49 protein-coding genes and 3 pseudogenes (1 of these 52 running past the window's edge) are annotated in these 57,671 nt (G+C 69.7%); 16 read left to right on the top strand and 36 right to left on the bottom strand.

Going from position 1 to position 57,671, the window contains the following annotated elements; translation table 11 throughout:
• The 10 genes from GRX01_RS03205 to GRX01_RS03160 form a co-directional block, all read right to left on the bottom strand.
• Positions 1-198 carry the beginning of a glycosyltransferase gene (locus GRX01_RS03205; protein ID WP_159663413.1) on the bottom strand. Its footprint begins 735 nt before the window's first position, so the window shows 198 of its 933 coding nt (coding positions 1-198); its start codon is at positions 196-198; its stop codon lies beyond the left edge, outside the window.
• A 3-nt stretch (positions 199-201) separates the two neighbouring features.
• Positions 202-1,209, bottom strand: coding sequence for a GNAT family N-acetyltransferase (locus GRX01_RS03200; RefSeq protein WP_159663411.1), 1,008 nt, complete (start codon positions 1,207-1,209; stop codon positions 202-204).
• Positions 1,210-1,280: 71 nt separating this feature from the next.
• A complete protein-coding gene (locus GRX01_RS03195) occupies positions 1,281-2,360 on the bottom strand; it encodes a polysaccharide deacetylase family protein (RefSeq protein WP_321167893.1) in 1,080 nt (359 codons plus the stop codon).
• Entirely contained in the window at positions 2,357-3,391 is a 1,035-nt protein-coding gene (locus GRX01_RS03190; protein ID WP_159663409.1) for a DUF354 domain-containing protein, read from the bottom strand. Before GRX01_RS03190 ends, GRX01_RS03195 begins: the two co-directional genes overlap by 4 nt.
• A gap of 5 nt (positions 3,392-3,396) precedes the next feature.
• Positions 3,397-4,965, bottom strand: coding sequence for an alkaline phosphatase family protein (locus GRX01_RS03185; RefSeq protein ID WP_159663407.1), 1,569 nt, complete (start codon positions 4,963-4,965; stop codon positions 3,397-3,399).
• Positions 4,962-5,771: a hypothetical protein gene (locus GRX01_RS03180; protein ID WP_201289493.1), complete on the bottom strand. Its 810-nt coding sequence runs from the start codon at positions 5,769-5,771 to the stop codon at positions 4,962-4,964. The genes GRX01_RS03185 and GRX01_RS03180 overlap by 4 nt, the downstream gene beginning before the upstream one ends.
• Positions 5,768-7,132 (bottom strand): nucleotide sugar dehydrogenase, encoded by a 1,365-nt coding sequence (locus tag GRX01_RS03175; RefSeq protein WP_159663405.1) that lies wholly within the window; start codon positions 7,130-7,132, stop codon positions 5,768-5,770. Before GRX01_RS03175 ends, GRX01_RS03180 begins: the two co-directional genes overlap by 4 nt.
• Complete coding sequence (locus GRX01_RS03170) at positions 7,129-8,148, bottom strand: Gfo/Idh/MocA family oxidoreductase (RefSeq protein ID WP_321167892.1); 1,020 nt, start codon at positions 8,146-8,148, stop codon at positions 7,129-7,131. Before GRX01_RS03170 ends, GRX01_RS03175 begins: the two co-directional genes overlap by 4 nt.
• The gene (locus tag GRX01_RS03165; protein WP_321167891.1) at positions 8,145-9,269 is read right to left on the bottom strand and encodes a DegT/DnrJ/EryC1/StrS family aminotransferase; all 1,125 of its coding nucleotides are present in this window, start codon (positions 9,267-9,269) and stop codon (positions 8,145-8,147) included. Before GRX01_RS03165 ends, GRX01_RS03170 begins: the two co-directional genes overlap by 4 nt.
• Positions 9,266-9,877, bottom strand: a complete 612-nt coding sequence (locus GRX01_RS03160; RefSeq protein WP_159663394.1) for an acyltransferase — start codon at positions 9,875-9,877, stop codon at positions 9,266-9,268. The genes GRX01_RS03165 and GRX01_RS03160 overlap by 4 nt, the downstream gene beginning before the upstream one ends.
• 443 nt (positions 9,878-10,320) lie before the next feature.
• On the opposite strand from GRX01_RS03160, the gene GRX01_RS03155 reads away from it, so the two are divergent.
• Positions 10,321-10,500, top strand: coding sequence for a DUF7563 family protein (locus GRX01_RS03155; protein ID WP_159663392.1), 180 nt, complete (start codon positions 10,321-10,323; stop codon positions 10,498-10,500).
• A gap of 422 nt (positions 10,501-10,922) precedes the next feature.
• Positions 10,923-11,180 (top strand): HalOD1 output domain-containing protein, encoded by a 258-nt coding sequence (locus GRX01_RS03150; protein ID WP_159663390.1) that lies wholly within the window; start codon positions 10,923-10,925, stop codon positions 11,178-11,180.
• A gap of 42 nt (positions 11,181-11,222) precedes the next feature.
• Here the strand turns inward: GRX01_RS03150 and GRX01_RS03145 are convergent, their stop codons facing one another.
• A complete protein-coding gene (locus GRX01_RS03145; protein ID WP_159663388.1) occupies positions 11,223-12,224 on the bottom strand; it encodes a GNAT family N-acetyltransferase in 1,002 nt (333 codons plus the stop codon).
• A complete protein-coding gene (locus GRX01_RS03140) occupies positions 12,221-13,831 on the bottom strand; it encodes an alkaline phosphatase family protein (RefSeq protein ID WP_321167890.1) in 1,611 nt (536 codons plus the stop codon). Before GRX01_RS03140 ends, GRX01_RS03145 begins: the two co-directional genes overlap by 4 nt.
• 404 nt (positions 13,832-14,235) lie before the next feature.
• Here GRX01_RS03140 and GRX01_RS03135 point away from each other — a divergent pair, with 404 nt between their 5' ends.
• Both GRX01_RS03135 and GRX01_RS03130 read left to right on the top strand, forming a co-directional pair.
• Positions 14,236-16,122, top strand: coding sequence for a hypothetical protein (locus tag GRX01_RS03135; protein WP_159663386.1), 1,887 nt, complete (start codon positions 14,236-14,238; stop codon positions 16,120-16,122).
• An 11-nt stretch (positions 16,123-16,133) separates the two neighbouring features.
• Entirely contained in the window at positions 16,134-16,340 is a 207-nt protein-coding gene (locus GRX01_RS03130; protein ID WP_201289492.1) for a hypothetical protein, read from the top strand.
• Positions 16,341-16,540: 200 nt separating this feature from the next.
• Here the strand turns inward: GRX01_RS03130 and GRX01_RS03125 are convergent, their stop codons facing one another.
• From GRX01_RS03125 to GRX01_RS03115, 3 genes are all read right to left on the bottom strand, one after another.
• Complete coding sequence (locus tag GRX01_RS03125; RefSeq protein ID WP_159663382.1) at positions 16,541-16,846, bottom strand: HalOD1 output domain-containing protein; 306 nt, start codon at positions 16,844-16,846, stop codon at positions 16,541-16,543.
• A gap of 36 nt (positions 16,847-16,882) precedes the next feature.
• Positions 16,883-17,089 carry a hypothetical protein gene (locus GRX01_RS03120; protein WP_159663380.1) on the bottom strand — a complete coding sequence of 69 codons (207 nt, stop codon included), beginning with the start codon at positions 17,087-17,089 and terminating at the stop codon, positions 16,883-16,885.
• 99 nt (positions 17,090-17,188) lie between these two features.
• The gene (locus GRX01_RS03115) at positions 17,189-18,103 is read right to left on the bottom strand and encodes a DMT family transporter (protein WP_321167889.1); all 915 of its coding nucleotides are present in this window, start codon (positions 18,101-18,103) and stop codon (positions 17,189-17,191) included.
• 194 nt (positions 18,104-18,297) lie between these two features.
• On the opposite strand from GRX01_RS03115, the gene GRX01_RS03110 reads away from it, so the two are divergent.
• Entirely contained in the window at positions 18,298-18,783 is a 486-nt protein-coding gene (locus tag GRX01_RS03110; RefSeq protein WP_159663376.1) for an Lrp/AsnC family transcriptional regulator, read from the top strand.
• Positions 18,784-18,874: 91 nt separating this feature from the next.
• Here GRX01_RS03110 and GRX01_RS03105 read toward each other — a convergent pair whose 3' ends face one another.
• Positions 18,875-19,978, bottom strand: a complete 1,104-nt coding sequence (locus tag GRX01_RS03105; RefSeq protein ID WP_159663374.1) for a GNAT family N-acetyltransferase — start codon at positions 19,976-19,978, stop codon at positions 18,875-18,877.
• A 300-nt stretch (positions 19,979-20,278) separates the two neighbouring features.
• Here GRX01_RS03105 and GRX01_RS03100 point away from each other — a divergent pair, with 300 nt between their 5' ends.
• From GRX01_RS03100 to GRX01_RS03065, 8 genes are all read left to right on the top strand, one after another.
• Positions 20,279-20,860: a gluconate 2-dehydrogenase subunit 3 family protein gene (locus GRX01_RS03100; protein WP_159663372.1), complete on the top strand. Its 582-nt coding sequence runs from the start codon at positions 20,279-20,281 to the stop codon at positions 20,858-20,860.
• Complete coding sequence (locus GRX01_RS03095) at positions 20,857-22,479, top strand: GMC family oxidoreductase (RefSeq protein WP_159663370.1); 1,623 nt, start codon at positions 20,857-20,859, stop codon at positions 22,477-22,479. The genes GRX01_RS03100 and GRX01_RS03095 overlap by 4 nt, the downstream gene beginning before the upstream one ends.
• Positions 22,480-22,630: 151 nt before the next feature.
• Entirely contained in the window at positions 22,631-25,048 is a 2,418-nt protein-coding gene (locus GRX01_RS03090) for a hypothetical protein (RefSeq protein ID WP_159663368.1), read from the top strand.
• A gap of 118 nt (positions 25,049-25,166) precedes the next feature.
• Positions 25,167-26,348: an alpha-1 4-glucan-protein synthase gene (locus GRX01_RS03085; RefSeq protein WP_159663366.1), complete on the top strand. Its 1,182-nt coding sequence runs from the start codon at positions 25,167-25,169 to the stop codon at positions 26,346-26,348.
• The gene (locus GRX01_RS03080; RefSeq protein WP_233740838.1) at positions 26,341-27,585 is read left to right on the top strand and encodes an extracellular solute-binding protein; all 1,245 of its coding nucleotides are present in this window, start codon (positions 26,341-26,343) and stop codon (positions 27,583-27,585) included. The genes GRX01_RS03085 and GRX01_RS03080 overlap by 8 nt, the downstream gene beginning before the upstream one ends.
• A gap of 18 nt (positions 27,586-27,603) precedes the next feature.
• Positions 27,604-29,262 (top strand): ABC transporter permease, encoded by a 1,659-nt coding sequence (locus GRX01_RS03075; protein ID WP_159663364.1) that lies wholly within the window; start codon positions 27,604-27,606, stop codon positions 29,260-29,262.
• Positions 29,255-30,535, top strand: coding sequence for an ABC transporter ATP-binding protein (locus GRX01_RS03070; RefSeq protein WP_201289491.1), 1,281 nt, complete (start codon positions 29,255-29,257; stop codon positions 30,533-30,535). The genes GRX01_RS03075 and GRX01_RS03070 overlap by 8 nt, the downstream gene beginning before the upstream one ends.
• Entirely contained in the window at positions 30,536-32,785 is a 2,250-nt protein-coding gene (locus GRX01_RS03065; RefSeq protein ID WP_159663362.1) for an ArnT family glycosyltransferase, read from the top strand.
• Positions 32,786-32,956: 171 nt separating this feature from the next.
• Here the strand turns inward: GRX01_RS03065 and GRX01_RS03060 are convergent, their stop codons facing one another.
• Genes GRX01_RS03060 through GRX01_RS03050 form a run of 3 tightly spaced genes read right to left on the bottom strand, consistent with a single transcriptional unit; the run spans position 32,957 to position 35,732 of the window.
• Positions 32,957-33,658, bottom strand: a complete 702-nt coding sequence (locus GRX01_RS03060) for a dolichyl-phosphate hexose transferase (RefSeq protein ID WP_159663360.1) — start codon at positions 33,656-33,658, stop codon at positions 32,957-32,959.
• Between the two features lie 53 nt (positions 33,659-33,711).
• A complete protein-coding gene (locus tag GRX01_RS03055; RefSeq protein ID WP_159663358.1) occupies positions 33,712-34,842 on the bottom strand; it encodes an inorganic phosphate transporter in 1,131 nt (376 codons plus the stop codon).
• Positions 34,843-34,901: 59 nt separating this feature from the next.
• Entirely contained in the window at positions 34,902-35,732 is an 831-nt protein-coding gene (locus GRX01_RS03050) for a hypothetical protein (RefSeq protein WP_321167888.1), read from the bottom strand.
• Positions 35,733-36,012: 280 nt separating this feature from the next.
• On the opposite strand from GRX01_RS03050, the pseudogene GRX01_RS19555 reads away from it, so the two are divergent.
• The 3 genes and pseudogenes from GRX01_RS19555 to GRX01_RS03035 form a co-directional block, all read left to right on the top strand.
• Positions 36,013-36,558: pseudogene (locus GRX01_RS19555) on the top strand (halocyanin domain-containing protein); the annotation flags it as partial.
• Positions 36,559-36,795: 237 nt separating this feature from the next.
• Complete coding sequence (locus tag GRX01_RS19430) at positions 36,796-37,473, top strand: helix-turn-helix domain-containing protein (protein ID WP_159663354.1); 678 nt, start codon at positions 36,796-36,798, stop codon at positions 37,471-37,473.
• Positions 37,474-37,693: 220 nt separating this feature from the next.
• A complete protein-coding gene (locus GRX01_RS03035) occupies positions 37,694-38,821 on the top strand; it encodes a sensor histidine kinase (protein ID WP_159663352.1) in 1,128 nt (375 codons plus the stop codon).
• 18 nt (positions 38,822-38,839) lie between these two features.
• Here the strand turns inward: GRX01_RS03035 and nirK are convergent, their stop codons facing one another.
• The 17 genes and pseudogenes from nirK to GRX01_RS02950 all read right to left on the bottom strand — a co-directional run bounded on the left by nirK (position 38,840) and on the right by GRX01_RS02950 (position 57,538).
• Positions 38,840-39,910: a copper-containing nitrite reductase gene (gene nirK / locus GRX01_RS03030; protein WP_159664001.1), complete on the bottom strand. Its 1,071-nt coding sequence runs from the start codon at positions 39,908-39,910 to the stop codon at positions 38,840-38,842.
• A 261-nt stretch (positions 39,911-40,171) separates the two neighbouring features.
• Positions 40,172-42,466, bottom strand: coding sequence for a nitric-oxide reductase large subunit (locus GRX01_RS03025; RefSeq protein WP_159663350.1), 2,295 nt, complete (start codon positions 42,464-42,466; stop codon positions 40,172-40,174).
• Positions 42,467-42,598: 132 nt separating this feature from the next.
• Positions 42,599-44,014 (bottom strand): P-loop NTPase, encoded by a 1,416-nt coding sequence (locus GRX01_RS03020; protein WP_159663348.1) that lies wholly within the window; start codon positions 44,012-44,014, stop codon positions 42,599-42,601.
• Positions 44,015-44,035: 21 nt separating this feature from the next.
• A complete protein-coding gene (locus GRX01_RS03015; protein ID WP_159663346.1) occupies positions 44,036-44,872 on the bottom strand; it encodes a HEAT repeat domain-containing protein in 837 nt (278 codons plus the stop codon).
• Positions 44,869-45,819, bottom strand: a complete 951-nt coding sequence (locus tag GRX01_RS03010) for a phosphate ABC transporter permease (RefSeq protein ID WP_201289490.1) — start codon at positions 45,817-45,819, stop codon at positions 44,869-44,871. Before GRX01_RS03010 ends, GRX01_RS03015 begins: the two co-directional genes overlap by 4 nt.
• Entirely contained in the window at positions 45,816-46,622 is an 807-nt protein-coding gene (locus GRX01_RS03005) for a molecular chaperone TorD family protein (RefSeq protein WP_321167887.1), read from the bottom strand. Before GRX01_RS03005 ends, GRX01_RS03010 begins: the two co-directional genes overlap by 4 nt.
• A 2-nt stretch (positions 46,623-46,624) precedes the next feature.
• On the bottom strand, positions 46,625-47,500 hold the full coding sequence (locus GRX01_RS03000) for an ethylbenzene dehydrogenase-related protein (protein ID WP_159663344.1): 876 nt from the start codon (positions 47,498-47,500) through the stop codon (positions 46,625-46,627).
• Positions 47,493-48,545 carry a nitrate reductase subunit beta gene (narH, locus tag GRX01_RS02995; RefSeq protein WP_159663342.1) on the bottom strand — a complete coding sequence of 351 codons (1,053 nt, stop codon included), beginning with the start codon at positions 48,543-48,545 and terminating at the stop codon, positions 47,493-47,495. Before narH ends, GRX01_RS03000 begins: the two co-directional genes overlap by 8 nt.
• A pseudogene (locus GRX01_RS02990) lies at positions 48,545-49,868 on the bottom strand (molybdopterin dinucleotide binding domain-containing protein); the annotation flags it as partial. The gene narH and the pseudogene GRX01_RS02990, both read right to left, overlap by 1 nt.
• A gap of 206 nt (positions 49,869-50,074) precedes the next feature.
• Positions 50,075-51,514, bottom strand: a pseudogene (locus GRX01_RS02985) (molybdopterin-dependent oxidoreductase); the annotation flags it as partial.
• Positions 51,511-51,717 carry a hypothetical protein gene (locus GRX01_RS02980; protein WP_159663338.1) on the bottom strand — a complete coding sequence of 69 codons (207 nt, stop codon included), beginning with the start codon at positions 51,715-51,717 and terminating at the stop codon, positions 51,511-51,513. The gene GRX01_RS02980 and the pseudogene GRX01_RS02985, both read right to left, overlap by 4 nt.
• Positions 51,710-53,152: a cytochrome b gene (locus GRX01_RS02975; RefSeq protein ID WP_159663336.1), complete on the bottom strand. Its 1,443-nt coding sequence runs from the start codon at positions 53,150-53,152 to the stop codon at positions 51,710-51,712. The genes GRX01_RS02980 and GRX01_RS02975 overlap by 8 nt, the downstream gene beginning before the upstream one ends.
• Positions 53,153-53,154: 2 nt before the next feature.
• Complete coding sequence (locus GRX01_RS02970) at positions 53,155-53,874, bottom strand: QcrA and Rieske domain-containing protein (protein ID WP_159663334.1); 720 nt, start codon at positions 53,872-53,874, stop codon at positions 53,155-53,157.
• Positions 53,874-54,512 (bottom strand): hypothetical protein, encoded by a 639-nt coding sequence (locus GRX01_RS02965; protein ID WP_159663332.1) that lies wholly within the window; start codon positions 54,510-54,512, stop codon positions 53,874-53,876. The genes GRX01_RS02970 and GRX01_RS02965 overlap by 1 nt, the downstream gene beginning before the upstream one ends.
• Positions 54,513-54,747: 235 nt before the next feature.
• Positions 54,748-55,257 (bottom strand): molybdopterin-dependent oxidoreductase, encoded by a 510-nt coding sequence (locus tag GRX01_RS02960; RefSeq protein ID WP_321167886.1) that lies wholly within the window; start codon positions 55,255-55,257, stop codon positions 54,748-54,750.
• Positions 55,254-56,855, bottom strand: coding sequence for a P-loop NTPase (locus GRX01_RS02955; RefSeq protein WP_159663330.1), 1,602 nt, complete (start codon positions 56,853-56,855; stop codon positions 55,254-55,256). Before GRX01_RS02955 ends, GRX01_RS02960 begins: the two co-directional genes overlap by 4 nt.
• Entirely contained in the window at positions 56,855-57,538 is a 684-nt protein-coding gene (locus GRX01_RS02950) for a hypothetical protein (protein WP_159663328.1), read from the bottom strand. Before GRX01_RS02950 ends, GRX01_RS02955 begins: the two co-directional genes overlap by 1 nt.
• Between the last annotated feature and the right edge of the window lie 133 nt (positions 57,539-57,671).

Here is a 57,671-nt window from a genome sequence, read left to right as displayed (position 1 = left end):
ACCGAACGAGCGCCGAACGACTCGCGGGAGGAACTCGAGGTAGTCGATCACTGACCGCTCGTTCGTGGATCCGTTGTCGTAGGTGTGATCGCCGGGGACGGTCAGGGTGGTCTCGTCGACGCCCAGCGCGCGGAGTGTGGCCCGCTGTTGGCCGAAGAAGCGTGCCCGTTCGTTCGTGACGAGGTTGAGCACCCGCATCGATCACCTGCCCATCAGCCGGTAGGCGGTCTTCGCCGCGCGCATCCCCGCGCCCGCGGACTCGACGGTGTAGTACGGCACGAGGTCGGCGCCGAACTTACTCTTGTACTGACATATCCGCTCGGTGTTGGCGCCCATCAGGTCGTAGGTGTCGACCGACGCCCGTGGCTCGTCCGCGGCGATGTCGCGGACGATCCGCCAGTGGAGGGCGCTGTTGACCGTCGTGCCGTCGAGCGTCGCGATCGCGCCGCCGAGCCAGAAGTACGCGGCGTCGTCGGAGTACAACACGACGATCCCGCTGACGAAGTCGCCGTCGCCGTCGCGGACGACGTAGGGGCGACACCGGTCGACCGCCGAGAGCGCGTCCGTGAGGTCGCGCACGTACGGCCACGTCAGCGAGAAGTCTCGGTCCTGTTCGGCGTAGCGGTCGCGCGCCTGCTCGAAGATCCGGCGGACATCGGCGCGGTCCCCGACCTCGAACGAGCAGTCCGCGTCGTCGGCGTCCCGGATCTCGCGTCGGAGGCTCTTCGAGAACGAGCGCAACAGCGCGTCGGTGTCCTCGTCGATCTGGAGGTGGTAGGTGAACGTCGGCTCGACCGACAGCGACGACCAACGGAAGGGGCGTGGGTCCGCGTAGCTGGTCGGACACACCATCCGGAACACCGTCGTCGAGGCGTCGACGTCGATCTCCTCCAGCAGCCCCTCGGTGAATCGGCCGTTCACCCGCTCGCGCTTGCGCTGCTTCGGGCTGGTCGGCATGACGAGCGGCCCCAGTCGGGGGATCCCGAACCCCGGCGGCGGCGACAGCGCCGCCGTGCCGAACGCCTGCTCGCGAACGAACACCGGCGCGAGGCCGATCGGCTGCTCGCCCTTGTATCCGCCGTACAGTCGCATCTCTCCCCTGGCGTGAGCCTCGAGCGCCTCGAGCGCCTCGGGCGTGTGGAACACCTCGAACCCGTCGTTCGGGAGTGCCTCCTTCCACTCCTCGAGTGAAATCCGTCGGATCTCCATGTATGGGGACGGGGGGTCGAACGGGGGATTGTTATACGGAGGATACCCACGGAGACGACGGCGATCGGTGGCTACCGATCCTCCGACGGGTCGGGGGCCGTCCGGTGCGTCGTCCTCCCTCTCGTCGCGTCGGATCTCTCCGCGGCGGACCCGTCCGTGGCCGATCTGTCCGTGGACGCCCCGGCGGAGTTGCCGGTGTCCCCGAGATCCATCTCCTCGTAGAACGCGCCGGGCGAGCCGACCCACGCGCCCAGTTCCTGTGCCCGACGGATCAGCTTCCGGTAGATCCGTCGATGCCCGGGGAACTCCGCGGGCGCCAGGTGGCGCAGGTGCCACAGCACGCTCATCACGGCGCCCTCCTCGCGCGCCTCGCGCAGGAGGTCCTCGCAGGTCGCCCACGCGGCGTCGAACTCCGCACCAGGGTCCGGGATCGACTGCTCCATGATCGTCAGCGGGAACACGACGAACCCGTCGTCGGCGCCGAAGGGGCGCCTGATCCCGTGACCGTGGTGGAAGCCCGGCTCGGCGCTCGTTCCGAGGCTGCAGTCGTAGCGCAGGCCGAGCGCGCGCTGGTGTTCCCAGGTGTCGGGCGTCACGAGGTTGAGGTAGTGCTGACGACCGCCGGTGACGGGGTGGCCGACGATCGACTCGACCGTCTCCTTCTCGCTCGCGAGTCGTTCGGGGTCGTCGAACGACTCGTATGAGCCGTGCAGGCCGATCTCCCAGCCGCCGTCGTCGAGCGCGCGAAGCGCGTCGCGGACCTCGGGGTCCGTCGGGTCGTACCTGCCGGCGAACAGCTGCCAACCCTCCATCGTCAGCCACTCCGTGACGGGGCGGTCGCGGAACAGCCGCTGTTCGTCGAGCACGTAGCACGCCGAACGAACACCGAGGTCGTCCTCGAGGGCCATGAGGTCCTCGAAGCGCCAGTAGGGGTTCACCCCGGGGCGCAGCGTCGAGAGGTGGTACGCCCGGCGATCCGGCTGCGTCAGCGCGTAGTAGATCGACTGGTACGTCTTGTACGGCCGATCGATGTCGTGGGTGAGCAGGAGGGTGAACTCGTGACCGTCGGGGACGGGACGCTCCTCCGGGGGCTCGCGGCCGTCGGGCCACGTGAGGTCGTCGTTGCCGGGGAGGAAGTCGGGGCGGCTCACGGCGCGCCCACCTCCTCGACGAGTTCGACCATGAACGCCGTCACGTCCACCTTCTCGCCGAGCAGGCGGCGACGGCGACGACGCCAGCGGTCCCCAGCCTCCGGGTCGGCCGCGAGCGAGACCGCCCGCTCGACGGCCGCACGCTCGTCGGCGCGAGAGTCGACGAGCCCCCGATCCGCGAGCGTCTCGAAGTTCCCCATGTCGTCGTCGTAGGGGTCGTACCGGACCGACGGGGTCGCAAGCAGCGCCGCCTCCGTCGCCATCGTCCCCGAGTCCCCGACGTAGCAGTCGGCGTACGCGAGCAGGTCGAGCACGGCGTCGTAGGCGACGGGCGCCTCGTGCTCCGCCAAGTCGGGCGGGAGGTCGCCCTCGCTGGAGAGGTACACCGCTCCCGACTCCCCGAGCCTGTCGATCAACTCGCGGACGGTGTCCGGCCCGAACCCGGCGGCGCCGGCGTCGTGGTGCGCGGTCCACTCCACGAGTCTGACGACCGAGAACGGCTCGTCGGGGTCGACGCCCGCGTCAGTGAGCCGTCTCGGATCCGGGTCGAACCGGGCGGGATGGAGGTACGCGAGCTCGTGGTACCCCTCGTATCGGACCTGGTGGTCGCCCACGTCGCGGTCGAACTCGGCGGGCGTACACACGACCGACGCGAACGGCGTCGTCGCGCGGTCGAGCAGCCCGGCCTGCTCGGTGTCGTGGAAGACGACGTTCGGCGCACCGACCAGCCGCGAGGCGTACGCTGCGGTCGGGTTGAGCCTGCTGAGCACGACGTGCGGGCGGAAGCCGGCAGCGACGCGAAGGAGTCGGGCGCCCCGAGCGGTCCACTCGCGGGCGGTCTCGACGGCGCCGCCGGCGCCCTTCGTCGACAGCGGGACGTGGTCGATCCCGTAGGCGTCGAGTAGGTCGGTCGTCACGTCCTTCTCGCGGCTGACGACGCGGACCTCGTGGCCCCGGTCGTCGAGCGCCGCGATCGCGTTCCGGAAGAGGTGGACGTGCGCCGGGTGACTCACGTCGACGAGGACGCGCATCGCGGTCACTCCAGATAGCCCAGGTCGGCGAGTCGGGACTCCACCTCGGCGTCGTCCGTCTCCTCCCCGATTCGGTCCCCCGAGAGCGGCTCGCGCGTTCGTACCGGGCGCTCCGCCGGGTCGCTTCCGGGCGCGAACACGTCCAGCACCTCGCCGTCGAGGTCGTCGGGGACGGCCGCGCCCATCGCGTGCAGCAGCGTGGGCGCGAGGTCGACGATCCGCGCGTGCTCGGTGAGCCCATCCGACCGGAAGCTGGGCCCGGAGAACAGGAATACCCCGTCTGGCATGTTGCCGCCGCGCCAGACGCCGGAGTCGGCGATCGCCTCGTCGGGACCGATCGCGTCGCTCGTGTGGACGCCGTCGCCCTGATCGAGGATCAGGTCCGGCGCGTCGTCGGCGTAGGGGCCCTCGTAGTGCTCCTCGCCGCGGTGGACGGCCCGGACCAGCGGCGTCCCCGTCTCTGGATGGCGCAGCGATTCCAAGCCCTCTATCAGTTCCGTCCGCAACTCCTCGTAGCCGGGGTCGTCGGGCGACCGCGTCAGGTAGATCGGTCCCTGGTTGCTGGCGACGGCCTCCGTCTCGTCCCAGTCGAGGATCGACAGCACGCGCTCGCGTTTGACCCCCTCGTCCCACGGGACCACCTTCTGGATCCCCTCGGGAACGATCCTGCTGAGGGTCTCGACCATTCCGAACCGCTTGGCGACCGACAGCGCGCGCTCGCGAGTGATCCCCGCCTTCCGGAGCACGCCGTCGATGTTGTTCTCGACCGAGAGGTATCCCTGCTGCTGGAGCCAGACGTTCACGTAGAACACGGCATCCACGTCGCAGGTGCCGTGGTCCGACATCACGAGCACGTCGTGGCCCTCGTCGAGGAAGTCGCCGAGGTGCGCGTCGATGCGCTGCCACGCGCGCTTGACCGGCTCGCCGTCGTAGAAGTAGTGCTGGAGCGCCATGCTGTAGAACACCGTCAGGTGGAGGAAGTCGGGGTCCTCGCGCTCCATGAGCGCCTTCGCGGCCTCGAACCGGAGGTCCACCAGATCGAGGACGGCCTCGACCTCCTCCTCGCCCTTCTCCGTGGGGGAGATCATCGGTTTGGGGTGGACTCGATAGTCGAGTTCGTCCCTGAGGAACGTCTCGACGTCGTCGGGCGTCGCGAAGCCGCGCTCCAGCGAGCGGTACTCCGTCTCGGAGGCGTCGGGACCGCCGGCGACGACGAAGCCGTCGAGGTCCTTCGGCGGATACGTCGACGGCTTGTTGATGACGCCGGCGGTGTGGCCCTCGTCGTTGAGGTAGTCCCACAGCTCCGCGCTCTTGAAGTCCGTCGCGTCGTGGAAGACGTGCGTTCGGTTCTCGGTGTCGATCCGGTCGAACCGGAACACGCCGAGCTTACCGGGGTTCTTCCCCGTCGAGTAACACTTCCAGTTCGGAACGGTGATGGGTGGCAGGCAACTCTCGGAGACGCCGCCAACGCCGTCGTCGATGAGACGTTGGAGGTTCGGCAGGTCGCCGTCGTCGAGCCAGTCGCCGATCAGGTCCCAGTTCGCGCCGTCGAGGCCGATCGTGATCGTCGTCATGATGTGGATGAGGGGGGTGATGGGGTGCGGACGAGCCGCAGTCCGCGTTTCACGGCGTTGATGGCGCCGTCCTTCGAGCGTTCGACGAGCAGTTCCGGTACCGAGTCGGCCCAGCGTTCGGGGTGAACGAGCAGGCAGCCGCGCTCCACGGCGCCCGCGCGGAGGAGCGCCGCGAGTTCGGCCGTCTCGCCCGCCGAGACCGCCTTTGCGCTGTCGCCGACGGTGTGGTCCTTGATCTTCAGCGCGCCGTCGCGCCAGGTGCGGCCGGTGTCGGAGAAGTACGTCACGTCGACGAAGTCCATCGAGAGGTACGCCTCCCCGAGGAGGCCGTACCCGGCGAACTCGGGCGCCCCCGGCACGGTCCACATGTCGCGGTTGTCGTGGGGCGACAGCGGATTGCCGTGCATGCAGACGGTCTCCACGTCGCAGTGGCGCCGGAACAGCCGGAGATGTCGTGCGAATCGGTCGTGAGCGTCGTCGAGGTCGCCGTCGGCGCGGACGTAGTCCTCGTAGTGGTAGCCGACCTCGTGGCCGAGCGCCTCGAGCGTGTGGACGAACTCCGGATCGAACGTTCCGGTGCGGACGTAGTAGGTCGCCTCGACGCCCCGGTCAGCCTCGAGACGGGCCATCCGCGCGGCGTTACCGACCTTCCGGTCGACGTCATGTCGGAGGACGAGGAACCGCTCTGGACGGTCCTCGGGCGCCGTCGCGAGGTAGTCGGCGACCGTGAGGAAGTCGTAGCCGCCCTCGTCGGCCGCGTCGAGGAGGTCGAGGTACGCCTCCGTAGTGAACCCGTCCGCGATCACGCTCCCCTCCCGACGACGTACACGTCGCGGCCGAGTCGGTCGGAGTCGAGCACGTCCCGCGTGTCGATCAGCACCGTCGACGAGGGGAACGAGCGCCAGTCGATGGCGTCGAACTCGTCGTGATCGGTCGCGAGCACGACCGCGTCGGCATCGATGGCGCCCACCTCCTCCGGGTGGACCCACGTCGCTGGGACGCCCTCGGCGTCGACGAGCGGATCGCTCGCGTACACCGTCGCGCCGCGGTCGTCGAGCGTGCGGCAGATGTCGATCGCCGGGCTCGCGCGGGTCTCGGCGACGCCGGCGCGGTACGTGAGTCCGAGGACGACGACGGTCGACCCCCCGAGAGTCCCGTCCCGCTCCTCCAGTCTGGCCTCGAGGAGGTCGACCACGTGAACGGGCGTGGCGTCGTTCACGCTCCGGGCGCTCGCCAGCAGCGGCGCCGGCGTCTCCAGCCAGTTGAGCATGAAGTACGGGTAATACGGGATACAATGGCCGCCCACGCCCGGGCCGGGGTCGTGGATGTCGCAGTACGGCTGCGTGTTCGCCACGTCGATCGCCTCGCGCACGTCGATCCCGAGCTCGTCGGTGAACCGCGCCAGCTCGTTCGCCAGCGCGATGTTCACGTCGCGGTACAGCCCCTCGAACACCTTCACCGCCTCCGCCGTCGTCGTGTCGGAGACGGGGATCACCTCGTTCGTGGTGAGCTCGTCGTACACCAGCGCCGCCGCGCGGGTGCTCTCCGCGTCGTCGCCGCCGACGACCTTCGGGTGGGCCCCGCGGACGTCCGCGAGCGCGCGGCCGCTGGAGGTGCGCTCGGGACAGAAGGCGAGCCCGAACTCGTCGGCCTCAAGGCCGCTCTCGTACCGCAACAGCGGCGCGAGCACGTCGCGGCAGGTCCCCGGCGGCAGCGTCGACTCGACGCAGACCAGATCGCCCGGGGCCAAGCCCTCCGCGATGTCGCGGGCGACGCTCGTGACGACGGAGGTGTCGGGCTGGTGGTCCTCGGTGATCAGCGTCGGGACGATGACGACGTGGATCCGGGCGTCCTCGGCGGCCCCGACGGCGTCAGTCGTCGCCCGCAGCGACCCGTCATCGACCAGGTCGGCGACGAGGTCGTCGAGACCTGGCTCGTTACGGACGTGGCACTCACCGTCGTTGATCCCCTCGACGACCGACTCGTCGATGTCGACGCCGGTGACCGCGCCGGTCGTCTCACCGAAGACGCCCGCGATGGGGAGCCCCATCTTGCCGAGGCCGTAGACGGCGACGGGAAACGCCCCGTCGCGGAACGACGATCGCTGCGCCTCTTCGGGGCGGTCGCTGCCGTATAGCGGCGCGAAGCGTTCGGCGTGCTCGCTCATCGCGTCACCTCCTGGCGCGCAGAGATCTCCTCCTCCATCCCGATCAGGCCCTCGATCTGTCGAACGAACTCGACCGCGGCGAGGCCGTCCTCCATCGTGACCTCCGGCTCGGTGCCCTCGCGTATCGCCTCGATGAACGCCCCGAGCTCGGCCTTCAGCGGCTCGCCCGTCTCGACGAACGGCCGCTCGACGACGCTCTCGGTGCGGTGCCGAACGGTGCCGCCGGACTCGATGTACTCGGGCACCTCGCTCCGGTGGATCTCGACCGTCTGCGCGATGTAGTCGACGACGACCAAGCACTCGCGGGCGGTGATCTCCAGCCGCCTGACCTTCCGCCTGGTGACCCGGCTGGCCGTGAACGTCGCGACCGTGCCGTCCTCGAAGACGCACTGCGCCGTGGCGTAGTCGCCGTCGACCGCGCCCGTGGCGCCGAGCGTGCCGGGACGGGCGTCGGTTATCGCGCTGATCACGTCGATGTCGTGGATCATCAGGTCCGAGACGACGGTGCCGTCGAGGTCCCGATCGGTGGGCGGACCCAGCCGGCGTGCGTCCACCGCGAGCACGTCGAGGTTCGGGAGGATACGCAACAGCGTGCGCACCGCCGGGTTGAAGCGCTCGATGTGACCCACCTGAACGGTAACGTCGGCCTCCTCGGCCCGGGCGGCCAGCTCGCGTCCGACGGCGAGGTCGTCGACGAACGGTTTCTCGACGAGCGCGTGCACGCCGGCGTCGATGCACTGTTCGAGTACCGGCGCGTGCGCGCCCGTCGGGACCGCGACGCTCACCGCGTCGGCGACCCCGAGGAGGTCGCCGGTATCGTACGCGACCGTGCCGTACTCGCGGGCGACGCGCTCGGCCGCCTCCGTGTCCATGTCGGCGACGCCGACGAGTTCGACGTCGGCGAGCTCGCGGTAGACGCGCGCGTGGTTGCGCCCCATGCTCCCGACGCCGATGACGCCGACGGCGGTGGGACCGTCCGTGGCCGCCTCCTCGGCGGCATCGTCGGCGACGCTCACGAGTCCACCCGCTCCTCGGTCGCGGGCGCATCGGGCACCCGCTCGCTGTGCTCGAACCGTGCGACGGCGTCGGTTATCGTCCGCAGGTCGGACACCGAGAGGTCGGGGTGAACCGGCAGCGAGAGGACTCGCTCTGCGGCGCGCTCGGCGACCGGAAGCGACGCCTCCACGTCCGGATACGCCGGCTGCTCGTGGATCGGGACCGGGTAGTACACCGCCGAGGAGACGCCGTGGTCCGCGAGGTGTGATTCCAGCAGGTCGCGGTGGTCCGAGCGGACCGTGTACTGGTGGTACACCGGCGTTCGTCCGTCCGGCTCCACGGGCGTCTCGACCGGCGTGTCGGCGAGGTTCTCGGTGAGGTAGGCGGCGTTGCCGCGGCGGGCGAGGTTGTACTCGGGGAGCTTCTCCAACTGCGCGCGGCCGATAGCCGCACACAGGCTCGTCATCCGGAAGTTGTGTCCCACCTCGCCGTGCCGGTAGTCGACCGTGCGACCGTGGTCACAGAAACGGGCGGCACGCTCTGCGAGCGCCTCGTCGTCGGTCGTGATCATCCCGCCCTCGCCGCTGGTCATGTTCTTCGTCGGGTAGAACGAGAAGCAGGCCGCGTCGGCGAGGCTCCCGACGGGTTCGCCCTCGTAGGTCGCGCCGTGCGCCTGCGCGGCGTCCTCGACGAGCGCCACGTCGTGCTCGTCGGCGAGCGCGCGCAGTCGGTCCATGTCGGCGGGCATGCCGTAGATGTGCACCGCGAGGATCGCCGCCACGTCGTCCCGCTCGGCGAGCACGTCCGCGACGCGGTCCGGGTCGAGCGTGAGCGTCGTCGGCTCGACGTCGGCGAACACCGGCTCGGCGCCGGCGTGGACGACCGCGTTCGCGCTCGCGATGAACGAGAACGGCGTCGTGACGACCGCGTCGCCCTCGCCGACGCCGAGCGCCTCGAAGGCGGCGTGGAGGGCGGTCGTCCCGTTCGTCGTCGCCACCGCGTGGTCCGTGCCACAGTAGCGGGCGAACTCGCGTTCGAACGCCCGGACCTCCTCGCCGTCCGCGAGCTGTCCCGAGTCGAGCACGTCGACCACCCCGTCGCGCTCGTCGTCCCCGATGTCGGGGCTTGCCAGGGGGATCACTGGTCGTTCCCCCCCTCCAGCTCCTCGGGGAGCGGCCGGAACTCGGCGGGCGAGCCGACCGCGAGCGTCCCGGGGGGGACGTCCTCGGTCACGAGCGCGTCCGCGGCGACGAACGCGCCCTCGCCGACGGTGACGCCCGGGAGGACCGTCGCGTTCGCGCCGACCGAGACGTCGTCCTCGAGCGTCGGGGCCTCCAGGTCCGCATCGGTTCGAATCGGGTACGGGTCGTTCGTGAGCACCGCGTGCGGGCCGAGGAACACGCGGTCGCCGATGGTGGTACCGGTGGGGCAGTAGACCCCGGTCTGGATGCTGACGTCGTCGCCGACGGTGCAGTCGCCGTCCAGCACCGACTGCGTGCCGACGAGCACGTCGTCGCCGACGGTCGTCCCCTCGCGGACGACCGCGTGATGGCCCGTCGTGAATCGGTCGCCGACCTCGACGTCCGCGTAGATCACGGTTCCCTCACGGACCGTGGGTTCGGTCCCGAAGGTCGGCCCGCGGTCGGCATCGCGTTTGATCGTCGCGCCCGGATGGACCGACGCGTCCGAGGCGCGCTCGGGGACCGGGGTTCCCCCGTCGGCCCGGGCGTGTCCGTACGCGTCAGTCATGGTCACCCCTCCCGAGCGCCTCGTGCGTCCGTTCCCTGGCGTCGATCCGCACGGGATCGCTCCGGATCGGACGTTCCGCGTCGGGACATCCTGGGTGGTGCGTTGCTCCGTTCGTCGCTGCGTTCCTTCGTGGGGACATGTCTCGTGTTCCGCCGGTGGCGGTTGTCTCTCCATCCCCGGTTTCGCACATTGTTATGGGCGCGTTTGCGAGGTTACCCGGCCTGTGACTCCGAACGGGCGAGAACCAGGCGGCGGACGAATCCGACGGCTGAACGCCCGCAAGCGACGTTCCGAGGGTCGGCGGATCCGGTCGCCGATGGCGTCCCGCGATCGCGACGACCCTCCGGAACTCGGTGAGTATGAGTGGGTTACGGCGTCGGGTGTCGGTCCGCCGGTCGTTCGAGGCTGTATAACAATACACGTCCCCGCCCCGGTGCCCACGTATGCCAGAGTGTGTGACCTGCGGAACTCACGTCACGGAACGGTTCGCACGAGTGTTCGGGGACAACAGGAACGTCGTTCGCCGATGCATGGACTGCTCGCGAGCGGCGGACCTCGACGAGAGTCCCGGGCAGGAAGGGGGAGACGCGTTCGAGGACCGGGAGCTGCGGACGTGGAGCTGAGCGGCGTTCTAACCGTCGCTCGCCGGTTTCAGTCTCCGGAAGTAGAGTGGTCGACCGCTGAGCCGTCGGATCGACGGACCGATGTGTGCGGGCTCTCCGGGCACCGGAACACGGATCTGTTCGCGTTCGAAGATATCGCGGAGCGCGCCATCGGTCGGGTGGAACGGGGTCCCGCGTATCTTATATACTCGGGGCCGTCGTGATAAGGTGTATAGGATATATGTTATTAACTCCCGGGCGGAAAACCGTCAGTAGGGGATCGGGCGCGTGGGACGGTGGAACGGGCAGCCTACTCGTCGTGCCGGAACGCCCCGATATCTGACACTACCTGCGAGCGTATCGGAGCACTTATCAGCGGTAACTCGTAAACATCATTCGATCGGTTAGTATATATGACGGTTGACAACAGCGCCACGGGGGAAATGGATGTTGAGACACCGGCCCACCGCACCGACTGGACCGAGTTCGAGAGCCCGAGTACCGCCGTCGTCGTCACCGTCGCGGAGACGCTCGACGTCGAGGAGGACCAGCTTCCGGTCCTCAACGAGTACGTCGACGGGGACGCACTCGACACCCTTCTTCGACAGCCCGACTCAAAGGTCGACCTCTCGTTCACCTACGACGCCGTCGAGGTCCGCGTGTCCTCGGACGGCCGACTCGCCGTCGAGTCGCGCCAATAGTCCGAGTTCCGACGGAGCCCGGTTCGACCCGGGACGGACGCGTCACCGCAGTTTATCGTACAACGACACGGCCACGTCCATCGTCCGCGAGGCGCTCTTCACCCGGTAGTACGGCACGAGGTCGGGCGCGAACTTCGCCTTGTACTCGGCGATCCGCGGCGAGTTCGCGCCCGCGAGGTCGAAGGAGTCGACCCCTCGTTCGGCCGAGCGACGACAGTACTCCCAGTCGATCAGGTCGTTCGCCGGAATGTCACACGTGGGTTTCGCGGATCCGACCCATCGGACCGCGACGTCGTGCGCCTCGAGACAGACGGTCCCGGCGGCGAACTCCCCGTCGATTCGGCAGACGACGGGGCGGACCGCCCCGTCCGGCGCGGCCTCGTACAGGTCGACAACGAACGAGGAGTCGATCGGGAACGCCTCCCCCTGTTCGGCGTGTCGGTCCGCGGTCTGGGCGACGATCCGCTCGATGTCTGCGGCGTCGCCCTCGCAGATCTCGTAGTCCACGTCGTAGTCGTCGGTGACGTTCTGTCTGGCGTCCGAACTGAAACTGTCGAGCAGGTCGTCCTCCGACAGCTCGAGGTCGATCACGTACGTGTACCGCGGGTTCGCCTCGTACCCGTTCCACGAGAACGGGCGAACGTCGTCGTAGCCCGGAGCCGTTCGAACGTGGACGAACGCGGGGTTCACCGACTCCGAGATGCGGTCGATCGTCCGCTCGACGAACTCGTGGTGCTGACGGTCGAGCCGCCGACGCTTCGGTGCGCCGCCCCGCACGACGAGCGTCGGGCCCAGGTACGGGACCTTCAGGTCCGGCGGCGGCGAGAACACCCCGGTGACGGGGCCGCGGTCGACCTCGAACAGCGGGAACAGTCCCACCGGCTCCTGCCCCTTGAACCCCCCGAGGCGGTGGAGCGTCGCGTCCGCCGCGGACGCGAGCACGTCCAACACCGCCGCGGAGTGAAACGGGGTCGGCGTGGTCGCGTGTTCGAGGTACCCGTTCCACCGTTCGTCGTCGTCGACTCGACGGACCTCGATACTCATCGCTCCCCCTCGAGATACCCGAGCGTCGAGAGACGCGCCTCGACGGCGTCGGTGCCGGCGCGTTCGGTCCGTCCCCGGGTGAACGGGGCGTACTCAGCGGGCGAAACCGACGACATCGGCCGGAGCGTCCCCCCGTCCATACGTTCGTTCGGCGGGACGCCGAGCGCCGACAGTACCGTCGGCGCGACGTCGAACAGGTGCGCGCCGACGATCGGTTCGTCGGCGTCGACGCCCATCCCGGTCAGCGAGACGATGCCCGTCGGCTTGTGGTTCCACGGTTCGGAGGGGGGACCGAACTGCTCCTCGCGGACCGACGCGGAGAGGTACACGTCGAACGCGCGGGGGACCGTGACGATGTCGACCGCCTCGTCGACGTGAGGGCCGTGGTACACGTCCTCGCTGGGAACGACCGCCTCGAACACCCGCTCGCCGTCGGGCGTCCGCACGGCTCGGAGCGCGTCCATCAGTTCGTCCCGAACCGAGGAATACTCGCTCGGGGGGACCACTCCCTCAGGCTCCCGGCCCGCCTTGTTGATTCGGACACCGAGCTCCGTCCGTGAGCGCATGTACGCCGTGGACTCCGCGAAGTCGACCCGCTCGGCCGCCGCACGCACCGTCTCGGGCGAGACGTGATCGAGGACGTACCCGTCGAGCCGAAGCGCCGACAGCACCCTGTTGATCCGTTGGCTCGTCACCCCGAGCTTGGAGGCCGCCCTGACAAGTCGGCCGACCATCGACCGGGACTCGCCGTCGTCGCGTGCAATCTCGCCCCACGACGGCATTCCCCCCTCGCCAGTCGTCGTGTGCACGTACGACTCGTCGCGAAGGAAGGAGTTCACGCGGAACTCCGGCCCGTCGTACGGCCCGATCCCGTGGTCACTGGCGACGATCACCGTGTCGGGATCGCAGACGTCGAGGATCCGTCCGATCTCGTCGTCGACGGCCGAGAACACCGTTCGGACGGCGCGCTCGTCCGTCGGTCGCTCGTGAAAGACGGTGTCGGTCTGTTGGAACTGGACGAATCCGAAGTGGGGGTCGTACTCGTCGGCCAGGCGACGGAACGCGGCCCCGCGCATCCGAGTAAGCCGCTCGTACCAGTCGATCTGTTCGTCGCCGGTGACGTCCGGCGGCGCGTAGACCCGGTAGTCGTCGATGTCGGACCGGAGGTCCGCCATGGTTCCCTCGGGGTGGCAGGTCGGGTCCTCGGGGGCGATGTAGCCGGGGACGAGTGCGCCGTCGAACGGCCTCGGGGGAGCGGTCACCGGGACGTTCACGACGACGCTTCGAAGCCCGCGCTGATCCAGCAGCTCCCACAGCGCGTACTCGTGGACGTCGCCCCGATCAACGAGGTCCCAGTCGTACCCGTCGAACTTGAGGAAGTCGAATACGCCGTGCTTACCGGGATTAACTCCGGTGTACAACGACGGCCACGCGCTGGGCGTCCACGGGGGAAGCTGCGACTCGAGGTCGCCGACGGCGCCACGGGCGAACAGTGAGCCGAGCGTCGGAACCACCCCTTCCTCGCGTAACGGGTCGAGCACGGACCACGAGGCTCCGTCGATCCCGACCAGAAGCGTACGTAACTCGGTTTGATCTCGGTCACTCACGGGGCGAGCCACGGCGAGTTCGGCCTTTGTTATGGTGAGCGCCACCGCGGTGGGTATCCCGAGCCTCTCGGAGTTCGGCACTCCCTAACGGAGGATCTCATCGACCCTGCGTCCCGTTGCGGATGAGCACGAAACGGCCGGTTGAACGCCTCTCACGGCGTGTTTGTCGGTGCCTACCGGCTCACGACATGTGCTGTCAGCGGCGAAGGACGAACGTACCGACCGATCCGGCGCGTCGACGCGGGCCCGCCGAGCGCGTAGCCATCCTGAAGGCATTCGATCATCGAACGAACGACAGTGTATGGGGAACGTACCCTCGTTCGACCGTAAGTAGCGCTATCGTACCGGCGATCGGGAGCGATATCGTCAAATCCTACTTACGTATAATCGCTCCCTTCCCGACCATGGCAGACAGCCATTCCGGGGACGGAGCCGAGAAGGAATCAACTACCGAACAGAAGTCGGAGACTACCCACGCGAGCCGCCGGACGCTGTTGAAGGGCATCGGCGCGTTCGCGGCAGTCGGCGGCGCCGGGGCGCTCGCGAGTGAGGCGGCCACCGCGGCCGGCGACTTCGGCGAGTACAGCTCGCCCAGCGGCGAGGTCAGGATCCCGGCCGGCGAGTACACCTGGAACGACGACGACCTCGACATCGGCCCGGGCGACGCGCTGATCGGGGAGGGCAATCCCGGCGACGTCGTCGTGAACCTCGAGGGAGGCACGATGGACGGCTGGATCGAGGGACGGCTCGAGAACATCGTCGTCCGCGGACGCAACACTGAGGCTCGTGCCGGGCTGTACGTCGTGTCCGGCTGTGAGATCGACGGGTTCCACTGGCCCGAGGGCGGCGACGAGTCGCGTGACCGCGCGATGTACAATCCGGAGGGCGGACAGCGTGCGGTCGTCCGAAACTCCTCGTGGGCGTGGATGGGCAACAACGGCGCCTACACCGACAAGCTCCCGATGACCTTCGAGAACTGTGTTGCGGCCAACAGCAACATCTCGAACATCCGGGTCGGTCACCGGCGCGGCACCGACGTCAGCGAGACCACGTACGTGCGTAACTGTCTGATCGCGGTGACCGATCCGGTTCGCACCGACGACACCAACGTGCGGAACGGCCGCGGGCTCCGTCTGCGCCATCCGGGCAACTTCGTCGTCGAGAACTGTTACTTCGTCGCGATGGACGTCGACGGCGTCGGCAACCCGATCGTGGCGCACGACGGCGCCGCGGGGTCGACGCTCACGGTCCGTAACTGCCACTTCTACAACGACTCCAGTGGCGACATCATCCGCGACAAGACCGGCGGCGAGATGGACGTGACTGTCGAGAACTGTACGTTCCAAGGTTCAGGCAGCGACAGGATCGAGCCCGCCTACGACGGGAACGGCATCGTCGACGGGGCGCCGGCGTTCCCGCTCCCCTCGGACGTCACCGGCTACGCGGTCTCCGACGAGATCAAGGGGATCGAATCGGGCGTTGGCCCGTGGGGCGACGGCACGACGACCGTCGAATCGGACCCCGTCGAGTACGACAACACGCTGGTCATCCACGCCGACCCGGACAACCCGCTTTCGGACACCGCCGAACCCGGGGACCTCGACATGGACATCGTGGTGAGCGGGGAGGCGGACTTCGGAGACAAGGCCGAACCCGGCTCCGACACCATCGGCACGACCAGCGATGGGAACACGCTGATCGAGGTTCAGGACCTCCAGCCCGACGAACTGGACTCGTTCCGATACAACGGCGACGTGCTCGATTACGCCGTCGACGACGGATACGGCTACTCCGTCTCGCTGAACGGGACGACGACCACCTTCGATGAACTGGTCAACGGCGAGGGACCGGCTGCCGACGACACCACCACTACCGAGGACAGCACCACCACCGAGGACAGTACTACCACCGAGGACAGCACCACCACCGAGGACAGCACCACCACCGAGGACAGCACCACCACCGAGGACAGCACCACCACCGAGGACAGTACTACCGACGGCGACCGCACGTACGACGATACCCTGTCGAACCGCGTCGTGGTCGACGGCGACCCCAACGGCCGGCCGACGAACTACACCTTCACCGTCTCCGGCGAGGTCGTCCGGGACACCGAGACGAGCACCCGGACGGAGGACGGCACCGACTGGGACCGCGTCGAGGACTTCGCGAGCGATGGGAAGGTCATCGGGGTCGTCGGCTCCGGCGTCGACGCGTACTACTTCAGCGGCAACCTCACGGGAGTCTCCGTCGACGGCGACGCGGAGCTCACGATCGAGCGGGGGATCTGATGCCCCAGTCGATGTCCGATGCCTGGCGGGAGATCCACCCGAATCCGGACCCGAACGAGGACCTGGACTACGATCTCGTCGAGCTGGACTTCATCCCCACGTCGACGAGCGGGGGAGAGGAGGTCCTCGTGCTCCCGACCGACGAGGACATGCTCCGCGAGGACGCGTTCATGGTCGTCGACCGCGACAGCGTGATAGATCTGACTGATCGAGCCTGACTGGCGACGGACCGACCGGGTCCCCGGCGCCCCGAGCTGCCGGCGCCGCGGCCACACGCTGACGTGACGCCCTCCGAGCCGGGTCGTACCCGTACGACCACGCGCACTCTCCGTTCGCAGTCGCTCGTCGTCCGCGGTACCCGATCCGCGACCGTCGAGCGGGTTCCGATCGAGCCGCCGCGCTCGCGGCGTCCGTGTCGCTACGAACGCGGTCCCCCGACGTCCGCGTCGGGGGTACGCTCCCCGTCCGGCGCGTAGACCTCGACCGCGTCCGGAGTGATCCGGACCCAGTGGTCCCACAACTCGAACGAGACCGTCGCGGTGCCGGCCTCCGTGATCGCGTTCAGCGCGTCGGGATCGACAGACTGCTGGAGGACCGACGACTGGCTCTGCGGATCGACGTCGAGTCGTTCGAACATGGACGCCAGTTGCTGTGACACCGAGAGCCACCGGCTACGGGGGTCGGTGGCGTCGGGTGGCCGTTCGTGGAATCTCGGGACCAGCACGGTCGACCTCGGGGACTCGGTCGGTGGAAAACCGGATTACTGTCCCTCGGCGGGCTGCCGAGGGGGATCGGTCTCGTCGCCCGGTTCGGCGCGAAGCACCTCGAGATACTGGAGCGCGGTCCGGACGTGATACCGAGTCTCGGACGACTCGGCGGTCGCGAGTGCGCGACGGAGTGTCACCTCCAGCCTCGGAAGTCCCGCGGAGTCGTCGTCGGACTCGGTGCCCCGGTGAGTGGGTGCCATGCCCGTTCATCGGAAGCCGGTTCCTAAGTTATAGACACGTTTCGAATCGCCACCCCGAGTCACCGCTCACCCTACCGCGCCGTCGGGCGAACCCGGGTGTCACTGGATCGCCGTTCGGAGTCGTCCGACCGCGCCCCCGGCCGCGTCGCGGAGGGCGTGGCTCTCGACGAGCGCAAACCCGCCGAGCACGAGGAGGAAGCCGACCACGGCGGCGTCGGTCGGGACGTAGCCGAACAGCGCGAACGAGAGTCCGGCCGCGGCGATCGGTTCGAGGTAGCCGACGAGCATCGTCCGAGTCGCGCCCACGGAGTCGAGCAGTCGGAAGTACAGGACGAACGCGATCACCCCCGGGCCGACGACAAGGAACGCGAGCGTCGCCAGCCCGGTCGGCGAGGCGGCGACCGTCTGCGACTCGCCGAGCGCGAGGCTCCCGCCATGGAGCAGGGCCGCGCCCGTCACCATCCCCATTCCCTGCAGGCCGGCCGCTGAGATGGTCGGCCGGACGCGGCGCAGGAGGATCGTCCCGACGGCGAACGCGACGGTCGCCCCGAACACCAGCAGCGTCCCGGCGACCGGGATACCGCCGGCGGATCCGGGATCGGTCACGGCGACCACGCCGAGGAACCCGAGCGCGACGCCCGCGTACTGGACCGGGGCGAGCCTGCCGGCGTCGAGCACGTACGGCGCGAGCAGCGCCGTCACCACCGGGGCGAGCGCGACGACCGCCGAGGCGACGGGGCCCGGGACCGTGCCCTGTCCGACGTACAACAGCGCGTGATGGGCGAAGATCACGAACACCGCGACGCTCGCGACGGCCACGAGATCGTCCCGGGTTCGGGGAAGCACACGTCCCCGGCGGACGACGGCGACCGCGAGCACGAGCGCCCCGGCGAGATCGTACCGGATCGCCGCGAACAGCAACGGCGGCCACTCCTTCACGCCGGCCTCGATGGCGACGAACGACCCACCCCACAGCGTCGCGAGGATAACGAACAGCACGCCAGTCGTCGGCACACGACTCCAAACAGATCGCATATTCATTGGTTCTAATCCAGCTGAGTGCGCGAGTGTTGATAAGCACTTCTAATTAAGGAGAAGATTGTCGGAAGTATCTCTCACGAACGATCGTCGCTGTCGGATGAGGATCGACTTGACCTCGAACGTTCGGAGCGGATGGAACTATCAGGCTCGCCGGCGGGGGTGAGGGTATGGACGAGCGCGACGTTCGCATTCTGAAGGCGATCGCCGACCTAGAGACCGGCAGTCCGGAGCGGATCAGCGAGGAGACCGAGATCCCCGTCTCGACCGTCCATTACCGACTGAACAATCTCCGGGACGCCGGCGTGATCACGAACGACCTGTACGACATCGACCTCGACGCGCTGGGACTGGGCGTGACGGTGCTCGTCGAGGTGCTCGCGGACTACGCGGGCGAACACGCGGACGTCGCGTCGACGATCGCCGACATCGAGGGCGTGACGACGCTGTTGTCGACCATGGGCGAGACCGACTTCGTCGCGGTCGCCCACCTGCCCGACGACGACGCCGTCGGCCGCCTGCTTCGGGAGTTCGAGCGGATCCCCGCCGTCGAGCGGACGAACTCGACGTACGTCGTCGAGACACTCTACGACGACGCGCGGGCGCTGTCGTCGTACTCGGCGGAGTCACTCGTCGACGCGCTCGTCGACGAGTGAACCGACGCCGGAACCGGCTAGTGAGACGACGACCGCGCCGACGGCCTGACCGGTGACCGGCGAACGGAGCGCGAGTGGCGGCACCGCGAGCTCACCCGGCGTCGATCTGTGCCCGTCGATACCGCGTACGGGCGAAGTCGTAGACCGTCCACGCCCCCGGGATCGTGCCGCGCTCCCAGCGGCAGATCGGGACCGGCGTTCCGCCGTACTTCTCCTTGAACTTGAACACGGAGTTGGAGAAGTGGGGGGAGACCGGCCCGAAGGAGTACCGATCGTACCCCTCCTCGATTCCCCATCGGATCGCCCGGGCGTGCAGTAGCTCCGATGGGTAGCGATCGAACTCGTCGCTGTCGCCGATGGCCGACAGCCAGTGATGCAACACCGACCGCTCGTCGTCGAGGAGATAGACGTACCGTCCGACCACGTCGCCGTCGACGGTCGCCTTGAACACTCTGACACGCTCGGGGATCCGTTCATGGATCGCCTCGAAGAACCGCTCGGGCAACCGGTTCCCGCCCACGCGTTCGATGTTCGAGACGTAGTCGGCGTACGTCCGACGCAGTTCCTCGCCAAGCGGGAGGATCTCGACCTCGTAGTCCTGTTCGAGCGCCCGCCGGATTCCGCGCCGTCGTCCCTTGTCCATGTCCCGCAGGATCGTCTCCCAGTCGTCACGCAGATCCAGCAGGAACGTACACTCCGTCACCTTGGCCGTGTAGCCCAGCGATTCGAGATAGCGACCGTACCGGATCCCGTCGGTGTCGAACGTCTGAACGGAGTGCGACACCGTCCTCGGTCGATCGGTCAGCGCAGTCTGGTCGAAGAGACGAGCGAGGACGTCGGGGTCTTCGGTCGTCACGATCGGCCCCCCGTAGCCCGGAGGCGGCGGCTCCACGGTCTCGATCGGGAGGGTGTTCGCGAGCCGTTCGCCGACCGCGCCGGGGAGGGGGAGGTCCACAGCGACGTTGGGGAGGAACCCGACGGGGTTGCCCTCTCGCGTCACGAGGACGTGGCGTGGCTCGCCGACGTGTCCGTCCTCGACGGCCGCCAGCCAGCCGTATCGGTGAAACAGCGTTCCGCGGTCCGACTGTCTCACGAGGTTGTTCAACTGGTTCTCGGGGAGCTCCTCGACGCTTCGGCAGACGGTGGCCTCGAGAGAACTGTCGCCGGAAGTTCCGCCCGTGACGGCGTCAGACATGCGTGAGGTGAGCCTCGGTGTCCGGGAGTTTTGCTATAGGTCGGTTACTGGGTCTCGGGGATCCGCGCGGCAACCCCCCGGATCCTCGCCGCCACGTACGGGCACCTTACCGGGCGCCGCTCGGGCGTCGGAACGGGGGCGACGTCGCGAGAATCGCAGATCGAACCAGTACGCCGAGCATACGGAGCGGTCCGTGTGCCCTCGTCGGTCACAGGCGGTCCGGACGCCGAGGACGCGTCGACCGTCGCCCCGGCCGGAGAGCGCAACCCTCTTGATTAGGTCGGCCTAATCGGTGGGCGAATGCAGCTCTCCCGTCGCGACGCGTTGGCGGCGCTGTCGGTAGCCGGCGTCGGATCCCTCGCCGGGTGCGGTGCACCGATCGCGAGCGGCGGCTCCGACGGCGATGGCGCCGCCGAGACCGCCGTCTCCACCGAGGACAGCGATCGGAGCGACGACGCAGTAGGGAGCCACGAACTCGCGACGTTGGTCGCGGTCGCGAGCGCGGTGTACCCGTCGTCCGTCGACGGCGTCGACGACTTCGTTCGTACCTACGTTGGCGGCCGGATCGACGGCGACGGCACGAATGCGGGCGGAGTCGCCGAGGCGGTGACGACGCTCGACGAGTACACCGAGGGCCTGTACGGCGCGGAGTACGTCGATCTGTCGAGCGATGAACGCGCGGAGGCGCTGGCGGTGATGAGCGTCGACGACGTCGACCCCGACCCACACGGCACCGATCCCCAGCGTGTTCGCCACTACCTCGTGAACGAACTGCTGTTCGCGCTGTACGCCTCGCCGACCGGCGCGTCGTTGGCGGGGTTGGAGAACCCGCCGGGGCATCCCGGCGGGGTCCAGTCCTACCGGGAGGGTCCCGACGAATGAACGGCACCGGATCCGCCGCCGGCGGGGACGCGATCGATCGGACACCGTCGCCGCGGGCGGACGTCTGCGTCGTCGGCGCCGGACCCGCCGGCGCGCTCGTCGCGGCCGAACTGGCGGCGGCGGGCCACGAGGTCGTCGTGTTGGACGCGGGGCCGCGGTTCGACCCCGACGACCGGACCGAGCGGATGGAGCGACACCTCCGGCCCGGACCCGACGCCCCGGTGTGGGACACCGACCCCGAACGCGACGCCTACACCAGCACCGGCGACCGCCACTACCCCCTCAACGCCGCCCGCGTGAAGGGGATCGGCGGGAGCACGCTCCACTGGCAGGGGATGGTGATGCGGATGCACGAGCAGGACTTCGAACTCGGCTCGTCGGTCGGACTGGGGGCGGACTGGCCCATCGACTACGACGAACTCAGGCCGTACTACGCCGCCGCCGAGGAGGAGCTGTCGGTCTCCGGCGCCGCCGACAACCCGTTCGCGCCGCCGCGGGAGCGACCCCACCCGCTGCCCGCGTTCCCGCCGTCGTACTCGGACTCGCTGTTCGCCGAGGCGTGCGAGGCGGTGGGGCTCGCCACCCACTCGGTGCCCAACGCGCGCAACTCCGAGCCGACCGACGGAGAGAGCGCGTGCGTCGGCTACGGCACCTGCAAGCCGGTCTGTCCGTCCGGCGCAAAGTACGACGCGACCCGACACATCGACGCCGCGGAGGCGGAGGGTGCGCGTGTGGTGGACCGGGTTCCCGTCCAACGACTCGAACACGACGACGGCGGAGACCGCGTGACCGCCGCGGTGTACGCGACGCCCGACGGCGAGGAACACAGACAGGAGGCCCGCGAGTTCGTGGTCGCCGCCGGCGGCGTCGAGACGCCGCGCCTGCTCCTGCTCTCGGAGAGCGAGGCGTACCCGGACGGCCTCGCGAACTCCTCGGGGCTCGTCGGCCGCTACTTCATGGATCACCTGTTCGCGGGGATGGGAGGCACGCTCGACGAACCCACGCGCCAGAAGCACGTCGGCTTCAACACCACCGAGAGCCACCAGTTCTACGACCGACCGGACGACTCCCGCACCGCGATCAAGCTGGAGTTCCTCAACTACGCCGGCCCGGCGCCTGCGGACATCGCTCTCACCGCGGACAGCTTCGGCGACGAACTCCTGGAGGAGATCCGTGACGGGTACGGGACCCACGTCGCGATGGGCGCGCTAGTCGAGCAGCTCCCCCGGAAGGAGAACCGGATCCGGCTGGACCCCTCGCGGACGGACGACCACGGCAACCCCGTCCCGGACGTGGTGTGGGGCTTCGACGAGACGACCCGGCGGACCATCGAGCGCGCAAACGAGATCCAACGTGCGGTGCTGGAGGAGTTGGGGGCGGACATCGGATGGACCGTCGGTCCCGAGAACACCGGTCCCGCGTACCACCACATGGGGACGACCCGGATGGGAACCGATCCGGACGAGAGCGTGGTCGACCCGCAACTCCGGACGCACGACCTGTCGAACCTCACGCTGGCCGGGAGTTCGGTGTTCGTGACGGGAGGCGCGATGAACCCGACGCTCACGATCGCGGCGCTGTCGCTGAAGGCGGCCGACCACCTCGCGGAGCGGCTGTAGGGAACCGAGAACGGCAGCCGGGGGAGCCGAGGGAGGGTCGAGTACGGCGACGGCGTGTTCACGTCTCGACACGATAGCGACCATTTATTTGTCACCGATCGGTACTGGCAGTCGGAAATGCACTCCTTTCGATACGTCTGGGTGACGCTACGTGAGTAGCGATCGGCGCCACCCTGCCGAGGGATCGACGGAGTCGCCGCCGAGTGCCGAGGCGATCCTCGAGGAGTTGGCCGCGGACCCGTCGGTCGACCCCGACGTGGCGGACGCGACGGTCGTCGAGGAGCACACGGAGCGAGTTCGGCGACGGAGGGAACGCGTGCTGACGGCCGACGACGGGTCCTCGTCGCGGTCCGCGATCGATCCGGGGACGTACCGACGGGTAAGCTCGTCCCGGGTCGCCCACGCCGACCGATACGACCAGGCGCCCGAGAACCTCTCGACGAAGCGGATCGAGTACATCGAGCAGGGGCGGCCGGTCGAGACCTGTCCGAAGTGTTCCGGGTCGACGCGGCTGACCTGTCCCGACTGTCACGGCGACTTGGAGGTCGACTGCGGCACCTGCCACGGGAGCGGCGAGTCCGAGTGTTCGGTCTGCGAGGGGGACCCGACCCGCGAATGCGACGCCTGTGACGGGACGGGCGAGCAGCCGTGCAGTTCCTGCGGCGGCAGCGCGTCCGAGAACTGCCCCGAATGCGGTGGGACGGGCGGCCACTCCGAGGAACGGCAGTGCCCCCGCTGCGAGGGAGACGGGTGGATCCACTGTGCGGAGTGCGACGGCGAGGACGACGACTGCGACGAGTGCGGCGGCGACAACTCGGTCGACTGTCCCCGCTGTTCGGGTAACGGCGTCGAGGAGACGTGGCACGACTGCCCCCGTTGCGGCGGGCGGGAGTCCGTCGGCTGCACCGACTGCAACGGGACCGGCGTCGAACGGTGTTCCACGTGCCGCGGTTCGACGACGCTCGAGTGTACCTCGTGTGACGGCACCGGCGAAACCGAGTGCACGAACTGTGAGGGATCGGGGATCGTCGACTGTACGAACTGCGACGACGGGGAGGTGACCTGTAGCTATTGCAGCGGTGCCGGCGAGGTCGTTCACGCGGTCGAGGGAGAACTCAGCTTCGGGATCGGCACGACGGTCGATCTCGAAACCGACCGGGTCCCTCGCGACTGGATCGACACGGACGACGGGACGGTCACCGAGCGAACCCGGGAGGACCCGGAAACCGAGGGGGGAGTGTACCGGCGCGTCGTCGAGGTCGAGGAGATCCCGGTCCGAACCGTCACCTACGCCCACCTCGACAACGAGTACGAGGTGGCGTCCGTCGACGGAGCGCTCCGCTACGACGAGGCACCCCAGCCCGCCGAGAACCTCCGTGCACAGGTCGAGGCGGCGGTCGACTCCGGGTTCTTCGAGTACGATTCCGGCGGGTCGTGGGGCGAGACGGTTCGCCGCGCGCCGCGGACGGCCCTCGGCGACGCGGTCCACATCGCCGCCGGCGTCGCCGTTACCGGGGCGGTCCTGATCGGGCTGGCGTTCGCAACGACGTTCCTCCCGATCGGCGACGCGGTCCAGGACGCCGTCGGCGTGGGCGGAGCGGCCGTCGCCGCGCTGTGGTACGCCAACAGGACCGGGACGAGCGGGACGACGATCCGGACGGCCTCCAACGGCGGGGGACTCGTCGCACCCGCGCTGGTCGGGGTCGCGGCCGGCGGTGTCGTCGCGGGCGCGCTGGTGAGACCGGCCGGACAACTGCTCGCGGTCTCGCTGGCGGCAGCCTTCTGGGCGAACCGCGTCGCCGAACGGGTGATGTTCGAGGCGAGGCGCGCCGGCCACCGGACCGACAGGCGCGAAGAGTTCCTCTACGGCGAGCTCGACGGTCGCGCGTCCGAGCTGCGGGCCCGCGGACTCGACCGGCTGCTCCCGGAGACGGAGCCGACGCCGAGTATCGGGACGCTCAGACGCGTCAGATCCGCGGTGTTCCTCCTCGCGTGGGGACCGAACGTGCTGCTCGTGACGCTGCTCGCGGTCGGCGAGGTCGGCGCGACCAATCTGCTGCTCCAGTACGTCGGCTTTACGACGGCGCTCGCGGCGGTCGGCGCGACCGTGCTGGTGTCGACTGCCTCGCTTGCGGTGCTCGCGTGGGACTCGATCGCGGGAGGCCGGTCGGACGGGGCCGACCGACCGGTCGAAACCGCGAAACTGGACCGGACGGGCCCGAGCCGGTCGGAGTCAGCCAGCGTCCAGTCACGAACGAGCGGTCCCTCGGCGTCGGAGCGTACCGACGAGGAGCTCGGGGACTTCCAGCTCGTCCTGCTGTACAGCGTCGAACACGCCGACGGGATCACCGGGGTCGAGATCCAGGAGGCGGTCCGAAACCTGTACGACGAGTCGGTCGACACCAGCTCGCTGTACCCGGCGCTCGACGAACTGACGAGGACTAAGTACCTCCAGAGCACGAACTCCGGATACGTCACGACCCGGGCGGGTGACCAGTTGCTTCACGAGGAGGCGTCCCGTCTCGAATCGCTCCTGGACGAACGACCCGTTCAGCGGACGCCGGAGTAGCGGGGACGCCTGCGGACGGGACGATCTCGAGGGCGGTCGGTCACGGTTACCGGATCGCAGTTTCGGTCGCCCAAAACATCGACACCCTTTAGGCTACCCTAATCGATCGACCATTCGAATGAGTTCACCCCAGGACATCTGCGTCGTCATCCCGACGATCCGGGAGTACGAATGCCTCCGCGAGTACGTCGCGAACGCTCGCGAGCACGGCTTCGACACCGACCGGCTGTTCTTCGTCCTCGTCACCGAGGACTTCTGTGACACGGACGCGATGGAGGCGATGCTCGACGAGGAGGGCGTCGAGGGCGCCGTGTTCGACGGCACCGCACGCGAGGAGTGGTTCGCCGAGCACGACGCCGCCGAGTTCTCACACCTGATCCCGGCGGCGAGCCACGCACAGACCTCCTTCGGCCTACTGTATCTGTGGGCCCACGAACGCTTCGAGTACGGCGTGTTCATCGACGACGACACGCTCCCGCACCGGGAGGAGGACTTCTTCGGCACCCACATGCGCAACCTCGCGTACGAGGGCGAGATCGAGTCCGTCAGCTCCGACGAGTCGTGGGTGAACGTCCTCTACCAGTCGGACACCGACCTGTACCCGCGGGGGTACCCCTACGCGGCGATGGACGAGTCCGTCGAGACCGACACCGAACGCGTCGACGAGGTCGTCGCCTCCCAGGGGCTGTGGACGAACGTCCCCGACCTCGACGCCGTTCGAATTCTCATGGACGGCGACCTGAACGGACAGGCGCAGACGCTCACCCAGGCGAGCGACTTCGAGCGCGACTTCGTCGCCGCGGAGGGGCAGTACCTCACCGTCTGCTCGATGAACCTCGCGTTCCGCCGCGAGGTCGTCCCGGCGTTCTACCAGCTCCCGATGGACGACAACGAGTGGGACGTCGGCCGGTTCGACGACATCTGGTCGGGGCTGTTCCTCAAGCGCGCTGCCGACGAACTCGGCAAACAGGTGTACAACGGCGGCCCGCTGTGCGAGCACAACAAGGCGCCGCGCTCGACGTTCGACGACCTCGCCAACGAGGTCGCCGGCCTCGAACTGAACGAGCACGTCTGGGAGGTGCTCGACGGCGTCGCCGACGACGCCGACTCCTTCGAGGCGGCGTTCGCCGAGATGGCCGACGCGCTCGCGGAGGGCGACTTCGACGAGTGGAACAACGGCGCGTTCCTCAACCACTGCGGGGAGTACATGCGCGACTGGCTCGACTGCCTCGACCGCGTCGAGGGCGCGGGAACGCGTTCGGCGGCCGCGGACGCTCCGGAGGTGCCCGCAGATGACTGACGACACGACACACGACGACATGACAGACGACGACAGCGCGAACGGACGGCGGACGTATCGGCGGCGAAAGGTGCTGGCGGGACTCGGCGCGGCCGGCGCCGCGGGGCTCGCCGGCTGCGGCGGACTCGGCGGCGACGGTGGAGGAGGTGGCGGCGGCGGTGATGGCGGCGGTGGCGGTGGTGGCGGAGGCGGCGGGTCGGGCGACGACGCGATCGGCGCCGCGTTCGACGACTTCCGCGGCTCCGGCCCGCTGGCGCAGGGGCGGTCGGACATCGGGGGCACGCGCATCGCCGACCTCCCGAACCTCAGCGGGGAGCTGACCATCTACCTCGGCGGCGGCGAGGGCGGCCTCTATCGCGACCTGCTCGCGAAGTTCGAGCAGATCTATCCCGACTTCAGCGCGACGCCGCGGGAGTCGGGGACCGCGGACGCGGCGAACACCATCATCAACGAGGGCGGGGCGACCCCGGCTGACGTGTTCTGGTCCGTCGACGCCGGGTCGCTGGCGGCCGTCTCCGCCGAGGGGCTCTCCGCCGAGCTTCCCTCGGAGGTCGTCGACCAGGTTCCCGAGGAGTTCCATCCCGACGACACCTGGGTCGGCACCGCCGGACGGGCCCGTGCGGTCCCGTACAACACCGAGGAGCTGTCCGGGGACGACATCCCCGACGACGTGATGGAGTTCCCTGAGTTCGAGGGCTTCCAGGACGCGATCGGCTGGGCGCCCACCTACGGCGCCTTCCAGTCGTTCGTTACCGCGATGCGGCTGCTCGAGGGCGAGGACGCCACCCGCGAGTGGCTCCAGGGGATGCTCGACGCGGGCGTCACCGAGTACAACAACGAGTTCCTCGTGTCCAACTCCGTCGCCGACGGCGCGCTCAACGGCGGGTTCGCGAACCACTACTACGCGCTGCGCGTGGTGGCCGCCCGACCGGACGCGCCGATCGACCTCGCGTTCACGAGCGGCGACGCCGGCGGACTCATCAACGTCGCCGGCGCGTCGGTGCTGTCGGCGAGCCAGAACCAGGAACTGGCGTTCAACTTCGTGCGCCACCTGCTGTCGGCGGAGGCCCAGGAGTTCTTCGCCACCCGGACGTACGGCTACCCGATGGTCGGCGACATCCCGCCCGTCGGCGGGCTGCCGCCGGTGTCTGAGCTGGACCCGCCGAGCATCGACCTGCGGGAGCTGGCGAACATCCAGCCGACCCTCGAGCTGATGCGCGACGTCGGGGTGCTGTGATGGCGGAGGCGGTCTGAGATGGCGCCCGGCGAGGGCGTCGGTCGGGTCCGCGGACTCCTCGTCAGCGACGACGACCAGCCGAGCGTGGCGGTCGTCCTGCTGGCGGCGGCCGTCGCGGCCGCGGTGCTCTCGCCGCTGTTGTGGCTGTTCATCAGCGCCTCGGAGCTGGCCGTCGGCGACGCCATGTCGCTGTTGACCTCTGGGACGACGACGGATGTACTCGTCAACAGCCTCACGCTCGTGGGGCTGGTAACCGGCGCGTCGATCGCCCTCGGCGTTCCGCTCGCGGTGTTGACTGTCCAAACGGACCTCCCGTTCAGACGGTTCTGGACCGTGCTCGCGGCGCTTCCCTTGGTGGTCCCCAGCTACATCGGCGCGTTCGCGTACGTCTCGGCGTTCGGGCCCAGCGGCGCGCTCCCGGACCTGTTCGCCCAGTACGGGCTCGGATTCGTGAACCCCTATCTTCCGACGGTATACGGACTCGGCGGAACGACCCTCGTGTTGACACTGTTCACGTATCCGTACGTGTTCCTCACGACCCGCGCCTCGCTGCTGTCGTTCGACACGACGCAGCTGGAGGCGGCGCGAACGCTCAACCACAGCTACCCGCGGGCGTTCCGCCGGGTGATCCTCCCGCAGATCGCGCCGGGGGTTACCGCGGGCGCGTTGTTGGTAGCGCTGTACACGCTCTCGGACTTCGGGACGCCCGCGATCATGCGTCTCGACGTGTTCACGCGCGTCATCTACGTCGAGCTGAACAGCTTCGGCGTGGGACGGGCGAACGCGACGCTGCTGTCGATCCAGTTGCTCGCGGTCACCGCGGTGATCCTCGCGCTCGAATCGCGCGTCAGCGGCGACACCGCCGCGGGGTACGGGACGCCGTCGTCGGCCAAGCGTGTGGTCTCGTTGGGGCGGCTCCGCTGGCTGGCGGCGGCGGTCCCAGCGTTCGTGAGCCTGTTCACGCTGGCGCTGCCCGTGGGGATTCTCACGATGTGGCTGGTCCGCTCGGGGCCGGGGTACAGCGGCGGCGGGCTCGCGTTCCGCCCGGAGTTCGCGACGAACTCGGCGTACGTCGCCGTGTTGACCGCGGCCGCGACGGTGCTGTTCGCGCTCCCGGTCGCCTACTACGCCGGGCGCTCGAACTCGCTTCTGTCGAAGGCGGTCGACCGCGCGACGTACCTCGGGTACGCGATGCCGGGCGTCGTGCTGGGGCTGGCGCTCGTGTTCTTCTCCAGTCAGTGGCTGCTGGAGACGTTCGGCGCCGGGGCGGCCCAGCTGGTGTACCAGTCCCTGCCGCTGTTGGTGTTCGCGTACGTCGTCCGGTTCCTCCCGCAGGCGGTCGGCTCGACGCGGTCGTCCGTGCTCGGGGTCGACCGCGACCTCGTGGGCGCCGCCCGTCTGCTCGGGGCGAACCCGCGTTCCGCGTTCCGGCGGGTGACGCTGCCGCTCATCTCGCCGGGGCTGCTCGCGGGGGCGGCGCTCGTGTTCCTCACGACGATGAAGGAACTGGACACGACGCTCATCCTCCATCCGACAGGGTTTACAACGATAGTGACCTACATCTGGCGTGTTCAGGAGGCCGGGTACTACGGTCGCGCCGCCCTGCCGGCGCTCGTGTTGGTGGCCGTCTCCGGCCTCTCGATGATACCGCTGCTCAAGGGATCCGACGATGCCTGACGACACACCCCACACGGACCGCGACGAGACCCCCGTCGAGCCAGCCGCGGCCGACGCGGCCCGCGACGCGCCGGCGACGGACGGCGGCGCGGCGGTCGGCGCGTCCGACGGAACGGGCGCGGACGTCGGGGGGTCGGACGACCGAGCCGTCGACGCTGGAGCGTCGGCGACTGCCGGCGGCGGCGCGACGGACGGGACAGCCGAGGCCCGCCCCGCCCCGGTGTTGGAACTGGAGGGCATCGTCAAGCAGTACGGCTCGGAGACGGCGGTCTCCGGGCTGGACCTAACCGTCCACGAGGGAGAGCTCGTCACCCTCCTCGGCCCGTCGGGCTGCGGGAAGACGACGACGCTGCGGATGATCGCCGGACTGGAGACGCCGACCGAGGGCACCATCGCCGTCGGCGACGAGGTGGTCGCGGGCGACGGCGCGGTCACCCCGCCCGAGGAGCGCGACGTGGGATTGGTGTTTCAGGAGTTCGCGCTGTTCCCGCACCTCTCCGTCGCCGAGAACGTCTCGTTCGGGCTGGAGGACCCGGACTCCGACGCCGCGGACGCCCGCGTGTCGGAGCTGCTCGAGCTGGTCGGCCTCGCCGACTACGGCGACCGCTCGGTGACGGACCTGTCGGGCGGCCAGCGTCAGCGGGTCGCGCTGGCGCGGTCGCTGGCGCCGGAGCCGGACGTGTTGCTCCTCGACGAGCCGTTCTCGAACCTCGACGTGAGCCTCCGCGTCCGGATGCGAGAGGAGGTGAAGCGGATCCTCGACGAGACGGGCGTGACGGCGGTCTCCGTCACCCACGACCAGGAGGAGGCGCTGTCGCTGTCCGACCGCGTCGCCGTCGTCAACGACGGCGCCGTCGAGCAGGTGGGCGACCCCGGGGAGGTGTTCGAACACCCGACCTCCCGGTTCGTCGCCTCCTTCCTCGGACAGGCGAGCTTCCTTCCCGCGAGGGTCGGCGAGCGCGAGGTCGAGACGAGCGTCGGCTCGTACGACCGCGACCTGTTGAAGGGGTTGGGCGACAGCTACGTCGGCAGCCACGTCGACGTGTTGGTTCGCCCCGACGACCTCCGCGCCACGCCGGTGGCCGAGGGCGACGCCGACGGCGAGGTGATCCGCCGGCAGTACACCGGGCCCTCCTTCGTGTACCACGTGAAGCTCGACAACGGTACCGTCCTCCGGTGTCTGCATAACCACACCGAGGAGTTCGACGTGGGCGAGCCGGTGGCGGTGACGCTCGTCGCCGACCACGAACTCGCGTGGTACCCCGCCCAGTAGATGACGGGCTCGCCCGGCGAGAGCGATGTGAGCACCGGTACCAGATCCGTTGACCGGCTGGTCACGACCCTCCGAACCCATCTGGACCGGGGTCGCGTCGCCGCGGCCGTCCTCGCGCTCGTCGGGGCGGCCGTAGCTGTCGTCGTGGCCGGGGACGTGTTCCCGTACCGGTCGCTCAACCACGACGAGGGCGTGTACCTGCAGCAGGCCGACATGCTGCTGTCCGGGCAGCTGTTCCTCCGACCGCCGGTCGAGGACGCGTTCCGGCCGTGGTTCTTCGTCGAGAGCGCGCGCGGCCTCTACTCCAAGTACGCGCCCGTTCCGGCGGCAGTCTTCGCGCTCGGGAAGCTCCTCGGGGGATACCCCCTCGCACTCGCGGGGATCGCCGCCGGCCTCGTCGCAGGCACCGTCGCGCTCGGGCGGGAGCTGTTCGACGCGCGCGTCGGGGCGCTCGCCGGCGTGCTCCTGATCGCGACGCCGCTGTTCGTCGTCCACAGCGGCCTGTTCCTCCCGTACGCGCTGACGACGGCCCTGAACGTCGCGTTCGCGGTCTCGTATCTCCGCGGGGAACGGCGGGAGAGCCGTCGTGACGCGACGTTCGCGGGCGTCGCCGTCGGCCTCGCCTTCTTCGCGCGGCCGTACACCGCGGTGCTGTTCGCGCTTCCGTTCGTCACGCATGCCGTCGTCACGCTCGTCCGATCGGGCGCGTGGCGAGTCCCGCTCACGGCCGCGGGAATCGGCAGCGAGGGAGCCCGCGGCAACGACGACCGCGCACGCGGCCTGTTCGTCCGCCGCGCCGTCACCGCGGCGCTGGGCACCGTGGGGGTGCTCGTCACGTTCGCATACAACGCCGTCGTGACGGGCGACCCATGGCTGTTCCCGTACCTCGCGTTCGCCCCGGAGGACGGCGTGGGGTTCGGCGAGCGGGCGATCCTCGGGCACGTAGTGGACTACACGCCCGAACTCGGGATCGAGGCGAACCGGCTGGTGCTGGAGACGCTGTTCACCGACTGGGTCGTCGCCGGCCCGCTGGGCGCGGGCGTCGCCGCGGCCGGCGTCGCGCTCGTGCTCGTCGGGAGAGGGATCCCGGGCGACGGCGATGAGTCAGCGTTCGACGGACGCGTCCGACGAGGGCTGCTCGCGGCCACGTTCGCCACCGTCGCCGCCGGGAACGTCGCCTTCTGGGGCAACTTCAACGTCCTCGGCGCGCTGGAGGTGCGCACCGACGGGCTGATCTACTATCTCGGGCCGTACTACCACTACGACCTGATCGTCCCGACGGCGGTGTTCGCCGCGGTCGCGTGCGTCGCCGCCGCCGACGGAACGCGTGCGGCGGCCACGCGTCTCGCGACGCGGCGCGACCGGGTCGACCCGCGACACGCCCGAGTCGCGGCGACGGTCGTGCTGCTCGTCGCCGGTGCGGCCGCGGGGGGCGTCGCCGCCGGCGCCGTCGACGACACCGTCGAGCGTAACACCGAGGTGACCGAGGAGTTGCGCGCCGGCTACGGGTCGCTCGTCGCCGATGGCGATCCCGGCGCAGCGGTTCCCGAGAACTCGGTGCTGTTCCTCCCGACGCCGTATGGCCCGTGGCTGAACCACCCGTTTCAGGCGCTTCGGAACGACCCCGGTCACGACGGCCCCCGGGTGTACGCGCTGGGCGACACGCGGGAACTGGAGGTCGCCCGCGCGTACCCCGAGCGCGACCTCTACCGCTACGTGTACGCGGGGTCGTGGGTGCCGACCGACGACTCCACCGTTCGGGGCGGGCTCCGGGAGGTCGAGCGCGTCGCCGGCGACCGGATCTACCTGAACGCGACGCTCGGACGTCCGGAGTCGGTCGAATCGACGACCGTCCGCGTCACCGGCGATCGCGGGTCGACGTATCTCGTGGCGACCGACGACGGCGGTCCGCTGTCGCTGTCGATGGTCGTCGAGGACGGCGAGCTCCGAGTGAGCGGTGAGGACCTCGCCGTCAGCGGCGGGGAGGAAGGAGAGGCGGAGGAAGGTCGGCTCCCACTGGACGATGGGGACGAGATCGAGGTGGAGGTGTTCGTCTCGACCGGCCCCGCAAGCGGGTACAGCTACCGGCTCTCGTTCCCGTACGAGCGGATCGACGGGACGGCCCGGGCGCTGACGGCGACCGCCGAGCGGTGTCCGGTGCCGACGCGATGCGTTCCCGACGGCGTCGAGGAGTCGCCGCCCGACCGCGGGATCGACGTGACGTTCTCGAACGCGAGCGCGGGAACGTAGCGGACGGTCGTCACCGATGGCGGGTCGTGTCGCCGACAGCGACGAACGTCGAGGACACCCGCCGATCGCGAGCGACATCGGTCTCGGATACCTCTCGCATGTTCGTCGTCAGCTGGAAGACCGGCCCGTATCCGGTCGACTGGAGGGTGTCGACCGTCCGTTCGGCGGACGCTACGGGCGGAGTTGTCTGACTCGCTCCTCGAGACAGCACTTCAGGATCGACTTGCCGATCTCCGCGCCGCCGGAGAACGGATCGAGCTTCGTCTCGCCGAGCCGTTCGTCGTACTCGATCGGCTCCTGGCGGATCCGGTAGCCGCGCATCGCCGGTCGAATGAGCAGTTCCGCGGACAGCCCGGTGTTCTCGGTCCACCGGATCGACTCGATCACCTCCTCGTGGTACGCGCGCATCCCCGTCGTCACGTCGTGGAGGGTGTGGCCGCCGAGGGCGCTCGCGACGGCTGCGAACGCACGGTTGCCGAGTCGGTTCATCGGCGGCATCGTATCGGCGCCGTGGTACAGGCGGTCCCCGCTGACCACGTCGTACCCGTCGTTGATCAGTTCGAGGAAGTCAGGGATCCGGTCCATCGGGTAGGTGCCGTCGCAGTCGGTGGTGATCCGGACGGGGTTGCTCGCCTCGTACAGCGCCCGACGAACCGCCGCGCCGTAGCCGCTGGGCGGCTGATCGACGACGCGTGCGCCACGCTCGCGGGCGATTTCTGCGGTCCCGTCGTCGGAACTGTCGACCACGACGACCTCGGCGCGGCCGTCCGTCGCCGCCTCGATGTCGTCGAGCACCGGTCCGATCGCCTCCGCCTCGTTGTACGCACCCATGACGACGCTCACGTCGTCGAGATCGTACGACCGTTGGTCCATACCGCTGGCTATCGTCGGACGGGTTTAGGCTTACCGAAAACGACCGATTCCAGTCAGAAGAACGGAGCGTACCGGAAGGTGAGGAACGCCCCGAGCGTCGAGATGAGCGGGACGACGTTCTGCATCACCACGACGCGGGCGGTCGTCGCGGGATCGAACAGTTCCCCGGGCGTGGGAATGTCGTCCGGCGCCTCCTCGTCGATGGCCGACGGGTCCTCCGTCTCGCCGCGAACGGCCTCCGAGACGGAGATCGGACGGGTCGCCCGTCCCCAACCGAGGCCGACGATCGACATCGTGGCGATGACGACGAAGCTGGCGGGGATCCCGATGAACGAGAGGAACACCACGAGCGCGGCGGATATCGACGCGACGACGATCGCGGCCGTCAGCGGGAGCTCTGTGATGTCGCTCCCCATCGTCTCCAGGGTGCGGCGGGCGATGGTGAACGAGCCGATCCCGACGGCGAGCCCCCCGATGGCGATGCCCGGGTTCATCTCGAGCGCGCCCGCGCCGACGAGCGGCGCGATGGCGTTCGCGATGTTGGACGTGCCGGAACTGAACGCCATCAGACAGCCGATCGCGACGACGGCCACGACGCCGACGGCCTCCCGCCTGCTCGCGTCGTCGTGGACCGACACGCTCGGCAGCAGTCCTCCGCTCCGGTCGATGTCGAACACGGCGCCGTCGCTCTCCTGCATCGCGAGGAGACCGTCGAGTCGGCTGTAGAAGTACCGACCGATGATGAGCGACACCCAGAAGCCGATGACCGGGGCGACGACCCACCAGATCACGATCCCACCCATGATCGCCCAGTCGAGCGCGTCGTTCGCGACGCCCAGCCCGGCGATGGCGCCGACGGCGGTCATCGACGTCGACGCGGGCACGCCGAAGACGTTGCCGACGAAGAGGGCCAGTCCGATGAAGAACAGGACGCCGATACTCGTCTCCAGGGTGAACACGCCCGACGCCGTGACCAGATCCGAGCCGAGCGTGTCGACGACGCGTCTGCCGATCGTCCACGCGCCGACGAAGAAGAACGTCGTCATCAACGCCGCCGCGGTCGACTTCGACACCGCGCCGGCGCCGACGGCCGGACCGAACGCGGGACCGGTCGTCGATCCGCCGATGTTGTAGCCGACGAACATCGCGACGAGCACGCCGATTAGAAGGAGCAACTCAACCATATTACCGGTGTTAATGTACGGGTCCCCTAAGGCCTTGCTCTCTCATGTTCCGGTGTCAGTCAACTATCTTCCTTGGTGTCCTCCGAGTCGTCGGAGCCGTCTGATTCACCGGCGGAATCGGCCCCCGTCGGGCTGCCACCGTCGTCCCCGTCCGGATCGTCGTCCTCATCGAGTTGGTCCTCGACGGACCGTTCGACCGCTTCCTCGACTGTCTCCTCGACTGTTTCCTCGACCGTCTCCTCGACCGTCTTCTCCACCGTCTCGCCTACCTTCTCCTCGACTGCCTTCTCCACCGTCTCTCCCACCTTCTCCTCGACGGTCTTGTCCACCGTCTTTGCAACTGTCTCCTCCACCGACTCGCCGACAGTCTTCTCTACCGTCTCATCGACTGTCTTCTCCACCGTCTCGTCGACCGTCTTCTCTACCGTCTCGTCGACCGCCTCCTCCATCGTTTCCCCAACCGTCTTCTCTACCGTCTCACCCACCTTCTCCTCCACCGTCTCGTCGACCGTCTCTCCGACGGTCTTCTCCACCGTCTCGCCGACGGTCTTGTCTACCGTGTCCGCGACCGTCTTCTCCACCGTCTCGCCCACCTTCTCCTCGACGGTCTTGTCCACCGTGTCCGCGACCGTCTTCTCTACCGTCTCGCCGACGGACTCGTCGACGGACTCGGCGACGGTCTCCTCGACCTGCTGCTGGACCTCGGTGGTCATCCACTGGGGGTCGAACCGGGCCATCTTCCAAGCGATGTGGATGACGAACGAGACGATGACGCCGAGGCCGAACGCGACGCCGACCGACGTCCCCACCACGAGTATCAGCCCCACGGCCAACGCGATCAGGAGCCCGTACAGCAGGTCGACGATGGAGTCGACGCGGTTCGGGTTCACAGGTCGCCTCCCCAGCCCACGAGTTCACCGCACAGCCCTCCACACCCCACCGCTCGGCCCCGTCGCTCGGGATCGTGTCCACGCATACCGGTGCTGGTGGCTGGAGGGGGATAAACTCGCCTGTCCGTAGGCCGATCCGTGCGGTCGTTCGACGCCGGGGAGTACGCGGAGACGAACGGCGATCCGGATTCATTGGCTCGAGACGCGCGCTGTCCGTCGTTCCCAGTCGTTGGGAGCCAGCGTACCTCCCCTTTACCACCGGGCCGCAAGCCGAACATGTATGAGCGACCCGGGAACATCATCGGTGTCACGGCGTACCGTACTTCGAACGACGCTGGCGGGCGGCGTCGCGGCGGCCGCGGGCGGAGCCGCGGCGACGCCGGCGGCCGCACAGTCGTCGGGCGGGCTCGAGGAGTGGTTCTCGGGCGTGAGCAACTACGACGGGGTCGTCGACGAGACGGGCTCGGGCTCGGTGAGCGTTCAGGTCGGCGTCGAGGCCAACGGCGGGGCGTACGGCTTCGGGCCCGCCGCGGTCCGTGTCGACCCCGGGACGACCGTCACGTGGGAGTGGACGGGGAACGGCGGCTCGCACAACGTCGCCGCGGAGGGTGACGCCTCATTCGAGTCCGAACTCGTCGGCGACGGCGGACACACGTTCGAGCACACGTTCGAGGAGGCCGGCGTCTACCGCTACGTCTGCACGCCGCACAAGGCGTTGGGGATGAAGGGCGCCGTCGTCGTCGGCGACGTCGAGGTCGGCGGGTCGAGCGACGGCGGCGGATCGGGCGGCGACGGAGGCGGCGAGACGTCCACCGCGACTGCCAGCGGGACGGAGAGCTCGGCCGGCGGCGGCGCTGACGGCGGGTCGGGTGGCGACGGCGGCGGCGGTGCCGGCGACGCCCCGGCGCTGTTGCTGCTCGGCGGCGGCATCGGGGCCGTCCTGTCGCCGCTGGTGTTCGGCCTGTTCCTCCTCCTGTTCGGGGACGACGAGGACACCGGGGGCACGAGTCCCGGATACAGGGCGGACGGCGGACGCCGGGACGACGGGGCGAGGTGATCGGTCGTGGCTCGCGCGAGACTCGAGGTGACGCTCCCGGACGACGTGTGGGTCGGTCAGGTGACTCGGTCGCACCCGGAGGCGACGCTGTCGGTGCTGTCGGTGCTGCCGACCGAGGGCGGCGGGGTCGCGCTCGTCTCGCTGCGTGACGACGACGCGCCGACGGTGGTCCGCGACATCGACGCCGCCGACGGCGTGGAGGAGGTCGAACTCCAGCGGGCCGCCGAGGACGTCCGCGAGGCGATCATCCGGGTCGAGACGACCGACCCGCGGCTGTTGATGCCGCTGCGCGACTCCAGGCTCCCAGTGGAGTACCCGGTGGAGGTGACCGAGGGGACGGCCCGGATCACGGTCGCCGGCTCGCGCGACCGGCTCTCGGCGTTCGCGACCGCGCTGGAGACGATGGGGATGGACTACGTCGTCGACTACGTTCACGACGCGATCGACGCCGAGGACCTCCTCACCGACGGCCAGCGGGAACTGCTCGTCTCGGCGATCAGGGCGGGGTACTACGACACCCCGCGCGAGAGTACGCTGACCGAGCTGGCGGACCGTCAGGGGATCGCAAAATCGACCGCGAGCGAGCGGCTCCATCGCGCCGAGGGGAAGGTGATCAAGCGGTTCGCCGAGGACGCGCTCGACATCGACCCCGACCGGTCACCCCTCGCGGCGACGGCCGAGTAACGGCGTCTCCTCATCACATCCCGTACCGGGGTAGCGGAGGCAGGCCGCCCAAGGGATCCATTGTCGTTCACGGGACGACGGTCCCGGCTTCCGCCTCGATACGGTTCGCCCGTGACGCGTCACGTCGATCCGACCGGCGTCCGCTCGACGTGTTCTTTCAGCCGTCCCCACACAGCCCGTAACGACGCCGTTTTTGAGCCGCGCGCCACAGTCACGCCCAATGGATCTGCAGCGGGGGACAGCGGCAGCAGTCGTCAGTGCCACCGGACTGGGGCTGGCCGCCGTCGGCGGGTCGTACGTATCGACCGGCGTTCCGGGGCTCCCGGGGTGGATCGTCGTCGGCGCCGTGCTCGCACTCGGCGGGGCGTTCGCGATCGCCGGGCCGGCGCTGTATCGGAGTTCCGTCACGTCCGAACACCTCCTCCGGGTCGCAGGGTGGAACGCGCTCGGGGTCGTCGTGACGGTCGCCGTTCTCGCGCTCGTCGGGACGTTCCAGACGGCTGACGGCGGCCGTGTCGCCGCGCCGTTGCTCTCGGGGGCGGTGATCGTCGGCGTCAGCGCCTTCGCTCACGTGTTGATCGGCGTCAACGACGTCAGGCGGATCCGCGCTCGGACGGTCGCCGATCAGCGGCGGAAAGCCGCCGTGGTGAACCGGTTCGTCCGCCACGACCTCAGTCACGCCGCGCAACTGCTGATCGGGTACAGCGACCGGATTCGAGGAGGTTCTGACGGCGACGCCGGCGACGGCATGAACGACGGCGCTGGCGCCGATGACGGCGGTGACGACGCGACCGACGCCACGGACGTCGACGTGGCTGCACAGATCGTGTCGATCGCCCGTCGCTTGAGCGAGACGCAGTCGCGCGTCACGGTCATCGACGAACTGCTCGACGGCGGCGCGGAGACCAAGGGATCCGTCGTCGTGAGCGAGGCGGTCGAACGGCGCCGCGCATCGCTGACCGACGGCTACCCGGACGCATCCCTCCGGATCGAATCGGACGGCGGACCGGCGGCCCGCGGTGGGGATCACGTCGTGACCGCGGTCGTCGAGCTGGTCGAGAACGCGTTGGAGCACGGCGACGACCGGGCGGAGGTTCGGGTCCGGGAACGCCGGGTCGGCGACGAGGTCGAGATCCGCGTCATCGACGACGGAGACGGGTTCCCGGAGGACGAGCGCACGCTGATCAACGACGACGAAGTGGAGACGCAACTTCGCCACAGTAGCGGCATGGGGCTGTGGCTCTCGAAGTGGGTGATCGAGTTCTACGAGGGCTCGTTGACGATCGGGACAGACGAAAGCGGAGACAGCGAGGCGACGGTCAGGCTGCCGGCCGCGACCGCCTCATAGGGTTCGAACCGCCCGATTCTATGGGTCCGGGTCGAACACGTCGGGGTTCTCCTCGCCGTCGACCGAGACGATGCCGAGCATCCCCTTGCGCGCGACCCGCGAGAGCGCGTGGTCGACGAGCTTGATGTCCTCGGGCACCGGGAAGTCCATGGTGCCGACCATGCAGCTTCCCGGCGGGACGTTCATCGTCTGGACGAAGCGTTCGGGAGCGCTCGCGAGCGCGCCGTCGCGGTAGGCGTCGGTCCAGACGTTGCCGATCGGGTGGAAGTTGCTGTTCAGGTTGGGTCCGCCCGCGACCATGAACACCCGGGCGGTCTCGCCGGTCTCGGCGCTCATCGCGCCGAAGCGGTTCGGCGTGAGTCCGTACTTCTGCCCGTTGAGCACGACGTAGGTCGGGTCCTCGGCCTTCATCGACTCGAGATCGAACCTGTGACGTCCCTTCTCACCGGCGGGCTTGTCGGTGTAGATCTCGTGTTGGCCGACGTAGAACTCGCGGTCGACCTCGGGGAGCCCGTCCTCCGGTTCGACGAGGATCATTCCGAACATCCCCGAGGCGATGTGGTAGTCCATGTTCGCGACGGCGCAGTGGTAGATGAAGGCGCCGGGGTACTCCGCCCGGAACTGGATGGTCGCCGACTCCCCGGGCGCGACAGTCGTGTCCTCGGCGCCGCCGCCGGGACCGTAGCAGGCGTGGAAGTCGACGTTGTGCGGCATCGCGTTCTCCTCGGCGTTCGTCAGGGTCACCCGGACGGTGTCGCCGCGACGGACGCGGACCATCGGGCCCGGAATCTGCCCGTCGAACGTCATGTAGTCGTAGACGACGCCCTCCTCGACCTCGGCCCGCACCTCCCTCGCGGTCAGGTCGACCTCGACGGTCTCCGAGGTGTCGCGATCGATCGGTTCCGGTACGTCGGTCGGGTCGGCCGCGACGCGGCTCCTCGTCGGCTTGCCACTCGTCTTCTCGGTGGTCTGCCGCGCAGTCTCAGTCTGTTCGTCGGTCGGCGCGTCGGCCGCACAGCCGGCGAGGGCGGCCCCGCCCGCGCCGGTTCCGAGCGCCTTCAGCGTCGTGCGTCGCGTCGTGGGCATCAGTGGGCACCTCGCAGTTGTATGTATGGGTGGACACCCCATCAACCGAGTTCGTGGTTCCCAGTCGCGGAGACACGTTCCTACGGGCAGGGGGTGACGGCGAACGAGTTCGGGGTTCACTGATAAACGTATCCGGCTCTCGTACCAGCAGTCCTCACCGTGAGTCGGACGGGAGGTCAGGGCCAAAAACCAGCGGACAGTATCGCCCGGAAGGGAACCGTCCGGAACGGACGCCGGACTACCGCCGGCGTCCGACGATGGCCGTCAGTCGTCGTCCTCGAGGAACGGCCGAACCGCGCCGCCCGTCGGGACGCGGTCGGGGTCGTCGGCGACGCGACGGGCGGTCAGCTTCGCGGCCACGTCGTAGGTGAACAGCGCCGTCCCGAGGATGATGAGCGTGTCGCCGGGGAGCCGCGCCCAGAACAGCGACTGGATGAGCGGCCGGTTGTAGAACGCCAGCGAGCGCGCGGCGTCGTACCCCTGCGTGAACGACACCTCCAACTGGATGAACCCGACCGGGAGGACGCTGACGAACACCATCAGCGCGAGGCCGACGTTCCACAGCCAGAACGCCCACCGGAGGCGCCGTCCCGTCCAGTTCGAGACGGTGAACCGGAGCACGTAGATGGCCATGCCGATGGCGAGGAACCCGAACGCGCCGAACATGGCGGCGTGGGCGTGACCCACCGTGAGGTAGGTGCCGTGCTCGTAGTAGTTGATCAACGGGAGGTTGATGAAGAACCCGAGCACGCCCGCGCCGACGAAGTTCCACACGCCGGAGGCGATGATGAACATGAACGGGAGCGTGTACGGGAACGCCTCGCCGCTGTCGACGAGCGCGCGGTACTCGTTGAGCGCCTCGAAGAGGATGAACACAAGCGGGATCAGCTCAAGCGTGGAGAAGACGCTCCCCAACGGGATCCAGATGTCGGGCATCCCGATCCACCAGTAGTGGTGGCTGACGCCGATGACGCCGGTGCCCATCACGAGCAGCGCCTCAAGCAGGACGGCCTTCTCGGCCGAGCGACGCCGGAGAAGGTTCATCGACACCAGCGTCATCGCGACGACGGCGACGATGAAGAACTCGAAGGCGCCCTCGACCCACATGTGGACGACCCACCAGCGCCAGAACTCCGTCACCGCGATGTTCGTCTTGGGGGTGAACAGGAACCCGGCGGTGAACAGCAGCGCGATCGAGCCGCCGGCGTAGAGGATCATGTGCGCGAGCCCGTACGGCTCCTCGCGGTTCAATAGCGGCTTCAGCCCGCGTGCGGCGAGGGCGGCCCACGCGATGAACCCGACGAGCAGCCCGGCCTGCCAAAGCTTGCCGACCTCGAGGTACTCCAGCCCCTCGTTGCCGAGGATCCACCAGAGCTGGCCGTCGAAGTGGCCGTGGGCGCCGAGCCAGATGCCGGTGAGCCCGCCCGTCACGACGACGACGAGCGCGACGAGGAGGCCCTTCACGTACCGCGCCTGGTTGTCGGGCTCGTAGCCCGTCAACAGCGGCGGGAGGAACAGCCCCGCCCCGAGCCACAGCGTGGCGATCCAGAGGATCCCCAGGTCGATGTGCCACGTCTTCGCGATCGCGAACGGCAGCACCTGGAGCACGTCGACGCCCAGGCCCGGGATCGTTTCCAGCCCGAAGAACGCGTGTCGCTCGATGTAGTAGTGGGCGAGCAGTCCACCGAGCAGCGTCTGCACGAGGAACAGCAACGCCGCGACCGGGACGAACCACAGCGCGGCCGACTGGCTCGGGAGCAGATCGATGTCGTCGGGATGGGGCACGTTGACCCCCTCCGCGGAGGGCTCCGGGAGGTCGATCGACGAGTACAGCCAGATCCCGACGCCCGCGCCGGCGACGAGCAGCACCATCGCGATGACGCTCCATGTCATCGCGGACGCGCCGGGCGTGTTGCCGGCGGCCGGCGCGGGCGGCCAGTCGTTCGTGTAGCTGTGGTCGGCGCCCGGACGGTCGGTGTGTGAGAACCACGCGGTCCACAGCGCGAAGTCGGCGAAGCGCCGCGCGTCCTCCTCGGAGTCGATCATGTCGACCGGGACGCCGCGGGCGTTGGATCCCTCGTGGTACCGCTCGACGTACTCCTCCCTGACCTGCTCGTGGGCGTACGCCTCGGCCGCGGAGTACTCGATGACGCCGTCGCCGGGAGTCCCGTCCTCGAGATCCGACTTCACGACCGAGTCGACGGCGGCCCGTTCCTCCTCGGGGAGGTCGTCGTAGGCGTCGCCGTATCGCTCCTCCGCGTAGTACTCGCGCATCGCCTCTGTCTTGCGGTCGAGCGCGTCGGCGGTGTAGTCGGGACCGAAGTACGCCCCGTTGCCGAGGATCGAGCCGTGGTTCATCAACCCGTCCTGCTGGAAGGCGACCTTTCCAGCCTGCACGTCGTCGCCGGTAGCGATCGTCTCGCCGTCGGGGCCGACGACGCGGTCGGGGATGGGCGGCGCCTTCTCGTACGCCAACGCGGCGCCAGCGCCCATTACGACGAGGTTGACCACGAAGGCAACGACGAGCGCCTTCGCCAACGTCCGTCTCGTGACTCTCATGCGGTCGGCCCTTCACTCCGGCCACCCTTGAGAAGGGTTCGTCGTTTCGAGGGCGCGACGCCCGGGGAGAACATGTTCGGCCGATCGGTTGGAAATTCGAGAACTCGTTCGGGGTCGGCCGTCGTCGATCGGTCAGGGACGGGTCGCCCGTGCGTACCACGTCTCCGGGTTCTGCCGTTTGACGCGGAAGCTCGGGAGCTCGTCGGCCTCGACCAGATCGAGGAGGAACGACCGGACCGGCGTCGGGTCGCGGTCGCTCACGACGAAACACTCATCCCCGCGTTCGGTCCTGAGGAAGCCCTCCCGAACCCGCTCCTCGCGCGTCTCCGGGTCGAGGCCGCGGATGTCGACCGCGTCCTCCGGCGGGTCGACCCGCCAGATCTCATCGTATCGGTCCTCGACCGCCGCGGCGAGGTCGGCGGCCCGGTCCGGGAGCGACGACGCCGAGGGCGCCGGCGTCTCCTGCATCTCGGGCGTGAACGGGAGCTCCGCGAGCACCGGCACGTCGAGCGCCTCGAGGGGGTCCTCGCCGCCGAAGAGGTCGTGTACCTTCCCGCAGTCGTCGCAGACGAACTCGCCCATGTTCGAGACGACGCCGAGTACCGGGACGTCGTTCTCCTCGAACAGTTCGAGCGCGCGGCCGGTGTCTGAGACGGCCGCATGGAACGGCGTCGTGACGAGGACGACCCCGTCGACGGGCACCTCCTGCAGCGTCGTCAGCGCCACGTCGCCGGTGCCCGGCGGCATGTCGACGACGACCGTGTCGGGGTCGTCCCAGGCGGTCTCCTCGAACAGGTCTGAGAGCGCGTCGTGGGCCATCGCGCCCCGCCACGCGAGCGGGCCGCCCTCCGAGAGCAGTCCCACGCTCATCACCTCCAGGCCGTCCGTCTCGGCGGGGACGGGGTTCCCGTCGTTGTCGCTGTACACCGGGCCCGCGAGGTCGAGCACCTCCGGCACGTTCGGGCCGTAGATGTCGGCGTCGAACAGGCCGACGGAGGGGTCGTCCGACCCCTCGGAGTCGCCGGCGGCGTTCGGGTCGTCCGAACCGCCGGCGTTCGCGTCGCCGTCGGCTGCGAGCGCGCACGCCAGCGTCGTCGCGACCGTCGTCTTGCCGACGCCGCCCTTCGCGCTGGCGACGGCGATGACGCGGTCCGCCGTCTCGATCCCGGCCGACCGGCCCTCAGTGTCCGGACTCGGGTCGACCTGCTCGACGTGGGCGCCGGAGACGCCCGGGACGTCGGAGACGGCCCGTACCATCGTCTTCGAGACGGCCTCGGCCGACTCCCGAGGGAACTCGCGGAGGTCGGCCTCGATCGTCACGGCGCCGTCGTCGACCGCGACGCCCTCGACGACGCCGGCGTCGAACACGGTGGTGTCGGCCTCGGGGTCGCGGACGCGACGCAGCGCGGCCTCGACCTCCTCGGCAGTGGGCGAGGGCGAGGGTCCCTCGGGCGGGTCCTCCGGGTCCCGGTGTGCCTCGGCGTCGTGGTCCCCGTCGTCGGGTGGCTGTGCGCGGTCGTCGGTCGATCGCTGGTGTCCGTCGGTCATGGATGTGGGTCGTCGGTCACGTCAGAGGTCGGGTCGCCTGTTCAGCGTGCTCTCGCCGGGGAGGTCGGCGGCGTCGTTCTCCGTCCCCCCGGAGAACTGCCGGCGGAACCGCCCGGGGTCGGCGTCGAGCGCGCGGACGGCGGTGTTGCGGACGATCTGCGGCTCGTCGGCGTCGCCGGCGACCGCCTCAAGTCGCTCGTCGGCCCGGTCGTCGTCGACCCCGGCGAGGAGGTGGACCGCCCACTCGCGGAGGCGCTCGCTGTCCGCGTGCGACCGCTCCAGCAACACCGGGAGCATCGCCTCGCCGCGGAGCTTGAACAGCGACACCATCGCGTTGCGAACGACCGCGTGGTGGTCGTCGTCGAGCGCGCGCTCGATCTCCTCGGCGTGGCCGGCGCGGTCGAGCCGGTCGAGCGCGACGACCGCCTCGGCGCGCACCCACGGGTCGTCGTCCGTGAGCGTCGCGGCGGCGGCGACGGCCGCGCGTTCCCCCCCGAGTTGCCCCAGGGACTCCACGGAGAACTGGCGCACGTCCTCGTCGGAATCGGACAGTCCGTGTGCGACGAGCGCGTCGACGATCCCCTCCGTCGCGCGTTCCTCGCCCAGCGCGAGGGCGGCGCGACGACGTTCGACGGCGTCGCCCTCGCGGAGCGACTCGACCTTCGATTCGGCGGCCTCGCCCGCGACGGGCACGGTGTCGGTCGCCGCGAGCTCCCGGGGCGTCGCCTCGCCGATCGTCACGTCGCGGCTCACCTCGATGTCCTCCAGCCCCTCGGGCTCCTCGCCGAAGCCGGGGCTCTCCTCGGGGTGAACGCGCGGGTCGGTCGGCCCGTCGGTCGCCTCGTCGGGGTCCCTCATCGCGTGCTCACCCCCGTGGTCGGGGCTCGATCCCCGTCACCGTTTCCGTTCTCGGACCCCCGTCCGGCTCCGTCACCGCCTCCGGGTCCGAGGAGCTCGTCGAGGTCGACACAGGCGAGCGTCGCACCGAGACAGACCGCCGTCGCGGACGGCGGCGCCGTGGGGGCGCCGGCCGACAACAGGACTCCGACGCCGAACACGAGGACGTACTCCCCGCGACGGGCCCCGGCGACCGCGGCCGCGACCGCGCCGAAGACCGCGGTCGCGACGAGGAGGACCGGCGCGTCGACGACCCCGAGGCCGACGAGCAGCGCGCTCCCCGTGAGGAACGGCGCCGCGGACGACACGACGGCGACGGCGGCGAAGCCGACGCCGCCGGCGACGAGCGCGGTCCGGTCGCCCTCGACTCTGAGCGAGAGCAGCGTCGTCGCCGCCAGCACGCCGACGGTTCCGGTTCCTCGAAGCCCCGGATCGACCACGCCCGTCGCGGCCGCGAGCGCGACGGCGACGGCCGCGGGGAACGCCAGCGCGACGACGCGGCGACGCAGCCCCCGATACGACGACGGTGCGCCGAGCGCGGCGCCCATCGCCAGCGCCGTTCCGCCCGGGACGGCGACGACCGCCGGGACCGCCGCGGCGTCCGCCACGGTCGCCAGCGCGCCGAACACGCCCACGGTGAGAAGCCCGACGCGGACCGCGGGCCGATCCGACGCGAGCGCGAGCGCCGCCAGCGCCGCGACGACGACGACCGTCGCGAGCGTCCCCGCGGCCGTGACGGCGCCCTCCGGGACCTCGATCGGGGCGAGGGGGGCGTTGTACAGCACCCGCAGGAGCGTCGACCCCGCGACGGCCGCCATCGCGAGGCCGCCCGCGACGGACGCGCCCGACTGTCGATCGAGACTCGGAGTCGAGCCGACACGCGTCGCGTCGGTGGTCGGGGAGCTCACGAGGGGTCCACCTCGGTCGTTCCCTCGGTCCGGGCGTGTTCGCGTTCGGCCCCGGGGCCCGCCCCGGTTCGCGACGCGAGGTCGTCCACGTCGGCGGCGACGAACTCCGCCAGGAACCGCCCGAGGCGGCCGTACAGGTCCGTCCCGGGCTCCTCGTCGAGCGCCTCGTGCAGCCCCGAGACGAACGGCGAGAGGTGGCGGTCGTGGAAGTCGAGGCGGGCGCGGCGCACGTCCGCGTCGGCCTCGCCGTTGCCTTGGGTCGTACCCCCGGTCGCTCGGGCGTCCGCGGCCGCGAGCCGGCAGAGGTAGCCCGCGAACTCGAGTTCGAGCCGGAGGTGGTCGTGGTGGCGGCGCTCGTCGTCGTCGATCTCGCACCCGAAGTGCTCGTAGGCGCGGGCGAGGTCCAGGTTCACGTCGTTCCAGGAGGCCCCCGAGCGGTAGCGGGACTCGTACAGCGACACCGGCGGCCCCTGGCTGTCGATCGTCCCGTCGGTTCCGTCGATCACCTCGGAGTAGCCGATGACGAACAGGTCGTTGTACCGGGCCGCGAGGGTGTCGCGGTCGTCGTCCACCCCGAGGTCCGGGGGGTCGACGTCGAGCCCGGTCCGCTCGACGAGCGTGGCGAACTCCGCGTCGAGCGAGCCGTCCGAGAGCGCGTCGTACAGCTCCTCGTCCGGCTCCGTGAACGTCCGCGCCGCGAGCGCGTACACCGCGCCCCGGGCGGCCGCCTCGCTGTCGACCGCTCCGAGGGCGTCCGACGTGCCACGTCGATCGTTCGGCGGGGAGGCGGGTCCGTCGGCCACGATCACTCACCCCTCGTTCGGCGGATCCCCTCGATTGTCACGAGCGTCGTGAACACGATGGCGAGGCCGGCGACCGACCAGAGGATCGCCTCGTAGGGCGGCCCGCCGGTGTCCGGCCCAAGCGCGAGGTAGTACCACTCGCTCGTGGCCTTCCGGCCCGAGCGCTCCATGTTCGACCCGTTCCACACCGCCAACGCCACGTCCATGTCCCGGTTCGGGGACACGTCCGTCACGTTCGCTCGGTCGGACGCCATCGACCGCGAGAACACGACCGTCCAGCGGCCGTCCTCGTGGGTCGCGTTCGCCCGCAGCGTCGGCTCGTCGATCTCGGTCGTCGTGCCGGGACCGCCCGCCAACAGCGCCTCGTGCTCGCCGGTTCCGCTCCAGTACCACACGTTCACGCGGTTGCTCGTCGACCCCATCGCGATCGGCGGGCGCTCGCTCTGGTTCGCCGGAAGCTGCACGGCGACGGCGTCGGCGAACCCGCTGATCTCGTCGGTCGACGTGTCCGTCGTCGCGTCCGCCCACGAGAGCCTGAGGTACAGACGCTCGTTCGTCCGGGCGACCTCGACGCGGACGGACTCGACGCTCGTCTCGTCGGCCGCCGGCACGGACGCGCCCGCGCTGCTCAGGGGAACGCTCGCCGCGGGCACCGAGTCCCACGCCTCGCCCGACGGCTCGGACAGATCGGCCGACGACTGCTGGTAGTCCACCGGGATCTCGTAGGCCGGACGGGCGTCCGCCAGCGTCGGGAGCAGCGCAGCCGACGCCACGACCGTCACCACGAGCGCGAGCGCGGCGACGTGCTCGCGGGAGAGTTTCGACCCGAGCGTGGACTCGGGGGTGCGGTCGGGAACGCTCCCGTCGTCCTCACGCATCGTCGAACACCTCCAGCCGGTACTGGTCGTCGTTGTTCACGGTCGAGAGGATCTCCATGAGTTCGCTCTCCTCGCCGCGGCGAACGCGGTCACGCTCGCGGCTGATCGTGTTGAGCGCCTCGTTGACCTTCGGGCCGAACAGCTCCTCGAGGTAGTCCCGGGGGATGCGCTCGGCGTCGAGGGTCTCCCCGCCCTCCGACGTCTGCGGGGGTGCGTACGGCGGGATGTAGTAGACGTTCGGCTCTGTCCGGTACTCGGGGTGGAGCCGGACCGCCACCTCATACTCGTTGACCAGCTTGTGGATGGGGCCGTCCTCGTCGTCGAGGAAGCCGACGTGCCGGAGCTGTGGCGGACAGTCCTCCGCGCAGGAGGGCGGCCGGACCTCCCCCTCGGGACCCTCGCCCTCGATCCGCGGGTAACAGAAGATGCACTTCTCGCTGGTCTTCGTCTCGGCGTTGTAGAACACCTTCTTGTACGGACAGCCCTCGACGCAGTAGCGGTAGCCGCGACAGCGGTCCTGGTCGACGAGGACGATGCCGTCCTCCTCGCGCTTGTAGATGGCCGAGCGCGGGCACGCCTCGACGCAGGAGGGGTGCGTGCAGTGATTGCAGATGCGCGGGAGGTAGAAGTAGTAGGAGTTGGGGTACTCGCCGGCGCCCTCGTCCTCGTCCCAGTTGGGACCCCAGTCGGCGTTCTCCAAGGGGCGCAGCGGCTCGTCGCTCCCCTCATACATGATCGCCTCGTGGTTGAAGTCCCAGGCGCGGCCGTAGTCCTCGCGATCGGGGAGGTCGCCGGGGGTGCGCTCCTCGCCGCTCTCGTCCCAGCCGCCGCCCATCTCCTCCCAGTCGCGGGGGTAGCCGGACCCGGGCTTCGTCTCCACGTTGTTCCAGTACATGTACTCGCGGCCGCCCGACTCCGTCCAGTTCGTCTTGCACGCGATCGTACACGTCTGGCAGCCGATGCACTTGTTCAGGTCCATCACCATCGCGACCTGATGGTCGATGCCCTCCGCGAGGTCGACCGTGGAGTCGTCGCTCTGGCTCATCAGTCGTCACCTCCGAGAACCCCGGAGAGGCGTCCGAGCGCTCCGCCCGACACCGAGCCGCTCTCGCCGTCGGTCTCGTCGTCCGCGTCGTCGGCCGCGGACTCGACGAGCTCCACCTCGACGCGAACGTCGCTGTTGACGCCGGTCGGCCCCCAGTAGTTGGGAATGAACCGAAGGTGCTCGCCCGTGTCCTCGGGGTACTGGACGAGTTGGGTCGGCTTCATGTACATCGGCACGAGCGAGTTGAAGTTGTTCCGGTCGGGGTACTGGAACCGCTCCCAGCTGAAGTAGTGCCGGGCGGTCCCGGGCTCGCCGCTCGGGTAGATCTTCGCCTGCACCTCGACGGAGTCGAGGTCGTTGTACACGCGAACGGTGTCGCCGTCCTCGATGCCGCGCTCCGCGGCATCGTCGGGGTTGAGATAGACGGTCGGCTCCCCCCGCTGCAGCCGCAGCATCTTCGAACTGTCGCGCCACGTGGAGTGGATCGACCAGCGGCTGTGAGGCGTGTTGTAGCCGAGGGGGTACTCCGACTTCTCTTGGAGCACGGGGGCCTCCTTGTGGGTCGGGAGCGCCTCGTCGAGTTCGAGGAACCAGTCGTGGTCGATGTAGTACTGCTGGCGACCCGTGAACGTCGGCCACGGGTTCTTCTCCTGCACGTAGTCCTTCCACGGCGTGTACGCCTCCCCGTCCTCGACGTCCGACGTCCAGTGGTCGCCCGTATCGAGAATGCGTCGTGGCTGCTCCTCGATGTCGTCGAACGTCAGCTGCTCGGTTCCCGCGCCAGCAGAACATGACGCTGGGGTCCGGCCGGTTTCCGTCGTCGCGCTCGCTGGGGTACAGAGGCATCCACCCCTTGTCGACCGACTCCTGGATGCGTTCGGCCGTCTCGGGGTCGGTGTTCTCCATGATCCCGGCGTGGTAGTACGTCCACAGCGTCGTCGGGACGCCGCGGACGCTCCCGGTCGGGAACGAGAGGTTCTGCCACCCCTTGTACGTCCAGATCTTCTCCTGGCCGACGTAGTGGTCGAGCCCGGTCCCCTGCCGGCCGAGGTTGCCCGTCAGCGTGACCAGCAGCTGGATCGCGCGGTTGCCGAGGTCGTTGTGGTACCAGTCGTTGACGCCCTTGCCGTGGATGATCTTCGCGCGCTCGACGCCAGCGAACTCCCTCGCGATCTCCTGGTGGGTCTGCTCGCCGACGCCGGTGATCTCGTTGACGCGCTCGGGCGTGTACTCCGAGAGCTCGTCGCGGAGGTTCAGCCAGACGGTTCGCGTCGACACCGCGCCCTCGTCGGTCTCGACCGCCGTCTCGGCGTCGAGTCGCGGTCGCTTCCCTCCGGGTTGGACTCCTCGGAGTGCTCGAGGATGAACTCCGCGGCCGCCTTGTCCTCCGCGAGCGCGCCGGGCTCGTCGTCGAGCCAGTCGCGCGTGTAGTCGTCGTGGACGGACTGGAGGTCGATCTCGCGGTCGAACTTCCGGTCCTCGACCGGCTCGACGCCGCGCTCCTCGGCGACCTCCTGGATCTTCGCCGCGAGCTCGCGGAAGATCTGCCAGTCCGTCTTCGACTCGCCGAGCGGCTCGACCGCCGGCGTGAACGGGTGCACGTACGTGTGCATGTCCGTCACCGAGAGGTCGTGTTTCTCGTAGTGGCTCGCCGTCGGGAGCACGATGTCGCTGTTGAGCGCCGTCGAGTCCATCCGGAAGTTGATGTCCACGACGAGGTCGAGCTTCGGCCACAGTTCCTCCTCGACGGCGATGTTCCCCTTCGCCTGGTTGAAGTAGTCGAAGTCGAGCTCGATGCTCACCGAGTCGTCGTGCTGGCCGTCGCGCTCGCCCAGCGACCCGGGCGCGGTCCGGAGGTCGCCGTCGGCGTCGACCATGACGAACACCTTCTCCGGGCGGTCGGCGTCGGCGTCCAGCCCGGGGACCTCGCTCGCCCGGAGGAACTTCCCGGTGTCCTCGCGAACGAGCAGCGGCATGTCCGTCTGCTCCTTGAGGTGCTCCTCGTCGTACAGTCCCTCGTCGACGATGGTGCGGGCCATCCCGAGCGCCAGCGCGGTGTCGCTGCCCGGCTCCGGGCCGATCCACTCGTCGCAGTGGATCGCGGTCTGGCTGTAGTCGGTGAAGATCCCGACCCGTTTCGCCCCGTCGTAGCCGGCCTCGAGGAAGTACTTCGCGTCCGGGATCCGGGTGACGTTGATGTTCGACCCCCACGCGATGATGTAGTCGGCGTTGTACCAGTCGGCGCTCTCGGCGTTCTCGGTCTGGGTTCCCCACGTGATCGGCTGGCCCGGCGGCAGGTCCGAGTACCAGTCGTAGAAGGAGTGACTCACGCCGCCGAGGAGGTTGATCAGCCGGCTCCCCGACGCGAACGACACCGGGCTCATCGCCGGGATCGGCGTGAACCCGCTGATCGCGTCGTACTCCTCGGCTTGGACGGTGTCGACGACCTCCTCTGCGATCTCCGTGAGCGCCTCGTCCCACGAGACGCGCTTCCACTTCCCCTCGCCGCGCTCGCCGACCCGGCGAAGCGGGTGGGTGACACGCTGGTCGGCGTTCACGTAGTCCGAGAAGCACGCCCCCTTCTGACAGCCGCGCGGGTTCGGATCCGGCACCGAGTCGTCGAATCGGGGGTAGTCGCCCGCCTGCTCCTCGCGCCACACCTGGCCGTTCCGGGTGTACACCTGCCACGAGCACGAGCCCGTGCAGTTCACGCTGTGGGTCGACCGGGCCTTGTCGTCCCAGTCCCACTCCTCGCGGTAGAGGTCCTCCCAGTCGCGGTACTGGTAGCTCCCGATGGGGTCGTCGACGACCTCCAGCGCGTTCATCTCGCCGAGTTGGTCGGCGACGCCGACGCCGCTCGCGCCGACGGCCGCGGCCGCCCCGACCCCCTTGAGGAAGTCGCGGCGTGCAGCCGTGAGGTCGTCGCCCGCCTGTTCGTCAGCCGTGTCAGTAGGTTCGGATCCGGTCATTGGTTGTCGATGTCGAGAACCACGGTCGCGAGGCCGAGCGCCACGCCCAGCGCCGCCAGCGCCACGCCGGCGAGCGTGTCGCCGCCGACGTCGAGTCCGACGGCGATCAACGCCACGCCGGCCAGTTTCGTCGCACGATCCGCCCAACGGTATCCCCGCGGCGACAGCGTGAGCCGCCCCGGCCCGCTGTCGGTGTCAGTCATGGTCTCCCTCCCCGCCGTCCGATCGCGACGCGTCGTCGCTGTCGTCGTCCCCGAACCCGCCGAGCACGGCGTAGGTGATCGTGCCGGCCGCGACGGGGACGACCACGAGTGCGGCGGTCAGATACGGTCTGAGCTCCGCGGTCGACGTGTGGAGTATCTCGGCGACGAGCACGTCCATGCCGGCGATCGACGCGACCATGACGAACGTCATGGCCGCGATGCCGACCGCCGTCTGTGGCGGCCGGTCGAGGGGGTTCAGACTGAAGTGTTCGGGCTCCTCCGCGCGGTCGATGAACGGCCACACGGCGACGCCCGCGAACACCAGCCCCGGCAGCAGGAGGCCGCCGATGAACTCGGAGCTGATGTGGACGCCGAGCACGTCGACGCTCATCCACGACGGGACAACCTTCAGGAAGCCGTACCCCCACATGAGGAACCAGTCCGGCATGATGAGCGACGGCGTCGACGCCGGGTCGTTGGGGCCGTACGCCGCGATGTTGTGGACGGGGAGGAAGCCAGCCAACAGCGAGAGGACGGCCATCGTGAGGAAGAACACGACCGCGCTCACGGCCGCCTGGTTCGGGAACGCCGGCAGGCCGATCACGATGCTGTCGTCGTCGCGGGCGATCCCGGCGCGCCCCCCGTCGGCGACCTCCGTTCCCGTCCCCGCGGCGTCGACGCCCGCACCGTCGGCCGCCGGTCGAGACGAACCCGGCGGCACGACGTCCCCGTCGCGTTCGGCCTCGGTGTGCTTCTGACGGATGAGGATGGCCATGTGAACGGCTATCAGCCCCGCGATGGCCGCCGGGATGAGGAACACGTGCATGAAAAAGAACCTCGGGATCGTCGCGCTCGTCGGGAACGACCCCCCGAAGACGATGGCCGCAAGCGGGTCGCCGACCAGCGGGATCGACCCCGCGACGTTGTAGCCGATGCCGACCGCGGTGCTGGCGAACTCGTCGTACGGGAGCGCGTAGCCGGTGTACGCCGCGAACATCGACAGCCCGGCGAGGCCGGTCCCGACCACCCAGTTCGGCTCGCGCGGGTTGCGGTAGGCGCCGGTGAAGAACACCCGGAGCATGTGCAGCGCGATGGAGGCGACGAACAGGTGCGCCGCCCAGTGGTGCATCCGCCGCAGGAGCATTCCGAACGGGACGTCGTAGGTGATGTTGAGGACGCTCGTGAACGCCGCCGGCATCTCCTGTCCCTGGTAGCGCGCGACGCTGCCCTCGTACTCGACGGCGGTCGTACTCGGCTCGTAGAAGAACGCGAGGAACACGCCCGTGGAGACGAGCACGACGAAGCAGAACAGCGCGACCTCGCCCAACAGGTACGAGTCCTCCGCGGGGAACGCCTTCCCGGCGAAGTCGCTGGCGTCGTCGACGTCCAGCCGATCGTCGAACCAGTCGTAGACCGCCTCGAGGCGCGACGCCATCGTCACTCACCCCCGGGCCCGACCGGCCCCTGGAAGTCGGCGGTGGCGATGAGGTAGCCGTCGCTGGAGACGGTGATCGGCAGCTGCGGAAGCGACCGCGGCGGCGGACCGCCGACGACCTGCGCGCCGCGGACCGGGTCGAAGCGGCCGGAGTGACACGGACACACGAGCACGTCGCCGTCGCGGTCGGCGACCATGCAGCCGGCGTGGGTGCACACCTTCGAGAACGCGGCGTACCCGCCGATCGTGTACTCCCCGCGGATGTCCTCGCTGTAGGCCGACTCCTCAAAGCGCACGAGCAGCGTCGGCGCGTCCTCGATCCCGGGCCGTGGCTCGGGGAAGACGGTGAGCTGTTCGCCGGGGGCGAGGCGGCCCTCCGCGATCCGCTCTCCGTCGGCGTCCACGAGCGGGACGCCGTCGGAGTACACCGGGCCGCGGTACTTTCGCTCGAACACCTGCGTGAGCCCGGCGACCGGGGCGATGAGGCTCCCGAGCGCCGTGAGGCCGCCGACCGTGGCGAGCAACTTCGCGTAGCCGCGTCGGCCCAGCGCCGCGCGGTTGTCCCGCCAGAAAGGCTCGTAGATGCTCGGCTCGACGGAGAGACCGCCGTCGTCGTTCGGACAGGCGTCACAGGTCGTCCCGTCGCCCGGCGGGCCGTCGTGGCAGTCCGGTTCGTCGTGCTCGTGGTGATCGTGGTCGTGGTCCGTGGGGTCTCCGGTCATCAGTGATCCCTCCGTTCGGCGACCTCGACGTGGGGCATGAACCAGGCGTAGTACGACACCGTCAGCCCGGTCAGCGACATGAACATCCCGAAGGTGTAGATCCCGAAGTACTGGGTCCGCGCGAGCGTGAGGTACTCGGCGGTGAACAGCGCCGCGAACGTGATCGTGAGCACCGTGAGTCCGCCCATCGCGACGAGCCCCTCGACAGCGTCGCTCGCGTCGTGGTACTCGACGACCCAGCGGTAGTCCGTCTCGATCCACGGGAACGTGGTCCATCCGTCGGCGTCGGCGACCTCGGCACTCCCGGTCGCGTGGCCGCCGTCCGTCGCGGTCGCCTCGGCCCCCCCGCCGCCGGACGCGCCCTCGCCCGGGTCCGGCCGCGCGGCCCTGTTCATGAACCGGTGGAAAAACGCCATCGCGCCGAGCAGGGCCAACAGCGCCACCCAGACGACGACGCCGACTTGGGCCGGCGACAGCTTGTTCGGCGTGTCCACGAACCCGTCGAGCGGCCTGATCTCGCTGACGCTCTGGTCGATCCGGATCTCCTCGGACGGGGGCTCCCCGTGCATCGCGACGAACCACGTCGGCGCGAGCACGGCGAGCACGACGAGCACGACGGCGATCGCTCGACGGTCCATCAGCGATCACCCCGTCGTGTGTCCCGACCGGTGTTCGTCCATGGAGTGATATGCACGCCCTGTTCACCCCTTGGTTCGATCCGCTATCTCCGTCCTGTTCGACATGAACGGCGCTACCCAGCCCACCTTGAAAAACCTAGGATCGGGATCCGAGAAGCTGGGAACGAGTGGGAACGATGGTATCCGGCCGCAGTACCAGGATATCGGCTGTGACTGACCCGAGGGAGTTAGGCGGTTAGTACCCCAAGTTCTCGTAGTCCTGGGGGTCCTCGCTCGGGTCGAGCCGCAGGAGTTCGAGCTCGCGAACGGCCTTCACCGTCTTCCCCGCGTCGACCCGTGCGAGGAACCGGGGGCCGCGCTCCGACGGCAGCACGTCCCCGTCGCGCTCGACGGCGAGATGTGCCTCCATGGCCGTCGCCACGGGGACGCAGACGGCGTAGTCGCCGGCGGCGGCCACCCGCAGGTGTGTCGCCCCGCCGTCCTCGCCGATGGCGACCTCCTCCAGCACCGCGGCGACGGGGACGCCCCGCCAGACGCCGCCCCAGCGTTCGCCACTGGCACACAGGTACTCGCGTTCGATCCGCTCACGGTCCATCTCGCGCAGCCGGCGACCCTCGACGGTCGCACGTTCGGCGCCGTCGCGGACTGTCACGGCCGGCAGCCCACCGCCATCGTGTGCCGCCTCGCCCGCGACGGACTCGCCGTCGTCCCCCGTCGACGATCCTCGCGAGTCGGGCACGCTCACGGTCCAGTCACCTCGGGTCGGTCGGCGTCGCCGCCGTCGGAGTTCCGTCCGTCCCGGTCCGCGGTCGTCGCGTCCGGTCCGGGGTCCGCCCCGGCGGGCGGGCGTTCGACCGTCAGCGACCACCGGTCGTCGTCGTGGCGGCGCACCCGCGGGTCGAGCCGGTCGATCGCGCAGCCGAACCCGTCGGCGACCGTCGACAGCAGCGAGTCGGGGGGCGCGGCGTCGACGACGGAGAGCGTCCCGCCGGGCGCGGTGTCGGCCGCCTCCGCGCGGACGTGTTCGCGGCGGGGACGTTCGGGCATCCCGCGCACGTCGACCGCCGCCTCCGGGACCGGGGCGTCGTCATCGAGTGCGAGGCGGTCGCCGACGGCACTCGCCAGTTCGCGGGCCGCGTCCGGAAGCTCCGCCTCCCCTGTCGCGTCCGTGGTCCGGTCCCCGTCCGCGTCGACGGCGAGCCGTTCGCGGAGGGAGGCGTCGAACTGGAGACTCGCGAGGACGGCGGTGTCGAGGGTCTCGCCGGGGTCCGCGTCCGCGTCGAACAGGTCGTGCGTGTCGCCGCAGGTCGGGCACGTGAAGCCGTCCATGTTGCGGACGACGCCCAGCGCCGGCACCCCGTTCTCGTCGAGCAGATCGCGGAAGCGCGCGGTGTCCGACAGCGCCGTCGCCGCCGGCGTCGACACCAGCACCGTCCCGTCCACCGGAACCGACTGGGTGATCGTGAGCGGGATGTCGCCGGTTCCCGGCGGCACGTCGAGCACGAGCACGTCGAGGGCGGCGTCGTCGCCGCCACGCTCTCCGCCGTCACCGTCGCCCTCGACCGTGTGGCCCCACGCGGTGTCGAACAGCAGTTCGGACAACGCCTCGTGGGCCATCGACCCGCGCCAGGCGAGCGGGCCGCCGTCCGAGAGCAGGCCGACGCTCATCGTCTCGACCCCGGCGCGCTCGACGGGCGCGGCGGCGCCGTCCTCTGTCGCGCGGACCGGCCCCTCCACGTCGAGCAGTTCGGGCACGTTGGGGCCGTACACGTCGGCGTCGAACAGCCCCACGTCGAGGCCGGCGGCCGCCAGTCCGCGTGCGAGCGCGACCGAGACGGTCGTCTTGCCGACGCCGCCCTTGGCGCTGGCGACGGCGACGACGTGGTCGACGCCGTCGAGCGTCCGCTCGGCCGCCGGCTCGGGATGCTCGTGCACGTTGTGGTCACCCTCGCCGTGTCCGTGCGGTTCGCCGCCTGCGGCGGCATCGTTCGCCGCCGTGCCGTCCGGGCCGGAGTCGTCGCCGGCGTCCGCCTCCTCGACGTGCACCTCCTCGACCCCCGGGACCTCGAAGACCGCGCTCCGGAGTCGTTCAACCGCGGTGTCCGCGGTCTCGGGATCGAGATCCCCGGTCGTCCCGGCGGGATCGAGGGAGACGGCGATGGTGACCGTCCCGGTGTCCGCGCGGACGTCCGTGACGACACCCGCGGTGAACGGGTCATCGCCGAGGCCGTCGGGGAGCGACACCCCGGCGAGGGCGTCGGCCGCGCGTTCGACCAGCGCCGTGTCCTCGTCTGCGGGGTCGCCTCCGTGGGAGCCGCAGCGGGGCGCGGAGTCGTCGGCCATCACCACACCTCCCCGGTCTCCCGGTCCTCGGGGTCGTCGGTGTCCATCAGCGTGCCGCCATACGGGCGGAAGCCGAGTTCGTACCGCTCGGCGACCGCCTCGACGAGGTCCTCGCGCTCGGCGATGGCGTCCGTCTCGAAGCCGTACCCCTCGACGGCCGCGACGAGGCCGTCGTCGTCGATCCGCCCGGCGGCGTGGGCGTCGGCGATGCCCGAACGGAACGTGTCCGCGTTGCGCCGCAGGCGCATCGCCTCGTCGAAGGCCGCCTCGATCCCGTCGGTCGGCTCCGAGCGGTCGAGTGGGACGTCGTCGAGTCGGTCGATCGCGCGGTCGTCGAAGTCGTCCGCCGCCGCGAGCACCTCCTCGACGCGGTCGCGCATCGAGAGCTCGCGCCAGCGCTCTCGGGCGTCCGCGGGAACGAACTCGTCGACGACGTCCTCCCACGTCGCGTCCCGCTCCGGGTCCTCGAACGCCTCGGCGACGAACGCCGCGACGTGCTCGTCGGGCACCTCGATCCCCAACCGTTCGCCCGCCCCGGGGGTCGCGTCGCCGGCCGACCCGGCCGGACCCCCGGACTGCTCAGTGGACTCTCGATCGGCCGAGGGGTCGCGTCCCTCTGTCGCGTCCTCGACTCTCTCGCCGCTCGATTCACCGCCGGTCGCGTCGAGTTGGTAGTCGCTCATGGGGTGTCACCTCCGTTTGCCGCCGCCCGGTCGGTCGTCGGGGCGGCTCGGTGGCCCGTTCGGCCCGCCGCCGAGGCCGCCTTGCGGCCCCGACGGCCCGCGCCCGGAGTCTGTCGGCGGGCCGCCCGGGGCG

It is taken from the genome of Halobaculum saliterrae (assembly GCF_009831625.1).
Taxonomy (GTDB): domain Archaea; phylum Halobacteriota; class Halobacteria; order Halobacteriales; family Haloferacaceae; genus Halobaculum; species Halobaculum saliterrae.
This window is presented reverse-complemented; position numbering and strand designations above follow the sequence as displayed.

Bases quoted from the DNA above. Each gene is read 5' to 3' on its own strand.
- GRX01_RS03075 (WP_159663364.1), top strand. From the start codon at position 27,604: ATGGCGCCCGGCGAGGGCGTCGGTCGGGTCCGCGGACTCCTCGTCAGC.
- GRX01_RS03020 (WP_159663348.1), bottom strand. From the start codon at position 44,014: ATGACCGACGGACACCAGCGATCGACCGACGACCGCGCACAGCCACCC.
- GRX01_RS03150 (WP_159663390.1), top strand. From the start codon at position 10,923: ATGGATGTTGAGACACCGGCCCACCGCACCGACTGGACCGAGTTCGAG.
- GRX01_RS03160 (WP_159663394.1), bottom strand. From the start codon at position 9,877: ATGACTGACGCGTACGGACACGCCCGGGCCGACGGGGGAACCCCGGTC.
- GRX01_RS03025 (WP_159663350.1), bottom strand. From the start codon at position 42,466: ATGAGAGTCACGAGACGGACGTTGGCGAAGGCGCTCGTCGTTGCCTTC.
- GRX01_RS03015 (WP_159663346.1), bottom strand. From the start codon at position 44,872: ATGAGGGACCCCGACGAGGCGACCGACGGGCCGACCGACCCGCGCGTT.
- GRX01_RS02975 (WP_159663336.1), bottom strand. From the start codon at position 53,152: ATGGCGTCGCGCCTCGAGGCGGTCTACGACTGGTTCGACGATCGGCTG.
- GRX01_RS03200 (WP_159663411.1), bottom strand. From the start codon at position 1,209: ATGGAGATCCGACGGATTTCACTCGAGGAGTGGAAGGAGGCACTCCCG.
- GRX01_RS02970 (WP_159663334.1), bottom strand. From the start codon at position 53,874: ATGACCGGAGACCCCACGGACCACGACCACGATCACCACGAGCACGAC.
- GRX01_RS03100 (WP_159663372.1), top strand. From the start codon at position 20,279: ATGCAGCTCTCCCGTCGCGACGCGTTGGCGGCGCTGTCGGTAGCCGGC.
- GRX01_RS03085 (WP_159663366.1), top strand. From the start codon at position 25,167: ATGAGTTCACCCCAGGACATCTGCGTCGTCATCCCGACGATCCGGGAG.
- GRX01_RS03190 (WP_159663409.1), bottom strand. From the start codon at position 3,391: ATGCGCGTCCTCGTCGACGTGAGTCACCCGGCGCACGTCCACCTCTTC.
- narH (WP_159663342.1), bottom strand. From the start codon at position 48,545: ATGAGCCAGAGCGACGACTCCACGGTCGACCTCGCGGAGGGCATCGAC.
- GRX01_RS02955 (WP_159663330.1), bottom strand. From the start codon at position 56,855: ATGGCCGACGACTCCGCGCCCCGCTGCGGCTCCCACGGAGGCGACCCC.
- GRX01_RS03080 (WP_233740838.1), top strand. From the start codon at position 26,341: ATGACTGACGACACGACACACGACGACATGACAGACGACGACAGCGCG.
- GRX01_RS03105 (WP_159663374.1), bottom strand. From the start codon at position 19,978: ATGTCTGACGCCGTCACGGGCGGAACTTCCGGCGACAGTTCTCTCGAG.
- GRX01_RS03185 (WP_159663407.1), bottom strand. From the start codon at position 4,965: ATGACGACGATCACGATCGGCCTCGACGGCGCGAACTGGGACCTGATC.
- GRX01_RS02980 (WP_159663338.1), bottom strand. From the start codon at position 51,717: ATGACTGACACCGACAGCGGGCCGGGGCGGCTCACGCTGTCGCCGCGG.
- GRX01_RS03065 (WP_159663362.1), top strand. From the start codon at position 30,536: ATGACGGGCTCGCCCGGCGAGAGCGATGTGAGCACCGGTACCAGATCC.
- GRX01_RS03145 (WP_159663388.1), bottom strand. From the start codon at position 12,224: ATGAGTATCGAGGTCCGTCGAGTCGACGACGACGAACGGTGGAACGGG.
- GRX01_RS03110 (WP_159663376.1), top strand. From the start codon at position 18,298: ATGGACGAGCGCGACGTTCGCATTCTGAAGGCGATCGCCGACCTAGAG.
- GRX01_RS02965 (WP_159663332.1), bottom strand. From the start codon at position 54,512: ATGGACCGTCGAGCGATCGCCGTCGTGCTCGTCGTGCTCGCCGTGCTC.
- GRX01_RS03000 (WP_159663344.1), bottom strand. From the start codon at position 47,500: ATGCGTGAGGACGACGGGAGCGTTCCCGACCGCACCCCCGAGTCCACG.
- GRX01_RS03095 (WP_159663370.1), top strand. From the start codon at position 20,857: ATGAACGGCACCGGATCCGCCGCCGGCGGGGACGCGATCGATCGGACA.
- GRX01_RS03055 (WP_159663358.1), bottom strand. From the start codon at position 34,842: ATGGTTGAGTTGCTCCTTCTAATCGGCGTGCTCGTCGCGATGTTCGTC.
- GRX01_RS03135 (WP_159663386.1), top strand. From the start codon at position 14,236: ATGGCAGACAGCCATTCCGGGGACGGAGCCGAGAAGGAATCAACTACC.
- GRX01_RS03120 (WP_159663380.1), bottom strand. From the start codon at position 17,089: ATGGCACCCACTCACCGGGGCACCGAGTCCGACGACGACTCCGCGGGA.
- GRX01_RS03130 (WP_201289492.1), top strand. From the start codon at position 16,134: ATGTCCGATGCCTGGCGGGAGATCCACCCGAATCCGGACCCGAACGAG.
- GRX01_RS03060 (WP_159663360.1), bottom strand. From the start codon at position 33,658: ATGGACCAACGGTCGTACGATCTCGACGACGTGAGCGTCGTCATGGGT.
- GRX01_RS03035 (WP_159663352.1), top strand. From the start codon at position 37,694: ATGGATCTGCAGCGGGGGACAGCGGCAGCAGTCGTCAGTGCCACCGGA.
- GRX01_RS03070 (WP_201289491.1), top strand. From the start codon at position 29,255: ATGCCTGACGACACACCCCACACGGACCGCGACGAGACCCCCGTCGAG.
- GRX01_RS02950 (WP_159663328.1), bottom strand. From the start codon at position 57,538: ATGAGCGACTACCAACTCGACGCGACCGGCGGTGAATCGAGCGGCGAG.
- GRX01_RS03175 (WP_159663405.1), bottom strand. From the start codon at position 7,132: ATGAGCGAGCACGCCGAACGCTTCGCGCCGCTATACGGCAGCGACCGC.
- GRX01_RS03155 (WP_159663392.1), top strand. From the start codon at position 10,321: ATGCCAGAGTGTGTGACCTGCGGAACTCACGTCACGGAACGGTTCGCA.